Source organism: Streptomyces sp. NPDC107550, from assembly GCF_055639095.1.
Genome location: NZ_JBVKBC010000007.1, coordinates 169,817 through 227,487 on the forward strand (window position 1 = coordinate 169,817; position 57,671 = coordinate 227,487).

General features: G+C 72.2%; 42 protein-coding genes and 1 tRNA gene (1 of these 43 cut by a window edge). 30 read left to right on the forward strand and 13 right to left on the reverse strand.

What is annotated here, in order from left to right:
- The 4 genes in view from drmB to ACZ7LY_RS12895 are tightly spaced (each overlapping or abutting the next) and all read right to left on the reverse strand, a layout consistent with a single transcriptional unit that may run on beyond the window.
- On the reverse strand, positions 1-1,002 hold the 5' portion of the coding sequence (gene drmB / locus ACZ7LY_RS12880) for a DrmB family protein (protein ID WP_471624586.1). 858 nt of this gene lie to the left of the window's left edge; the window shows 1,002 of its 1,860 coding nt (coding positions 1-1,002); its start codon is at positions 1,000-1,002; the stop codon falls past the left edge of the window.
- Positions 999-4,262 (reverse strand): helicase-related protein, encoded by a 3,264-nt coding sequence (locus tag ACZ7LY_RS12885; RefSeq protein ID WP_471624587.1) that lies wholly within the window; start codon positions 4,260-4,262, stop codon positions 999-1,001. Before ACZ7LY_RS12885 ends, drmB begins: the two co-directional genes overlap by 4 nt.
- Positions 4,259-6,157: a UvrD-helicase domain-containing protein gene (locus tag ACZ7LY_RS12890; RefSeq protein WP_471624588.1), complete on the reverse strand. Its 1,899-nt coding sequence runs from the start codon at positions 6,155-6,157 to the stop codon at positions 4,259-4,261. Before ACZ7LY_RS12890 ends, ACZ7LY_RS12885 begins: the two co-directional genes overlap by 4 nt.
- Complete coding sequence (locus ACZ7LY_RS12895; RefSeq protein ID WP_471624589.1) at positions 6,154-10,914, reverse strand: sacsin N-terminal ATP-binding-like domain-containing protein; 4,761 nt, start codon at positions 10,912-10,914, stop codon at positions 6,154-6,156. The genes ACZ7LY_RS12890 and ACZ7LY_RS12895 overlap by 4 nt, the downstream gene beginning before the upstream one ends.
- A gap of 483 nt (positions 10,915-11,397) precedes the next feature.
- Here ACZ7LY_RS12895 and ACZ7LY_RS12900 point away from each other — a divergent pair, with 483 nt between their 5' ends.
- From ACZ7LY_RS12900 to ACZ7LY_RS12910, 3 genes are read left to right on the forward strand one after another with little or no spacing between them, the layout of a single operon-like run.
- On the forward strand, positions 11,398-13,530 hold the full coding sequence (locus tag ACZ7LY_RS12900; protein ID WP_471624590.1) for a helix-turn-helix domain-containing protein: 2,133 nt from the start codon (positions 11,398-11,400) through the stop codon (positions 13,528-13,530).
- Positions 13,530-14,522 carry a hypothetical protein gene (locus tag ACZ7LY_RS12905; protein WP_471624591.1) on the forward strand — a complete coding sequence of 331 codons (993 nt, stop codon included), beginning with the start codon at positions 13,530-13,532 and terminating at the stop codon, positions 14,520-14,522. The genes ACZ7LY_RS12900 and ACZ7LY_RS12905 overlap by 1 nt, the downstream gene beginning before the upstream one ends.
- Entirely contained in the window at positions 14,519-15,415 is an 897-nt protein-coding gene (locus tag ACZ7LY_RS12910; RefSeq protein WP_471624592.1) for a DUF6339 family protein, read from the forward strand. The genes ACZ7LY_RS12905 and ACZ7LY_RS12910 overlap by 4 nt, the downstream gene beginning before the upstream one ends.
- Here the strand turns inward: ACZ7LY_RS12910 and ACZ7LY_RS12915 are convergent.
- From ACZ7LY_RS12915 to ACZ7LY_RS12940, 6 genes are all read right to left on the reverse strand, one after another.
- Positions 15,402-16,673: a DNA cytosine methyltransferase gene (locus ACZ7LY_RS12915; protein ID WP_471624593.1), complete on the reverse strand. Its 1,272-nt coding sequence runs from the start codon at positions 16,671-16,673 to the stop codon at positions 15,402-15,404. The two genes, ACZ7LY_RS12910 and ACZ7LY_RS12915, sit on opposite strands and share 14 nt — an antisense overlap.
- A 41-nt stretch (positions 16,674-16,714) precedes the next feature.
- Positions 16,715-17,707, reverse strand: a complete 993-nt coding sequence (locus tag ACZ7LY_RS12920; protein ID WP_471624594.1) for a DNA cytosine methyltransferase — start codon at positions 17,705-17,707, stop codon at positions 16,715-16,717.
- On the reverse strand, positions 17,704-18,102 hold the full coding sequence (locus ACZ7LY_RS12925; RefSeq protein ID WP_471624595.1) for a very short patch repair endonuclease: 399 nt from the start codon (positions 18,100-18,102) through the stop codon (positions 17,704-17,706). Before ACZ7LY_RS12925 ends, ACZ7LY_RS12920 begins: the two co-directional genes overlap by 4 nt.
- Before the next feature lie 54 nt (positions 18,103-18,156).
- Positions 18,157-21,120, reverse strand: coding sequence for a Z1 domain-containing protein (locus tag ACZ7LY_RS12930; protein ID WP_471624596.1), 2,964 nt, complete (start codon positions 21,118-21,120; stop codon positions 18,157-18,159).
- Positions 21,121-21,161: 41 nt separating this feature from the next.
- Positions 21,162-22,709 carry an ATP-binding protein gene (locus ACZ7LY_RS12935; RefSeq protein ID WP_471624597.1) on the reverse strand — a complete coding sequence of 516 codons (1,548 nt, stop codon included), beginning with the start codon at positions 22,707-22,709 and terminating at the stop codon, positions 21,162-21,164.
- A 268-nt stretch (positions 22,710-22,977) separates the two neighbouring features.
- The gene (locus ACZ7LY_RS12940) at positions 22,978-24,006 is read right to left on the reverse strand and encodes a hypothetical protein (protein ID WP_471624598.1); all 1,029 of its coding nucleotides are present in this window, start codon (positions 24,004-24,006) and stop codon (positions 22,978-22,980) included.
- Positions 24,007-24,246: 240 nt separating this feature from the next.
- On the opposite strand from ACZ7LY_RS12940, the gene ACZ7LY_RS12945 reads away from it, so the two are divergent.
- The 5 genes from ACZ7LY_RS12945 to ACZ7LY_RS12965 all read left to right on the forward strand — a co-directional run bounded on the left by ACZ7LY_RS12945 (position 24,247) and on the right by ACZ7LY_RS12965 (position 29,789).
- A complete protein-coding gene (locus tag ACZ7LY_RS12945; RefSeq protein WP_471624599.1) occupies positions 24,247-25,158 on the forward strand; it encodes a class E sortase in 912 nt (303 codons plus the stop codon).
- 70 nt (positions 25,159-25,228) lie between these two features.
- Positions 25,229-25,450, forward strand: a complete 222-nt coding sequence (locus tag ACZ7LY_RS12950; RefSeq protein ID WP_471624600.1) for a DUF3311 domain-containing protein — start codon at positions 25,229-25,231, stop codon at positions 25,448-25,450.
- On the forward strand, positions 25,447-26,985 hold the full coding sequence (locus tag ACZ7LY_RS12955; RefSeq protein WP_471624601.1) for a sodium:solute symporter family protein: 1,539 nt from the start codon (positions 25,447-25,449) through the stop codon (positions 26,983-26,985). Before ACZ7LY_RS12950 ends, ACZ7LY_RS12955 begins: the two co-directional genes overlap by 4 nt.
- Positions 26,986-27,298: 313 nt before the next feature.
- Positions 27,299-28,156, forward strand: a complete 858-nt coding sequence (locus tag ACZ7LY_RS12960) for a fumarylacetoacetate hydrolase family protein (RefSeq protein WP_471624602.1) — start codon at positions 27,299-27,301, stop codon at positions 28,154-28,156.
- A 139-nt stretch (positions 28,157-28,295) separates the two neighbouring features.
- Positions 28,296-29,789, forward strand: coding sequence for a choice-of-anchor A family protein (locus tag ACZ7LY_RS12965; RefSeq protein ID WP_471624603.1), 1,494 nt, complete (start codon positions 28,296-28,298; stop codon positions 29,787-29,789).
- Between the two features lie 24 nt (positions 29,790-29,813).
- Here ACZ7LY_RS12965 and ACZ7LY_RS12970 read toward each other — a convergent pair whose 3' ends face one another.
- On the reverse strand, positions 29,814-30,305 hold the full coding sequence (locus ACZ7LY_RS12970; RefSeq protein WP_471624714.1) for a heme-degrading domain-containing protein: 492 nt from the start codon (positions 30,303-30,305) through the stop codon (positions 29,814-29,816).
- Positions 30,306-30,325: 20 nt separating this feature from the next.
- Positions 30,326-31,435 carry a Gfo/Idh/MocA family oxidoreductase gene (locus ACZ7LY_RS12975; protein WP_471624604.1) on the reverse strand — a complete coding sequence of 370 codons (1,110 nt, stop codon included), beginning with the start codon at positions 31,433-31,435 and terminating at the stop codon, positions 30,326-30,328.
- A gap of 56 nt (positions 31,436-31,491) precedes the next feature.
- Here ACZ7LY_RS12975 and ACZ7LY_RS12980 point away from each other — a divergent pair, with 56 nt between their 5' ends.
- The 14 genes from ACZ7LY_RS12980 (at position 31,492) to glxA (ending at position 47,914) form a co-directional block, all read left to right on the forward strand.
- The gene (locus tag ACZ7LY_RS12980) at positions 31,492-32,646 is read left to right on the forward strand and encodes an ROK family transcriptional regulator (protein WP_471624605.1); all 1,155 of its coding nucleotides are present in this window, start codon (positions 31,492-31,494) and stop codon (positions 32,644-32,646) included.
- A 202-nt stretch (positions 32,647-32,848) separates the two neighbouring features.
- The gene (locus ACZ7LY_RS12985) at positions 32,849-33,694 is read left to right on the forward strand and encodes a hypothetical protein (protein WP_471624606.1); all 846 of its coding nucleotides are present in this window, start codon (positions 32,849-32,851) and stop codon (positions 33,692-33,694) included.
- A gap of 54 nt (positions 33,695-33,748) precedes the next feature.
- Positions 33,749-34,516 carry a GntR family transcriptional regulator gene (locus tag ACZ7LY_RS12990; protein WP_471624607.1) on the forward strand — a complete coding sequence of 256 codons (768 nt, stop codon included), beginning with the start codon at positions 33,749-33,751 and terminating at the stop codon, positions 34,514-34,516.
- Positions 34,517-34,710: 194 nt separating this feature from the next.
- The gene (locus ACZ7LY_RS12995; RefSeq protein WP_471624608.1) at positions 34,711-35,817 is read left to right on the forward strand and encodes an ABC transporter ATP-binding protein; all 1,107 of its coding nucleotides are present in this window, start codon (positions 34,711-34,713) and stop codon (positions 35,815-35,817) included.
- Positions 35,810-36,682 carry a 2-aminoethylphosphonate ABC transporter permease subunit gene (locus tag ACZ7LY_RS13000; RefSeq protein WP_471624609.1) on the forward strand — a complete coding sequence of 291 codons (873 nt, stop codon included), beginning with the start codon at positions 35,810-35,812 and terminating at the stop codon, positions 36,680-36,682. The genes ACZ7LY_RS12995 and ACZ7LY_RS13000 overlap by 8 nt, the downstream gene beginning before the upstream one ends.
- A gap of 122 nt (positions 36,683-36,804) precedes the next feature.
- A complete protein-coding gene (locus ACZ7LY_RS13005; RefSeq protein ID WP_471624610.1) occupies positions 36,805-37,602 on the forward strand; it encodes an ABC transporter permease in 798 nt (265 codons plus the stop codon).
- Between the two features lie 32 nt (positions 37,603-37,634).
- Positions 37,635-38,696 carry a 2-aminoethylphosphonate ABC transporter substrate-binding protein gene (locus ACZ7LY_RS13010; RefSeq protein ID WP_471624611.1) on the forward strand — a complete coding sequence of 354 codons (1,062 nt, stop codon included), beginning with the start codon at positions 37,635-37,637 and terminating at the stop codon, positions 38,694-38,696.
- A gap of 143 nt (positions 38,697-38,839) precedes the next feature.
- Complete coding sequence (locus tag ACZ7LY_RS13015; RefSeq protein WP_471624612.1) at positions 38,840-40,336, forward strand: alkaline phosphatase family protein; 1,497 nt, start codon at positions 38,840-38,842, stop codon at positions 40,334-40,336.
- 149 nt (positions 40,337-40,485) lie between these two features.
- On the forward strand, positions 40,486-41,226 hold the full coding sequence (locus tag ACZ7LY_RS13020) for an HAD-IIA family hydrolase (RefSeq protein WP_471624715.1): 741 nt from the start codon (positions 40,486-40,488) through the stop codon (positions 41,224-41,226).
- A gap of 81 nt (positions 41,227-41,307) precedes the next feature.
- Complete coding sequence (locus tag ACZ7LY_RS13025) at positions 41,308-41,838, forward strand: hypothetical protein (protein WP_471624613.1); 531 nt, start codon at positions 41,308-41,310, stop codon at positions 41,836-41,838.
- An 11-nt stretch (positions 41,839-41,849) separates the two neighbouring features.
- The gene (locus tag ACZ7LY_RS13030; protein ID WP_471624614.1) at positions 41,850-42,521 is read left to right on the forward strand and encodes a class F sortase; all 672 of its coding nucleotides are present in this window, start codon (positions 41,850-41,852) and stop codon (positions 42,519-42,521) included.
- Positions 42,522-42,643: 122 nt separating this feature from the next.
- Positions 42,644-43,639: a glycoside hydrolase family 6 protein gene (locus ACZ7LY_RS13035; protein WP_471624615.1), complete on the forward strand. Its 996-nt coding sequence runs from the start codon at positions 42,644-42,646 to the stop codon at positions 43,637-43,639.
- A 370-nt stretch (positions 43,640-44,009) separates the two neighbouring features.
- Positions 44,010-45,980 carry a glycosyltransferase family 2 protein gene (locus ACZ7LY_RS13040; RefSeq protein WP_471624616.1) on the forward strand — a complete coding sequence of 657 codons (1,971 nt, stop codon included), beginning with the start codon at positions 44,010-44,012 and terminating at the stop codon, positions 45,978-45,980.
- A complete protein-coding gene (glxA, locus tag ACZ7LY_RS13045; RefSeq protein ID WP_471624617.1) occupies positions 45,977-47,914 on the forward strand; it encodes a radical copper oxidase GlxA in 1,938 nt (645 codons plus the stop codon). Before ACZ7LY_RS13040 ends, glxA begins: the two co-directional genes overlap by 4 nt.
- A gap of 511 nt (positions 47,915-48,425) precedes the next feature.
- On the opposite strand, the gene ACZ7LY_RS13050 is transcribed toward glxA, so the two are convergent.
- Positions 48,426-48,502, reverse strand: a tRNA-Lys gene (locus tag ACZ7LY_RS13050).
- A gap of 198 nt (positions 48,503-48,700) precedes the next feature.
- Between ACZ7LY_RS13050 and ACZ7LY_RS13055 the strand changes: the two genes are divergently transcribed.
- From ACZ7LY_RS13055 to ACZ7LY_RS13090, 8 genes are all read left to right on the forward strand, one after another.
- Entirely contained in the window at positions 48,701-50,116 is a 1,416-nt protein-coding gene (locus tag ACZ7LY_RS13055) for a peptidoglycan-binding protein (RefSeq protein ID WP_471624618.1), read from the forward strand.
- 64 nt (positions 50,117-50,180) lie between these two features.
- Positions 50,181-51,341, forward strand: coding sequence for an SPFH domain-containing protein (locus ACZ7LY_RS13060; protein WP_471624619.1), 1,161 nt, complete (start codon positions 50,181-50,183; stop codon positions 51,339-51,341).
- 129 nt (positions 51,342-51,470) lie between these two features.
- Positions 51,471-52,082, forward strand: coding sequence for a lytic polysaccharide monooxygenase auxiliary activity family 9 protein (locus ACZ7LY_RS13065; protein WP_471624620.1), 612 nt, complete (start codon positions 51,471-51,473; stop codon positions 52,080-52,082).
- A gap of 120 nt (positions 52,083-52,202) precedes the next feature.
- Positions 52,203-52,646, forward strand: coding sequence for a DUF3592 domain-containing protein (locus ACZ7LY_RS13070; protein ID WP_471624621.1), 444 nt, complete (start codon positions 52,203-52,205; stop codon positions 52,644-52,646).
- Positions 52,647-52,655: 9 nt separating this feature from the next.
- A complete protein-coding gene (locus tag ACZ7LY_RS13075) occupies positions 52,656-53,108 on the forward strand; it encodes a DUF3592 domain-containing protein (RefSeq protein ID WP_471624622.1) in 453 nt (150 codons plus the stop codon).
- A gap of 52 nt (positions 53,109-53,160) precedes the next feature.
- Entirely contained in the window at positions 53,161-54,828 is a 1,668-nt protein-coding gene (locus ACZ7LY_RS13080) for an AMP-binding protein (protein ID WP_471624623.1), read from the forward strand.
- A gap of 202 nt (positions 54,829-55,030) precedes the next feature.
- Positions 55,031-55,213 (forward strand): hypothetical protein, encoded by a 183-nt coding sequence (locus ACZ7LY_RS13085; RefSeq protein ID WP_471624624.1) that lies wholly within the window; start codon positions 55,031-55,033, stop codon positions 55,211-55,213.
- Positions 55,210-57,525 carry a TOMM precursor leader peptide-binding protein gene (locus tag ACZ7LY_RS13090; RefSeq protein ID WP_471624625.1) on the forward strand — a complete coding sequence of 772 codons (2,316 nt, stop codon included), beginning with the start codon at positions 55,210-55,212 and terminating at the stop codon, positions 57,523-57,525. Before ACZ7LY_RS13085 ends, ACZ7LY_RS13090 begins: the two co-directional genes overlap by 4 nt.
- Positions 57,526-57,671: the final 146 nt, after the last annotated feature.

The following is a 57,671-nucleotide window of genomic DNA, read 5'->3' on the forward strand; positions in this document are numbered from 1 at the left end:
CAGCACGCGGTACGGGGCGTCCGGGGCCTGGGCCTCCTCGGACTCGGGCTGGGGGTCGTCCTGCACCTCGGCGACGAGCAGTTCCTTGACCCGGGCGACGTCGATCGGCGGGTTGGCGCCGAACTTGGTGGTGAGCACCAGCCCGATCTCCCGGTCCGTCTCGCACGCGCGCAGGTTGTCCCAGATCTCCGCGAGCGGGTCCGTGGAGCCGTCGCTCCACGGCGGGATCGACAGCGCCGACCTGAGCACGGGCTGCCAGAGGCTGGAGGAGCCGCGTTGCATCGTGCGGGGTGTCGCCGTGCAGTTGTCGGTGGGAGCACCCTTCAGCCAGGGGCTGCGGCCCTCACAGCGGATCTTCAGGTCGCGCAGCGCCTGCCGGCCGAAGGCGCCCTCCATGGACACCTCCTGCGCCGTTCCGCAGGTGCACGAGACGATGATCGACCGGAGCGAGGCCGTGCGGCCGGTCGTGCGGAGCATGAGAGTGCCGCCGCAGCTCCCCGTCGCGCCGTCCGCCCGGTTCGCGCGGTGCAGCCACTTCCAGTACGGGAAGTCGTCCAAGTGCCCCTTCTCGCAGGCCACGACGAAGCGGGACGGGACGAGGTCCTTCGCACAGTCCGAGCAGACCGCCCGGCCCGGAGGCGGGTTGAACTTCCCGACGGTCTGGAGCTTCTCGCAGCCGGGGCAGTTGTGCATGAGGGGGAAGCGCCGCACCCGCACCCCGTCGGTGCTGCGCTCGTCGGAGCCCGGCGGCAGCCGGAAGTGGCTCACCCCGAGGGCGCGGGCCAGTCGGTGCTCGTACAGCTTCGGGGCCTCGTCGAGCGACCAGCTCATGTCGGCGTCGTCCAGACCGCTGACGATGAACGACTCCTGCTCGAAGGCGACAAGGGAGCCGACGCCGTACGTCGTGACGGCCTGCGAGCGGCGGACAGAACCCTTGCGGGACAGCGCCTGGCGAGGTGTGCCCGTCGCGCGGGCGGAACGCCGCAGCCTGGGGGGTGTCATCGGGTGGCCTCCATGAAGAGAGCGGATTCGGCGTCGACGTCCCGCATGCTCCACAGAGTGGACCAGGCGGAGGCTTCCTCGGAGCGGTCGTCGAAGGGGCGCAGCAGCGCGGGCGTGCCCCGGTCGTTGAGCGGGTCGTAGAGGAGCCGGCCGTGGGCGGCGGCCGCGTCGCGCCACCAGGAGACGAACTCGTCGAAGGCGTCCTCCGTCGCGGCCGCCTCCCAGGGGGCGACACGCGTGACGCGCTCGATGAGGGCGGGGCGCACCAGCGCCTCGATCCGGCCCAGGTGGTCCTCGATGTCGCCCGCCCGATGGTTCTCGCGCAGCTCGGGTACGAGGATGCGCGTGAGGGCGACCACGACGGCGTGCAGTCCCCGGCCCCGGGAGCGGGACGAGAACGGCGTCACGGACGTGGACTCCACCTCCCGGTAGAGAGCCGAGTGGAAGTACTGGAAGTTCTCGTAGTGCGAACGGTCGCGGGAGCGGGCCGAGTTGAGCATCACAGCGACGAGCCCCGGGTGTCGACGGCCGACGCGGCTGGTCGCCTGGATGTACTCGGCGGTGGTCTGCGGCTGGCCCATGACCGCCATCAGCCCGAGCCGGTCCACGTCGACACCGACAGCGATCATGTTGGTGGCGAGCAGCACGTCGACGGCCTCAGGGTCGCCGAAGCGCCGCTCCAGGTTCTTCAGTTCGGTCGGCACCTCGCTGGCCCGCAACCTGCTGGTCAGTTCGGCGACGATGTCGACATCGCGCTCGGCGCCGCCGTCCCGCTCGGCGAGCAGCTTCAGGTAGTCCTTCACGTCGTCCTCGACCTGCAACTTGGCGGCCGAGAGCAGGCGCAGGCTGTTGAAGTAGCCGACGAGGGTCCAGTACGCGTCCCGGACGGCCGGGGCGAGATCCGCGCGGGCGGCCTGGTGGAGCAGAGCGGCGTAGGTGCGGATGAGCAGCGTGGACTGGCTGGTGCCCGGGGCGAAGAGGCCGACGTACTCGCGGCTCGCCTTGTCCACCGCGCGCGCCTCCACGGCGAACCACGAGTCCCGGGCATCCAGGCCGGCGGGCGGGAACTGGCGCACCTCCCGGTCGAAGAGGTGCCGTCCCTGCTCGGCGGCCCGTCGGATGGTGGCCGTCGAGGCGATGACCTTCGGTCCGTCGCACAGGGCGTCCACGGCGGTCTCGTACAGGCCGGTGAGAGTGCCCAACGGGCCGGAGATCAGGTGGAGTTCGTCCTGGACGATCAGCTCCGGCGGAGGCGTGGCGTCGTCGGTCCGATCGCGGTTGAACAGGGCGGCGGTCTTCTCGCGCCACGGCATCGCGGCGAACTTGTCCACGGTGGCGATGACGAGGGTGGGGCGGGCCGCGTACACGTCCTCGTCGACGAGGTGCACCGGCAGGCCGTCCGCGAAGTCGCAGTCCGTGCCGCGACAGCGGACCCACATGCGGCGCGCGCCCTCGTCGACGTCGTAGTCGCTGTGGTCGAGGCCCGTGCCGCACCAGGGGCAGACCTGGAGCTGGACGGGGTTCTCGGTGTCCAGCTCACCCTTGGTGGCGATGTCCTGAAGTCGCTCGCGGGCTCGCTGCAGCGTGTTCGGGGTGGCCGACTGGCCGACCCACATGCCGAGCGAGATCTCCTCCTCGCCCAACTCCTCGGGCATCGTCCGGCGCAGCTTCTCCATCGCGCACATGAGGATGGTGGCGCGTTCGAACTGCTGGAGGGTGAGCAGGCGCAGCGTGTACCGCATCAGCACAGTGACCCCGCCGCCGTCGGCGCCCCCGCGCAGCCGGCGCAGGAAGGTGGTGAAGGCGATCAGACCGAGGTACGCCTCCGTCTTGCCGCCACCGGTCGGGAACCACAGCAGGTCCGCGAGCTTTCGGTCCGCGTGCTTCGGGTCGTCGATGCCCACCAGACACAGCAGGATGAACGCGATCTGGAACGGGCGCCACTTCGCCGCCTCCCGGTCGGGCGCACCTGAACGGCCTCCCTTCAACCAGGCGCTGCGGGAGCGCTGGTCCGTCATCACCTGGTTGGCGAGGCGGAACGCCCTCATGACGTCGGGCTTGCTCCCGAGCAGGTCGATGCCGGCGCGCAACCGCCCGAGGGCCTCCTCGCACGCTTCGAGCTGCTTCTCGGCGGCCGCCCGGTGCGGCTCGTCCCCCAGGTGGGCCTTCTCGACTCGTTTGGCCGCGATCCAGGCCGCGTAGCCGTCCGCGAGCGCCGTGAGGTCGGCGACGATCTCCGCGTCGGAGCGGGTGGCCAGGCCGTTCATCGAGAGGGCCGCCGGAGCCACCCGCTCGATCTCCGTGTTGGAGTCGGCGAGCAGCACCTCGTGGCGCGGCAGGAACTGGGTGCGGATCTCGGCGACGGCCGGCCGCTCCTTGTCGATCAGACCGACGGGAGCCGGTGTCCAGGTCCACTCGGCCGCGCAACCGTGTCCCACCGCGAACGCCGGCGCGTGCCGGTAGAGCAGGCGGCTCGCGTCGACCTCCGCGTCGGGCGAACCAGCCGGCGCGGGCCGCTCGACGAACGCCGCCGCGCCTCCCGCCGCCGTGACCCGCAGTTCCGGCTGGAACAGGGCGTCGGCGTCGGCGAGGGCGCTCTCGCCGACCGTGTTGCCGTTCATGAGGGTGACGGTGACGGTGGCGGTCCGCCTGCCCGCGCTCTCGCCGGCCCTGCGCACGTGGACGTGCAGCTTCGCACCACCGTCCCCGAGCTCCTCCCAGGCCCGGAGCGGCCGCGTGACGTCGAACGTGACGTCACGCAACGCGAGTTGCCGGCGCCGCCAGTTCTCGCGCTGCTCCGCCGTGGTACGGGCCGTCGCCCGTACGGCGGACGTCCTGGCCCCCTGGGCGTCGACGGGCTCGTACACGGCGGCCCGCGTCGACACCGTGACCGAGGAGGCTTCTCCGAGGTCCACGGCGAAGGTGAGCCCGGCGGAGGACGGCTTGCGTTCGCCCGCGACCGGTGGCTCGGGCACACCGCCGTCGTCGGCTCCGCCGCCCGCGGCGAGCGGAATCGCCTCCGGTTCCTCCTCGACCCGCTCGGCCTCCGATGCGCGCGAGTCGGTCGGCGAGGTCCTGCGCGGGTGCAGCACACCCACGATGTAGCGGGTCAGCGGAGCGTCGTCCGTGAGGACCTCCGCGAGGTGCTCCGGCCCGTCGGACTCCGTGGGCCCGAGCAGCTCGCGGCGCAGCGCGCCGACGAGTCCCTCGCGGGCCTCGTAATGGGCGTCGTGCACACCCTGATGCCGACTGTCGGTCACTGCGTCTCCTCCTCGTCGCGCGCCCACTCGTGACGCCCCAGTCCACTCACCCTCGGGACCAACCAGACCCCTCGGGGCCCCAGACCGGCCGCCTCCGAGGTGGCGGACGTGCCGGCGGCGGTGACCACCGCCTCCACCCGGCAACCGGTCACCTTCTCCGGCCAGCTCGGGACCCAGGTCCTGCTGACCTTCATGATCCGGAACCAGTCCTTCCTGAAGCTCTCCGACACCTCGCCGATCGCCCGGTCGCCCAGGAACACCTCGTACCGAGGGCTCTGGTCGTCAGCCACGGGAACAGGGTTGACCCGACGGAGTTCGACCGGGTCGCCCGGGCACACCTCCTCACGCAACGACGCCTGCACGGCGGGCGCCCCGGCGCCGCCGAACGGCGCGGAACAGTCCACGTCGCCGCCGCGCAGCTCGACCCCGAAGCGCTGGTACGGCTTCCTTCCGGCGATGTGGACCCGGGCGCCGACCCTGTCCCGGCGCAGATCACGGACCTCGGGGGAGGGCACGTGGTAGAGGTCCTCACGCGGCCGGGTCATGGCCACGTAGAGCGCGCGTGCCTCGGCCGGCATGTCCACGTCCTCGCCGTACATCCGGCGCAGCTCGTCGACGGTCGGTGGCGTCAGCACGATCACGCGGTCGAACTCCAGCCCCTTCGCGCGGTGCACGGTGGACACGACGACCCGGGCGGGGGACGGCTCCGTCAGGTCCTCGGGGAAGCGGCCCTGCTGGATCAGCCCGGGGAGCCGGCCCAGGTCGAGCCCCTGCCCTCCTCGGGCCGGGGCGACACCGCGCAACACCCGCCACACCTCCGCCGGTTCCGTCCTCGGCGGCAGGGGGACCCCCTCGAGGACGGCGTGGAAGCGCTTCTCCGTGACGGTGGTGGCGTCCGTCGCCGTGAGCAGGGCCGCCACCCACGCGGGGACCGGCCGGTCACGGGCGGACCGCCGCAGCGTGTGCGTGACCCCTGCGGCGTGCAGGATCTCGGAGACCTTCAGCGCCTGCCGGTTGTCCCACGCGAGCAGGGCGACCCGGTCCGAGGGGGCGCGGAGCGACGCGAGGAACATCTCGTCGTCGACGGCGGGGAAGCCGGCCTGCTCCAGCAGCAGCGTGCGGAGTCTGTCGTAGGTGTCCTCGGCGGCGCGGTGCGCCGCCTCGCCCACCGGGGGCCTGCGCAGCTCGTCACCGAAGGGCAGCACGGTACGCACCTGCTCGCTCGCCGCGCGGAAGTTCCGGGTCAGCCGCAGTTCCTCGTGATCGTCGAAGGACGTGCGCACCCAGTCGAAGAACTGCCCGGCCTCCAGGTCCCGTTCGGAGCGCTCCGGGATCTGGAACCCGTACACGAACTGCGCGTCGTCGCCGACGACGGTGAATCCGAGCGAGTCCCGGTACACGTCGATCAGGGTCTCGACCATGTTCCGGCGGACACCCACCAGGTCCTGGGCCTCGTCCACGACGACGTGCGCCGGGACCCCGGCCCTGCTGCCTTCCACCGCGCCCTTCTCGATGGCCGCGGTGGCTTCCTCGATCCGTTCGTCGAACGAACGCGTGGACCAGTCGACCTCGGGGTGGGCGCCGCAGAGCAGTTCGAGGGCCCATGCGTCGAAGGTACGGGGACGCACGTTCCGGGCGGGGCCGCCGTTCGCCCGCAGACGGGCGGCCAGTTCCCGAACCGCCGCCTGCGAGAAGCTGAGCACCAGGAGCTCGTCCGCTTCGACGGCCTCCTCGGGGTCCGGGGCGCCCACGAGACGGTCGAGGCGCCGGACCATGGTGTGCGTCTTGCCGGCACCGGCCCCGGCGGTCACCAGGACCCGGGCGTCCCACGGCCGTTCGACCACCGCCCGCTGTTCGTCGGTGAGCTCGGGGGCGGTGTCGGAGAGGTCGCTCACTGCTCGCTCCACAGGTGTTCGAACCGGGTGAAGGCCAGGTCCTCGTCGAAGTTGGTGATGTTGTCGCGGACGTCGAGGATCAGGCACGTGTCCTTGCCGCCGTTGAGCGGTCCGCGAAGGCCGCGTCCGATCATCTGCATGTACACGTTGGGGCTGTACACGGGGCGGGCGACGACGACCGCGCGGGTCGCGGGCGCGTCGAAACCCTGGGTGAGGACGCCGTAGTTGGTCAGGACCCGCAACCTGCCGGTGCGGAAGTCGGACACCAAGCGTCGGCGTTCGAGCGGGGCGGTGGTCGCGTCCACCGAGGCCGCCGCGACATCGACGTCCCGCAGCCTGGCGGCGAGCAGCTTGGCATGGTCCACGGAGGAGGCGAAGACGAGCACGGGCCAGTCCGAGGGCATGGCACGGATCTCCGCGACGATGCGGGAGCTGCGGTCGTGGTCCTCCGCGAGTCGATGCTCGGCGGACTTGGTCAACAGGCCCATGGTCCTGGCCTGTTCGCTCTCGGTGTGGTCCAGGACGATGGAACCGCCCTCCAGCTCGCGGTGTTCCACGCGGGCCAGTACGCCGAGCTTCTGCAGCTCCGTGTGCGGGTCGTGGCCGTCGAAGATCCCCAGGTCCAGGCGGTCCTTACCGAAGCGGTTGACCAACTGCCGGGTCTCCACCTCGTTGGTGCTGCGGAACGGGGTCGCGGTCAGCCCCAGAAGCGGCCGTTCCGTACGGTAGGCGGTGAGCCCCAACTGGCGGAGGATCTCCGTGTATCGGCGGCCCAGCGCGGTGTGCGCCTCGTCGACGATGACCAGCGCCGCCCGGCGCAGCCAGCCGTACGAGTCGTCCGCCAGGCATCCGGGCATGTCCAGCTTGGCGTCGGTGGCGACCACGAGATGGGGCATGTCGCTGACGTCGGCGGCCTCGTTGGTCGTCCACAGGCGGCTGATCGCCAGCGGGGTCTCCGCGCCGACCTTCTCCCAGACGAACTTCCAGCTCTGCACGGCCTGTTCGCACAGCTCCTCGGTCTGGCCGATCCACAGGATCGGCCCCGGGAGCGCTCCGACCTTCTTCACCCAGCGGATCACCGCCTCGGCGGCCACCCGGGTCTTGCCCGCCCCGGTGGGCAGAGAGAGCATCGCCCGCTGCGGGGTCAGCTGATCGAGCATGTCCACGACGTTCGTGGCCAGGCGTTCCTGATAGTCGTGCAGGCGGGGGAAGTCGGTGGGCCCGGACACCTGGATCCTGGGCTCCAGCGGCGGGGCTCGGTGTCCGGCGAAGGACTCGGGGAACTTGAGGTCGGAGACGAACTTCACCGCGGTCGAGGACCCGCTGTAGCCCTCCGGGGCGTCGGGATGGGCCGCGCGGATCTCCCGCCGGTACTGGCGCAGCACCGAGTCGCCGTGGGCGTTGAACGCCAACTGGGCGATGCGGTACTCGGAGGGCTCGCTGCCGCCGTTCTGCTCACGTTCCCCGTCGAGCAGGCCGGCGGGAAGGCCCTCGCGCAGGGCGTCCGCCCCGACGAGCAGCAGCAGCTTGCGGACGACGTCCCGCTCCTCCCGGATCGCCGAACGGCGGGCCAACGCCTCCTTGTTCTCGGCGTCCCGACGCCCGCGCTCCAGGAGGCCTTCACAGCCGGCCCGTCCCAGGCGGAGTCCCAGGAGCTCGTCCACGGTGCGCAGCATCGCCAGATCGTCCGCGTCCCGTGCCACCAGGATGGTCGTGCCCTGGCGGGCGTGCCGCAGCGGCTCCGCCTTCGTGCCGCCGGGGGATCGGGTGATCTCCTCGAGTTCGCGCACACGCTGCAGGTGCATGCCCTTGATCTCGTTGCGGAACCCGTACTGGCGCAGCACGGGCAGCGCCTCGTCCAGCGGCTGGGGCTCGCCGTCGGCGACGACGCGGGTCTCCCGGGTGATGACGTCGCCGTACCGGCTCATGCCCCAGAGCGAGATCAGGGTGTCGGCCTCCTCCGCGGTCGACGTCAGCAGGGCGGGCACCCCCTCGGCCCGCAGCGCCCGGTACTCGGAGGCGTCCGCGGTCACGGCGATGTCCTCGTCGGTGCGGGAGCCCCACTCGTTCCCGGTCCGGCAGCGGGTGAGGTAGCCCTCCTCGAAGGAGTGATCGATCCGCGCGAGCAGCGCGTACGCCGATCCCACGAACGCGTCGTCGTCCGTGCTGCCCAGTCGCTCCAACAGGCCGTCCCACAGCCGGGAGGGCACGTCCTCGACCAGGTCCGGCAGGCGCAGCAGGCGCGCCTTCTCCGCCGTGAGGTCGGCTACGGGCAGCACGGAACGGTAAGCGGAGAGCGCGGGTCCGACCGCCTCCGCCGGCGGTCGGACCCCCTGCGAGGTGTCGACGCGCCCGTGGCGGTGGAGCATCCAGACGATGGGGGAGCGGACGGCCCGGCGCGTGTCGGCCCGGGCGCCGATCTGCATCGTCCACGAGCTGATCAGGCCGGCGTCGGGCAGCGTCCGCAGGAAGCGGACCCGGGCGCTCTCCGACATCCGGGGCAGCAGATGCAGGGGGCCGCCGGTCGCCGCGCCGTCGAGACGGACACGGGCGAGAGTGGGGCGCTGCGCCGTGTCGTCCGTGAGCTGCTCGCAGTAGGCGGCGTGCGCGGCCGCCCGGTAGTCCTCGAACCAGGGCTCGGCCTCCGGACGGTGCTCCAGCGACGGCCGTTCGCGCACGCCGACCGTGCCGAGGAAGGTCTTGGAATCCGCGTGGAAGGTGTCGTCGACGGCGATGCCCGGGTCGCTCTCGGCGGTGACGACAGGACCGGGCAGCATCACGTCGCCGGGCGCGCGGAACGTCCCGTCGGCGGTGCGCACCCGCAGGACCCGGTGCGCGTCCGGGACGCGGCGCTGCACCTCGTGCCCGACGGCGCTCACCCCGGCCTGGTGGAAGAGTTCCCAGAACCGCTGCCATCGGCCGTCGTCGTAGTCGTCGAAACCCTGCTCGAGGACGCTGAGGAAACGTCCTCGCACGTCGGCCTCGCGGATGCCGAGGATGTTCAGGGCGCCGGCCAGCGAGAGGTCCTCGGAGAGGGCGCGGTCCACGTAGACGAGCGACTCGCGCAGGCCGTCCTGGGACGCCCGGCGGAACACCTTGCCGACCACGGGGGCGACGAAGCCGTGCTCCTCGGTGCGTACGATCCTGGCGGTGCGGGCCTCGGCCGCGCATTCGGCCTTCGTGTCGATCATGTCGGCGACGATGTGGATCGCCGCGGCGGAGGAGGCCGCAGTACCGTCCTGGACCAGTGCCTCCAACCACTCGCGGACGTTCGCCCGGCGGTGCCCGGCCGCCGAGAGGATGTGCTCGACCTTTCCGGTACGCAGCGCGGTGGCCTCGGCGGACGGGTGCAACCAGTCGACCGGGCGCCCGGGGTGGGCCTTCCAGAAGGCCGTCCAGCGCCGGCTCGATCGGATGTCCTTGCCCAGGTCCGGGGTGATGTGCAGGTCGGCGGGCCTGCGCAGCACCCCCTCCTGGTCGGGCAGCGAGGGGAGTTCGACGGTCGCCTGCCACACGTGCCGGGTCAGCGCCTTGTCCGCCCAGCTCACGGTCTCCTTGTCGCGTCCCGGCAACAGCCGCAGATACGCCCCGGGGTCCTCGGCGGGGGCGAGTTCGGGCAGCGAGGTGACGACGAGCCGGGCGGCCGTGGACAGCATCTCCGCGTTGAAGGGGGAGGAGTCCAGCAGGTTCTGACGGTCCTCGTTCGTCTTCCAGGGCCCGTTGAGGATGCCGGTCAGACCCATCTCGTACTTCGTGGGGAAGAACGCCCAGAAGCGGCCGCGTCCGGCGGGGACGGTGAGCAGCCCGCTCTCCTTGTCCCTGGTGTACTCGGGAACCGCCCACGCGAGGTCGACCGTCGCCCGGTCGTGCAGTTCCCCGGCGTCGGTGCGGGCGGTGGCGGAAGGCGTGTGGGTGTGCGCGAACACGCGCCACCGAGAGGTCTCGGAGTGCCGTCCCGTGCGCTCCTCGCGGATGACGTGCAGGTTGTCGTCGCTGTCGACGCGCAGGAGACGGTCGATAGGCGGGGTGACACGTCGGTCCTGCAACAGGACGCGTGCCACGTGAGGAGAGAAGAGCTGGAAGCCGGTGGGGAACTCCTCCCGGTCTCCCCCTTTGCCGCCGCCGAACATGTCGAGCCCGAGCCGTTTGGCGGCGCCCGGCAGCAGCGGCAGGCGTACGACGGTCGTGGCCCATCCCATCAGCTCGTCGAGGACGGGGTCGTCCGCGCGTTCGGCCTTCTCGTCGAGGGCACGGGCCATGCGCAGCACGGGCGTCTCGAATTCCTGGCCGAGTTTCGCGGCCACCCCGGGGACTTCCCGGATCAATCGCTGCGACCATTCCCGGTCGAAGCCGAAGGAGCCTGTGCGGCTGAAGAACTGCGGTGTGTCCGTCACGACGAGTACGGACTTCACGCCGACGCCGAATCGGCCGATCTGGCCGCCGCGCTTTCGTGACACGCTCATCCGGAGAATGGTCTCGGCGCCCTCCGGGGTGACCGGACTTCCCTCGTTGGCGCAATAGAGATGGGTCTGCGTCAGCACGACATGGGTGCGGCCCCCGGGCTCGGCGGCGATCTCGTCGGCGGCGTTCTGCACGAGCTCGAAGAGCTGGCGGTCCCCGTATCCGCCCTTGGTGATGCGGCGTTCACCGTTGGCGTGTTCGGGGATCAGGCCGGGGTCGGCCTCGTAGGTCTTCAGCACGCGTGCGGACTGTTCGAGAACAGTGGCGATGACGGGTGATGCGGGGTCCGGAGCCATGGGTGACCTGTCCTTGGAGGAAAAGGGGAGTGGTTCCTTGCGGTTCTGTGGTCGAGGGAGAAGGAAGTGAAAGGAATCCGACGCGGAAGGAATGCGCGGGGACAGGCGTGAGGACCCCGGCCACTGAATGCGGACATACCTCTGACAATGTGCAGAAGTGCAGTGCTTCTGCTGAGGCAGGTGGGGCTGCTGATTTAACACCGTAGACCTCGCCGCGGGATGCGCACAAGCGTGGAGTGAAAGCTTCCGGATAAACCCGGATCGGTGCGGGCCCGGCCGCCTTTTTCAAGCTCGAACGCGAGCCCGAATGGTCTGAAGCGGACATTCCTCGCCAGTCGCCCTCCTGTCTGACTCCTGTCCGATCGTCGGTCGATCGCGCCGGTCGTGTCAAAGAAAATTTGACGACCTGGCCGTTGTCAATGACGGCGGGGTACTGTGGTCCGGTTCCCGGAACGGCGCAGGACTTTCGAGGCAGGGGTGCACGTGGAGGCGGGCGAGGATTTCGGGCCGTGGCTGGCCCGGCAGTTGAAGTTGGCCGGCATGACCCAGACCGAACTGGCCAACACGATCGAGGTGACCCGCGCGGCCGTGTCCGCCTGGATCACGGGGCGGGCCACACCGCGTACGGAGACCATCGGGCGCATCGCCGAAGCCCTCGGCACCGACACCGCCACCATCCACACCCGGACCACCGACACCCAGGCCGGGCTCCCCGTGACCTGGTACCACCGGCCCCAACACGACGACGGCGGACGGGAACTGGGCAACGCGGCAGCGTTCGCCTTCGACCCGGACGTGGAGGTGCTGGCCCGGGAGACCTGTCAGAACAGCCTGGACGAACGGCTGCCCGACGGCGACCGGCCGGTGCGGGTCCGCTACACCTTGCACGAGCTGACGGGCTCCCACCTGCACCGCTTCCTGGAGGCCGTGCAGTGGGACGAACTCCTGCCGCACTACGAGGCCGTCGCGGAACAGGACCAGAAGGTCAGCCGCGTGGTCGCCGCCGGTCTGCACGACATGCGTGAGCGGCAACGACTCGTCCTCCTGCGCGTGGACGACTACAACGCCGCCGGACTCACCGGCGACGACTACGGCGACGGTCGCTTCGCCGCCGTGGTCCGCCGTCAACTCGACAGTCACAAGCAGGCGGGCTCAGCCGCCGGTGGCTCCTACGGCCTGGGCAAGGCCACCATCTGGGGGACGAGCCGGCTCGGCCTGGTGTTGATCAACTCCACGCTCTCCGAACCCCACGAGGGGCGGTCCCGCAACCGTGTCGTGGGCCGTCTCGACCTGCCCTGGCGCCAGGTCGGTGACGAGGCGTTGGCAGGCCCGGCCTGGTTCGGTCGCCCCGACCCGGCGTCGGTGGGCGCCGACATCACCCGGTCCTGGTGGGCGGACGACGAGGAGGTCGAGCGGCTGCACCTGGCGCGGGACGGCGACGAGCCCGGCACGTCCTTCCTCATCGTCGGCGCCTACGACATGGCGTCGTTCGACAAGCGGACCGCGGACGAAGCCGGCGACGAGGACGAGGGCGCCTCGGTGCTCGCCATGCGCGACCGGCTGCTGAAGGCGCTGGGCCGCAACTTCTGGGCGGCGATGACGGGCGGAGGGGGACGCGCCCCGATGCTTCAGGCGTCCGTACGCGTACTGCGCGACGGTGTCGAGATCGCTCCCGATCGATCGGTGGACCCCGAGGAGGAGCAGCCCTCACGCACCCGAGCCGTCCGCGCCTTCCTGAACGGTGCCACGGTCGAACGGCGGACGCACGCCGACGACGTTGCCATGACGACGGTCACCCTGAACGTGCCGTTGGAGGGCGGCGTCAGGGGCGGCGAGCCGCACGACGCGGTGTTGCTGGTGACCGGCGCCGACGACCGGGACGGCGGGCACAACCGCATGGTCGCCATGCGGGGCAACCGCATGGTCGTGAGGGACAGCCACGTGCCCGCCCTGCCGAGCAACCTGCGCCCCTTCCAGGCGGTGCTCCTGCTCGGTCTCGCCGCCGGCCCCGAGGCGCGCGGCGCCGAGGCCGCCGAGCGCTTCCTGCGCGCCGCGGAACCGCCGGAGCACAACAAGTGGCGTCAGACCGAGGAGTTGGCGGCCCGCTACTCCCACGCGGCGCACCGGCGGATCTCCACCCTCGTCCGCGACGCGAACGCGGCAGTCAAGGAACTGGTCGCCATGCCGAAGGCGGAACGGCCGGTCGGCGGCGAGAGGTTGAAGGCCAAGCTCACGAAGCCGAACAAGCCGGCGCCGCGAGGGCGGCGCGGCGGACCCACCGTGCCCGTCCTGGACAGGGTCGAGGCGGAGCCGACGGACTCGGGGGCCTGGGAGGTGTTCGGGGAGATCAAGCTGGGCTCCGCACCGGAGGGCGCGTTCGCCACGCCGACCGCCCGGTTCGCCGTGCGCTCCGGAAGTGCTCCGCTCGTCGACTGGCAGAGCCTGGAGGGCATCGAGGGGTGCACATGGTCGGAGGAGGACCAGGCGTTCACCTTCGAACCGACCGCCCGGCGCGCCACGTTCCGCGCGCTCACCGACCCGTCCACCCACCCCGTGAGGGCGAGCCGAAGCGGTCTCGTCGTCGAACTTCGCACCGGTGAGAAGGAGCAGCACTGATGGCGAGGGTCATCCGCCCGTACCCCACGCTCAAGGGCACGGTCGCGCTGCGCGTACAGGCGGCGGGCGTACGGGGGCCGGACGGCGACTGGGAGCACCTCGACGTGGCCGTGTCCGCCGACCGCACCACCGCCCTCGGCTCCGCGGACACCGTCGACTGGACCGTCGCCCGCCTGCGCGTCTCGGTGACGGTCCCCGCCAAGGCCACGGGGGCCGGGGAACCCTGGACGGACGTGACGGTTCTCGCGCTCCTCACGGAGGGCGCCACCAACCTGCGCGTCGCGCTCGAACTGCACCCCACCGACGAGCCCACCGAGTGGGTCGGCGATCTCGACGTACTGCGGGCCGACCTCTTCCACCGCGCCCAGCTCACCGCCCAGGTCATCGGCACGGTCGGCGGCGTGCCCGGCCGGGTCCTCGCCGAGGCGGCGGAGCACTGGACCGTCGACGCGCGGGCGGCCCTCCCGGAGCGGGCGCAGACGTTCTCCGTGCGTGAGACGGCGTTCTCCCGCTCTCCCCTGTGGTTGCGGAACATGGCCGACCTGCCCTGGTCCGTCAACGCGGCGGGAAGCAAGCCCGAGGTGCGGCTCAACACGGACGTGGAACGTCTGACCGAACTCCTGGACGCGCAGGGCAGCGGTCCCGCGGGCATCGTGGGCAACCTCCTGCTCGCCCAGCTCGGGGAGTCCATGTGGACGGCCACTTTCCACGCCGCCCTCGGAGACCTCGAGTTCGACGCCGACGACGGAAGCCCGCTGTTCCCCACGGACTGGCGGGGGGAGGCACTGCGGGACATGCTCCAGACCGTCCTGCCCGACCTCACCCCCACCGAGGCGTTGGGGGAAGTGCATCGGAGGCGCACGGGCGACCACGGGTGGGCGGAGCTGCAGTCCCGCATCCAGGCGGCGGCCCAGGAACGGGCGGGCCTGCCCAAGGTGCTTCGGGAGACCGTCCGGGCCCTCGAGAAGATCGATCGTGAGGAAGCCGAGTGACCATCGAAAAGCCCTCGTACATGCCGGAGTTCCTCGGCCTGCTCGACACGGAGACCGCCTCCGAGCACCTCACCGAGAAGCTGCTCGCGGGAGAGGAGAGCCCGCGGGTGATCACGCTCTCCGACGCCGCGCGCCCGCTGCCGCAGGAGGAGAGGTTCCGCGCCGAGCCCCTACGAGCGCTGGTCGACCGCGTCATGTACCTGTGCCGCAACGAGAAGCCCGCTGCGGCCGACATGTGGCTCGCGCCACGACTGCACGCCACGCTGCGCCTGACCCGAGCCGAAGCCGCCGACCCGGAGCTGTGGTCCTTCCTCGCACTCGTCGTGGCCCCGGACTATGTCGTGTGGCGGCACGGAGGCACGCGCAAGGTGGACGCGGCCCGCTTCCAAGGACCCGACTACAAACAGGCGTTCGCCCGCCTCTGGTGGACGGCGGAACTCTTCCGTGACGGCGAGGACTACAGTCCGGTGGCGGTCTCCTGCCGGTACCAGGACATTATTAACACGGCGCTACGGATGCAGGTGGTCGAGCACCGGCCGGTCGCGTTGGCGATGGCGGCGCTCCTGGCCCGGGGCACCGTCTCGACCGGCCGCGAGGTGAACGGCCTGTGCACCGCGGTGAACGCGGCGGCGATGACGCTCTCCTACGAGGTTCTGGCCCCCGACGTCGAACGGGACGCCTCGGCGGTCGCGGACTGGATCACGTACGAGACCGTCCTGCCCGGGGACCTGGTCCTGCCCGTGGGCCCGAGGGAACCATCCGCGCCCCGGGAGTCGGTCGAGACCCTCGCCGAACTCTTCGCCGACCTCTTCAAGGACGCTCCCGTCCGCGGCCGGGAGGACCGGGACGAGGACACCCAGGGCGCCGGCGCGCAGGGGGTCAGTGCTTCTTGACCGAGTCCTGCGGCGGGCAGAGGTCGGTGCACGCGTGGGGGCTGCCGCATCCGCGCGTGCGGAGCTCCGCCGCCCGCTCCGCGTCCGCCGGCTCCCACTTCAACGCGGAGGCGACCGGGTCGTCGGGCAGCGGCAGGCCGAGGGCCGCGCCGAGGACGTGCATGGCGAAGACCGGGGGGACCGCGTTCCCCACCTGCTGGGAGCGGTCGTTGCCCGCCCAGGGGTAGTTCCCGGGGAAGGTCTGCAAGGCCCCCGCCTCCGGGATCGTGAAGCGGCGGAGTTCCTCGTCGGCGGCCATGACGACGTTGCGCGAGACCTTGCCGGTCACGGTGAACGCCGGGAAGTGACTGGAACGGCGGCCCCGCTTCTTCGGATCGCCGCCCGAACCGTAGTTGGAGACCACGACGAAGTTCTCCGGAAGCGCGGCCGTGCCCTCCGGGAAGGTGAGGAAGGGCCCGGCGGCCTTCAACGCGTCGTGCATGGAGCGCCAGGGTCTGGGCCCCGAGTCGTGGTGGGGGTCGAACTCGAGTTGTTCCTGGACCGGTGCTTCCACGGCCCGCTCGTACTGGGCTCGCGGGTCGAAGCTGCGGAACACCGCCGGGGGCAGCTCCAGCGGTCCGGTGAACCCGGCGTTCTTCCGCCGCGCCACGAAGATGGCTCGCTGCCGGGTCTGCGGGACCCCGTACCGCTCCGTGCGCAGGACGCGGGGCTCGGCGCACTCGTAGGCGAGGTCGCCGGGCAGGCTGCCGAGGATCTCCTGGTACTCCTGCCACACCGGCAGTGCCGTCGGGACCTGCTCCAGGACGACGGCATCGTAGGGCTTGCCGTGCACGGCGTTGCGCTTCAGCAGCCAGCGCAGCGGTTCCAGGACGAGCGCGGCACGCGGGTCGAGCTTGGCGAGTTCCGTGTCGATACCCGGGTTCTCATGGTCGTCGACCAGGGCCTCCATCAGCTTCATGAGCTTCCTGAGGTCGTCGATCTGTTCGCGCCCCCGGCCCTTGCCCGCGACGGAGAAGGACTGGCACGGCGGTCCGCCGGCCAGCACGTTGTACTCATCGGAGATCTCGTCGAAGCGCTCCACCCGGACCCGGGAGACATCACCGTGGATGGTGTCCAGCCCGGCCTCGTAGCGGGTCAGGCACGCGTTTCTGTCCCACTCGACCCCCAGGCTCGGAATCCCGAGAAAGTGTGCCGCGACGTCCAGTCCGCCGGGGCCGGCGAACAGGTCGAGGACCTTGAAGTTCCTGGGTTGAGGCACAGTGGTTTCCGTTGCTCCTGAGGGTGGTACGGGAGTGGAGTCTAGCCGGCGGCCGGGTGTCGCGTGCCGCGCACCGCCTCGCCGATCGCGCGGCCCAGGGCGGCCGCGAGGGGAGGCGGGCACGCCTGGGCGATCAGCCCGTAGCGCTTGGTCTTGCCCCCGGTGAAGCGCCACTCGGCCGGGAAGCCCTGGACCAGGGCCGCCTGCTCGACGGTGACCCGGACCATCCCCTCGTCGCCTCTGTCGGGGTCCCAGTGGAACTCGGGCCCGGGCGGGGCGTCACCGTACGACTTCGTGTACACGCCCATGCGCTGCCAGCGCCGCTGCGATCCGCGCGGCCCGAAGTCGGCGCCGCCCCTGTTGGGGGACCCGCCCACCAGAGTGGGGGCCACGTCGTCGGCGTACGCGGCCCAGCGTCGGGCCCCCGTCCAGCCGGCGGAGAGCATGGAGGCGACGAGGGCCTCACCCACCGTGATCGGCCGGGTCACGGTGGGCTCCGGCATCCGAAAGGCGTCGGCGTACTCCTCGCGCACGGCGACGAGCAGGCCCACCCTGCGGTCCTGCGGGACACCGAAGTCCATGGCGTTGGGCACGGCCCAGTGCAGGCGGTAGCCCAGGTGCTCCAGCTCGGCGTGGGCGAGGGCGCGGACCTCCGTCAGCTCCTCGGACTCCACCATGGCGGGCACGTTCTCGATCACCAGCGCCTTCGGACGAACGGCCGGCGCGAGCCACACGGCCGTGTGGAACATGCGGACCGCCTCGTCGTCCGAGGCCCGCTGGACCGTGGCGGCGGAACGGAAGCGTGGCACTCCCGCGAGGAGTACGTCGACGTCGTAGACCTCGGTGTTCTCCACCGGGTCGAAGTCCCGCAGGTCGGCCATGACGATCGGCCAGTCGGGCCGGTTCAGCCGCAGGATCTCGCAGGCCACCGGGTCGTTGTCGACCAGCAGCCGGGGACGTAACCCGGCCCGCTCCATGCCGACGGCCAGCCCGCCCGCGCCGCTGCACACGTCGACGAACGTCAGTCCGCTCACTTCTGTCCCTGCCTCATTTCCCCACGTCGGCGCTCGACCACGCCTCGTACCACGTCCACCACGTCCTCGGGCGGCTCGTGCTCCCAGAACCTCAACACCGTCCACCCCTGCGCGACGAGGTGTTCCGTCGTCTCCCGGTCGCGGGCGACGTTGCGCTCCAGCTTGGTCCGCCACCAGGACGCGTTCGCCTTCGGGTGGGTGGCGTGCCGTGGGCATCCGTGCCAGAAGCACCCGTCGACGAGCACGGCCACCTTCAACCGTGGGAACGCCACGTCGATCCGGCGCCGGGCCATGCCGGGCACCGGGTACTCCAGCCGGTAGCGCAGCCCCGACGCGTGCAGCAGACGACGCACGGCCAGCTCGGCCCCGGTGTCCTTGCTCGCCTGCCGACTCATGCGCGCGGAGACACCGGGGGACGAGGGTCGTACGTCGTTCACTGCCCTGCTGCCTCACTCACGTCTGTCCACGCGGTCGACGACCGCCTTGTCCGACCTGCCCGAGTCGACGGCGCGGAACCGCACCAGGCTTCCGCCGCTTCGTGCCGTCGACATCGGGGTGACGAAGGCGAAGGCCATGACGAGGTCGCGGGGGTCGACCGAACCGTCGGACTTGATCCGGGGTTCGGATTCCACCACGGGATACAGCATGAGCGCACCTCGCCGCGGACGGATGTTCTCCTCGACGGTCGCGTTGCCGACCGTCGCGCCCGCGGCCCCCGCGAGGCGCAGCGCGGCCCCGACGTGGTGGGGCTCGCGGATGGCGCCGAACAACGGCCCCCTGCGACGCGTACGGCGGGCGAGGGAGAAGGGCCCGTGGCCGAGTACGCGGGCCTCCCTGCGTCGGGCCGAGGTCTGCGTCGGCGCGATCACGAACCAGTCGTCGACGGCGTGGGGGCCCTGGTCCGCGCCGACCAGGAACTCCAGGTGCGGGGAGAACTGCTCGGGGTTCGACCAGCGCAGATCGCGGAGCACCCGCAGAAGGTCGGCGTGGTCGACCGTCCCGACGCGGGCGGCGAACCGGCGCCCGCCCTCCACGCCGAGCTCGACCGGCTCGGGCCCCAGCGCGGTCAGCACGGGTTCCCAGCACGTCACGTTGTCTTCCAGGTCCTTGGGCTCTTCGGGGTAGGCCGTCGGTTCCACCCAGACGCCAGGCGACCGCACCTCCACCAGCTCCGCGTTGAACATCTTGTTGCGGGCCGACGGTGTGATCCAGGGGAGGTGCTGGGAGACCAGGGGCGGGATCTGGGCAGGGGTGAGCTGGGGCTTGCCGTCGACGAGTTCGGCGTAGCGGGAGAGCTGCTCGCGGAAGAGTTCCTCGTCACGGCAGATCGCCTCGAACGCCTCGTACAGATCGGCGGTGTCGTCCTTGCCGTAGGGCTCCTCGCGGCCGATGTAGAGACGGACCAGGTCCCGGTAGCCGGGGCGGAAGCCGAACCAGCGGCCCATCTGCATCAACGTGTCCGCCTGACGCGTCGTGCGGCGGTAGTAGGTGACCGTCAGGCCCTCGACGGTGAAGCCGCGCGACAGCTTCGTGCCGCCCACCAGGATCTTCCACACGTTCCCCGGGGCGTTGAAGTCCAGGTCGAGCTGGTCGAAGTAGCGGTCGGAGTCGCCGTTGACGACGATGACCGGGCGGCCGCCGGAGGCGATGCACTGCCGGGCCTTGTTGACGTACCCCTTCAGGTCCTCGTACGAGGCCGGGGCCGGCATGTCGGCGGCCCGTGCCGCCGTCACCGGGGCGAAGTCCCGCTCGTAGAGCGCCGCCAGGCGGGCGTGTCCGGCCGTCGACTGGTAACCCGCCTCGTGCCACATGGAGTTGATGCGGAGCGCCAGCTCGGCGTGGTCGTCCGTCCTGACCGACTCGTGCACCAGCATCGTGTGATGGCGGAAGGGACCCGCGGCGACGCCGTGGTCCTGCCGGTACAGCTTCAGCGCACCGGACAGGACGAACGCGTCCATCGCCTCCTGGAGCCGGTCGTCGCCCGTCGACTCCTCGTAGACGCCGCGTACGTGGGCCTTCTCCTGGGAGGTGGCGACGTCGCGCTCCTCGTACGGCACCGGGTTGTCGAGGTCATGGAAGTCCTGCACGCCCATGTAACCGGCCGGGCGCGGCAGGGAGATGAGGAAGTCGGAGGGGAAGATGTCCTCGCCGTCGGACGGGTCGACGAACACGTTGGCGAAGGGGGTCGCCGTGTAGCCGACGTACTGGGCGCGCGGGAGGAGGGCGAGCAACTGGGAGATGTGGTCGTTGATCGCGGTCCGCTCGGTGCTGCCCGCCTGCCACTTCTTCGGGTCGGACGTGTTGACGGACGCCTGGTCGGACTCGTCGTCGATGATCAGCGTGGGCAGCTCGCCGAGCAGCGCCTTGACCTGCTTCAGGTCCTTGACCAGCTTGCCGAGGACCCTCTTGTTCTTCTTGACGACCATCACGCGGGCCGCCGCGTGATGCAGGTTCGCCGGGTCGTGCAGGGGACGGGACGGGTCGCGCTTCTCGTACTCCAGGGCGCGGATACCGGTCGCCAGGGACCTGTAGTCGTTGTCGCGGGTGGTCAGGCGCTCGATGTCGAACCCACCGCGGAGCGAGGGCCGGCCGCCGTGGGAGACGAACTGCGGCCACTCCGGGTCGTCGTCGCTCACGTAGTCCACGCCGACGAGCGCGTCGAGGTCGTCGGGGTCGGCTCCCCGCAGGATGTTCTCCTGGCCGATCAGCTCCATGTCGAGCCGCCGCTGCGTCTGCGAGCGCAGCATGTTCAGCGTGCCGCCGAGAACGATGACCAGGCGGTAGCCGGCGTCGATCGCCTTGGCGGTCACGCCCGTGAAGTTGGCGGTCTTGCCCGACTGCACATAGCCGACGACCAGGCCCTTGGCCCGGCGCGGCTGCTCCTGCTCGGGGTCGGTCAGTCGTTCGACGACCGCGCGGCTCGCCTCGTCGAGACTGGCGACGGCCTCGGGGGACCAGCCCTTCGCGCGGAGCTTGGCCTCGTACGCCGTCCAGTAGAAGGAGTGGGCGGCCGCGCGTTCGGGCGTGTACCAGGGCGTGAACTCGCGGGTGATCACGGTGGGGGCCGGGACCTCGGCGACCTTGACGGTCGCGTCGAGGACCTTGCGCAGGTCCGTGCCGAACGCCAGCTTGTCGTACGCCGCGTCGCGGCGGGCCCGGGTGCGCGCCGCCGTCCCCGGGGCCCACGCGGCTTCCGGGGCGAAGTCCCAGCGGGTCAGGTGCCTGCGCCACAGCGCGGCCAGTTCCCCGTCGCCGCCGAGGAGGCGGGCCCGGAACGTGTCCTCGCGCAGGTCCTCGTCCGGGTTGGTCTCGTCGGCCACGAACGCGGCGAACTTGCCGAAGTGGCGCGGCGCCGCGCCCATCCCGGCCAGGGTGTCGGTGTGGATCCGCAGGAGGGTGTCGTCGGTGTGCATGAAGGCGTGGGTCTCCGGAGCGCAGTGTGCGGGTGAGAGGGTCAGGCGCCGGCGCGCCGCTCGCGCTGGGCGTGCACCGACGCCAGCAGGATCGTGTTCCAGTAGTCGACGCGGTCCTGGCGGGTCTTCTCCCAGCGGCCGAGGCCGAAGCAGTCCTCCAGGAGCAGATAGAGCAGGGTCTTGGTGACGGGGGCGTCGTTGGAGCCGCCGCGCCGGCCGTCGTCGAAGTCGTCGCGGTACGCCTTGTTGAGCAGGATGGCGTTGGCCTCGCGGTCCAGGGCGAAGAACACGTCGTCGGCGAGCGCCGCCCAGGTGAACGCGATGGGCTCCTCCCCGGGCTTCTCGGGCAGTTCTTCCTTGATCACCCGCTTGACTGCGGGGTCGAGGCCCTTGCCCGGGGGCGTCACCGGCTTGCGCACGATCTCCGAGCGTTTGGCGCCGTCCCGGTACGCGGTCTCGGCGTCGGCGAGGAAGCGGTGGAAGCCCGCTCCCGCAGCGTCGACCGCCTTCTCCACGCCGAGCGTGAACGCGGGCGTCACCGTGACGCCTTCCTTCTTCACGTCGAGGCTGAAGACGCTGTCGGCCGTCGTCGGGAGGTCGACTTCGACGCGGGCGAGCACGAGGTGGCTCTCCGCCCCGCGCAGTCCGTTCCACCCGCCGGCCTGCACGAGCCGGTCGTTGCGGTAGAAGTAGAAGCCCTGTCGCTCGGTGAGCGGCCCGACCTGGCGGAAGCCCGCCTGCTTCGACTTCGCGGGCCACACGTGGGCGGTGAGGGTGACCTCGCCGATGCCCTCGACCGGGGCGGTGAACGTGCGCGGATAGCCCTTGTGCCCCGGCACCTTGTAGCCGAACGGGTCCAAGGGCTGGACCGCGATGTGGTCGACCTCCTCGCCGAATCCGTCGCCCGCTCCGGTCACGTCCCACACGGCGATGTCGAGCTTGAGGCCCTTGCTCAGGAAGCGGTGGAGGTACAGGCCGAGATGGGTCTCGAGCCGGGAGATCGCCTTGGACAGGAACGCCTCGCTCTGCCCGCGCGCGACCGTGTCGAAGGCTCGTACCCCGTCCCAGCGCACGACCGTGCCCTGCCACTCGATGATGCCGTCGTAGCGGTCGACCATGTCCTGCGCGTAGCCGGCGTCGACCGTGTCGCAGCGGAAGGAGTCCTCGATGCCCTCCGCGGTCAGTCGGCGCCCCGCGGCGCGGCTGCGCCGGGTGCGGCTGATGACCGTGAGCGACGACGCGTGCGACAGGGACGCCGCCTTCAGGCCCGTGCCGTACATGCCGAGCGCGCCCTCGCCGTAGTCGCGGCGCCGGCCCACGGTCATCGCCGCGTCGAGCCCGGGGCCGTCCATGCCCCTGCCGTTGTCGATGATCAGCAGGGTGAGGATGCGGTCGGCGTCGCGCAGGAAGTGCACGACGACCTCGTCGGCGCCCGCGTCGATGGAGTTGTCGATCAGGTCGGCGACGGCCACCTCGAAGCCGTACCCCTGGTGGGTGAGCGCCTTGCCGTAGCCGGAGTCCGGCGGAAGGTGGGTGCTGCCGGTGGTGGGCACGGCGTACTGCCACGCGGTGCCGGGTCGATGGGCCATGAGATTCCTCGTACACACAGGGTCGGGGCCTGCGCGGGGGGAATGCGGCCCGACAACTACTCAGTCAGTGCGTGTGACGGTACTGTAAAGGTCTGACATCGCGTGTCCCGCTGTCGAAACAGGGTGGTCGGCGCGGTATGCGCCATCGGCGCCGCGTGGACCGGGAGTTGTCCCACGGGCGCGGCGAAGGCCCTGGTGAGGAAGTTGTGAAGACTCGGCGGGCTGTGCCGCGTGCGGCGGGTGCGGCACAGTCCGGAGAAGGGGCCCGTCAGGCGCCGTGGCAAGTCTCGTAGCGGTGGTTCGCGCCGCACCAGCAGGGGGCGTCGGGGGCCGGGGGCCAGGGGGTGGCTCGGCCTCGGGCCGCGAGGGTCGTGGCGTACTGGGGGAGGAGCGTCGTCTCCGTGGGGGAGGACGCCTCGGACGCGGCGAACGCCTCGTAGGAGGGGACCGTGCCCGTGACGATGCCGAGGTTGCCCGTGCCGGACGCGGCCAGTTCGCGCAGGGCGCCCTCTATCGACGCCAAGTGGGCCTCGTAGGAGGGGTATTCGGAGGCCAGGGACGGATACGCCGCGAGGAGTTCCGCGTACTCCGTCGACGGCCAGTGCAGCACCGCCACCGGGAACGGGCGGGACAGCGCCTCCCGGTACGAGCCCAGTTCGGCGCGGAGCCGGACGATCTCCGCGCGCAGGTCCGCCGGGTTCTCCGAGCCGAGCGACCACAGGCGCCCCGGGTCGTGCAGTTCGTCGAGGGAGACCGACGCCCGGTTGACCTGGTCCGCGACGGCGTCCCACGCGTCGTGCGGCGCCCCGAGCAGCCGGCGCACCCGGTGCCGGCCGAGGAGCAGGGGGTGCTTCGCGTACGGCGGGTCGGCGCGCTCCGCCTCCGGGAGCAGCAGCTCCAGCGCCTCCGTGAACGTCTCGTGCGCCTGCTCCAGCTCGTCGTGCGCTTCGAGGGACTCCGCCGCGATCACCCATGGCGCCGGTTCGCGCGGGGCCGTCGTGCGCAGGCCCGTGATGATGGCGCGGGCCTCCGCCTCGTGCCCGTACTCCCACAGGTTCGCCGCCTTCAGCGCGCGGATCAGGGAGGGGGACTGGACGCCGGGGGCGGCGAGCAGGGCGTCGTAGTGGGCGGTGGCGCGCTCGCGGGCGTCGGCGAGTTCGTAGTGGGCCGCGGCCTGGAGGAGCAGGTGTTCGGCGTCCTCGGGGTACATCGCCGCCGTGCGCTCCAGGCGCTCGGCTTCCGCGACGTGGTCGGCGCGATCGTTCTCGGCGGGCGTGGCTGGCGTGTCGGGGCGCATGCGCCCACCGTAGCGCCGAGGCGGCGGGGCTGGGCAGCGGTCCGACGGGTGAACGCCACGGCCGGTACGGCGGCCATGGCGGGCATGGCGGGTGGGTGACGGGCGGGTGGCGGGGCGTGAACGGTACGGCCGTGCCGGTGGCGTACGGGTCGGGGCGTACGGGTCGGGGTGTACGGGACATGCGCGTACGGGGCGTGCGTAGGGCTGGAGAGTTCGCGGGCGGCGTTCTATCTTGCGCGCGTGCTGCTGCGTACGCGTCACGCCGACCGGCCCGCAGTCGTCGCCCACGGGCGGCGCCGGGACGGCCCCGCGCGCTCCCGGGCCGGCCGGCTCCTGTGGAACGGCGCCGAGGTCGCCGTCACCGCCGGGCTCGTGCTGCTCCTGCTCGTCGTGCACCAGTTGTGGTGGACGAACCGGCAGGCGAGCGCCGACGCGGCTCGGCAGGTGCGGGCCCTGGAGCGGGAGTGGGGCGGCGGGGGCGGGGCCGGGCGGGGGACGGGGGCCGGCGGCGGGCCCGGTGACGCGAGTGACTCCGGCGATCTCAGTGGGGCTGACGGGTCCAATGGGGCTGGTGGGTCCGGCGACTCCCGTGGTTCCGGTGGTGCCGGTGATCATCGGTCGTCCAGCGGCCTCGGCAGCTCCGGTCCGGCCAGCGGTTCCAGTGGTTCCAGCGGCTCCCGCGGTCCCGCGCGCCCCCGCTGGGACCAGGCGTACGCCGTCATCGACATCCCGCGCCTCGGCCTGCGCGCCCCCGTCGCCGAGGGCGTCAGCAAGGCCGCCGTGCTCAATCACGGGTACGTCGGGCACTACCCCGGCACCGCTCAGCCCGGCGGCGCCGGGAACTTCGCGCTCGCCGGGCACCGCAACACGCACGGCGAGCCGTTCCGCTACATCAACCGGCTGCGCCGCGGCGACACGCTCACCGTCTCCACCCGCCAGGCCGTCTACACGTACGTCGTCGACAAGCGGCTCGACCGGACCTCCGCGCACGACGGGGGCGTGATCGGGGCCGTGCCGCGCAGCCGGGTCGTGCCGTCGGCCGGGTACCGCGAGGCCGGGTACTACATCACGCTCACCACCTGCACCCCCGAGTACACCTCCCGCTACCGGCTCGTCGTCTGGGGCAAGCTGACCCGGATGCGGCCCCGCTGACCCGGATGCGGCCTCGCTGCGGCGGACGCGGACCCGCTGAGGCGCCGCGCGGCCGTTAGGCTCCTTGCCCGTGATCAAACGGCCTCAGCTCCTCTGGCTCCTCGCGCCCTTCGTGCTGTTCGTCGGCGCGCTCCCGTTCGTCAACCGGGTCGAACCGGTCGTGTTCGGGCTGCCGTTCCTCTTCGTATGGCTGCTCGGCGCGACCCTCGTGACGCCCGCCGCCGTATGGCTGACCTGGCGCGCGGACCAGAAGGCGCGCACGGTCCGCGCGGCCCGTGGGGGCCGGTCATGAGCGACACCGCGATCGCCACCGGCCTGTTCGGGCTGTTCATGGCCGTCACCGTCGCCCTCGGGCTGCTCGCCGTGCGCGGCCGGGGCCGGGGCGGCGGGCTCGCCGAGTGGTCGGTGGGCGGGCGCTCGCTCGGCGCCGTCTTCATCTGGGTGCTGATGGCCGGCGAGGGCTACACCAGCTTCAGCTACCTCGGCGCCGCCGGCTGGGGCTACAACTTCGGCGCGCCCGTCCTGTACGTCGTCGCGTACATGACCTGCGGTTACGCCATCGGGTACGTCGTCGGTCCGATGCTGTGGGCGTACGCGCGCGAACACGGGCTCGTCTCGATCACCGACATGGTCGCGCACCGCTTCGGGCGGCCCTGGCTGGGCGCGGCGGTGACCGTGCTCGTGACGGTGTTCCTGCTGCCGTACATCCAGTTGCAGATCACCGGCATGGGCGTCGTCGTCTCCACGATCTCCTACGGCGCGATCAGCCTGAACTGGGCGTACTTCGTCGGCTTCGCCGTCACCACCGCGTTCGTCGTGGTCAGCGGGCTGCGCGGCAGCGCCTGGGTGTCCGTCCTCAAGGACCTGCTGGTCATCGTCACGCTCGCGTTCCTGGCGGTGTACGTGCCGCTGCACTACTTCGACGGTTACGGGGACTTCCTGCACCGGCTCGTCGAGCAGAAGCGGGACTGGCTGACGCTGCCGGGCAGCGGCGGTTCCCCGTACGGGACGGCCTGGTTCGCCACGACGACCTTCCTCAACGCGTTCACCGTCGTCATCTTCCCGACCACCGTCGCCGGGTACCTCGGGGCCCGCAGCGCCGACGCCCTGCGCCGCAACGCGATGTGGCTGCCCGCGTACAACGTCCTGCTGTTCGTGCCGATGCTGCTCGGCATGGCCGCGCTGTTCGTCGTGCCGGGGCTGACGGGGGCGGGCTCGAACCTCGCGCTGTTCAAACTGGTCACGGACTCGCTGCCCGCGTGGGCCGTCGGCGTCGTCGGGACGGCCGCCGCGCTGTCGTCGATCGTGCCGATGGCCGTGTTCATGCTGGTCATCGGCACGATGTGGGGTTCCAGCGTGCTGCCGCTGCTGCGGCGGGGCGGTGACGCCGGCGGTGACGCTGACGCGGGGGGTGGGCGCAAGGGCGGGGCGCAGCTCGTCGTGGTGGTCGCGGGCGCCCTCGCCCTGGTCCTCACCTACGCGGCGCCCAACACCCTCGTCCGGCTCTCCCTCATCTCGTACGAGGGCATGGCCCAACTGCTGCCGATGCTGCTGGTGGGGCTGGTGTGGCGGCGGTTGAGCCTGGTCGGCGCGGTCAGCGGGCTCGCGGTGGGGGTGGCGCTGGTGTGCGTGCTCGTCTTCGGCGGGCATGACCCGGTGTTCGGCGTGAACGCGGGCATTCTCGCCCTCGCGGCGAACCTGGCGGTGACCCTCGCGGTGACGTACGCGACTCCGGCGGACCGTGACAGCCGTCCCGACGGGGAGGTTATGGCGCGGGAGCCGTTGGGGGTTGCGGGTGCTGGTGAGTTGAGGGGTGAGCGGGGCTGACCTGACCGTTGCGCAGTTCCTCGCGCCCCCTGCGGGGCCCCAGGGTTTGTCGCCGGGTGCGGGTTTCGTTGTGGCTGGTCGCGCAGTTCCCCGCGCCCCTTAGGGAGTTGGCCTCATCGTCTGCTTCCAGCCCCTCCGGCGATTGAGGAGCGGGGTTCGGGGCGGAGCCCCGGGGAGTGGGGGTGGTTACGGTCCAGTCCTTGGGCGGGGTATTGCGGTGGGGGCTTGGAGCTTGGAGGATCGACCAGTCCTCCGATGGCTGTACGCCGCACCAGGCCGTGGAGGCTCCTCCTACTGCAGAGGGAGTTACACCATGAAGCTGCTGCGAGTCGGTCCGCCCGGCGCCGAGCGCCCCGCGCTCCTGGACGCCGAGGGGACCCTGCGCGACCTGTCCGGTGTCGTCCCCGACATCGACGGAGAGCTGCTCGCGGACGACGCCGCGCTCGGCCGGATCAGGGCCGCCGCCGACGCGGGGGACCTGCCCGTGCTGGATCAGACGGGGCTGCGCGTCGGCCCTCCGGTCGCCCGCATCGGCAAGGTCGTCTGCATCGGCCTGAACTACCACGACCACGCCGCCGAGACCGGCGCCGCCGTCCCCGCCGAACCCGTGATCTTCTTCAAGGCGGCGGACACGGTCGTCGGCCCGCACGACACCGTGCTGGTCCCGCGCGGCTCGACCAAGACGGACTGGGAAGTCGAACTGGCCGTGGTCATCGGACGTACAGCCCGCTACGTGGAGTCGCACGACGCCGCACTCGCCTGCGTCGCCGGGTACGCCGTCGCGCACGACGTGTCCGAGCGGGAGTTCCAGATCGAGCGCGGCGGCACCTGGGACAAGGGCAAGAACTGCGAGACGTTCAATCCGCTCGGCCCCTGGCTGGTCACCGCCGACGAGGTCGCCGACCCGCAGGCGCTCGGGCTGCGGCTGTGGGTCAACGGGGAGTTGCAGCAGTCCGGCAGCACCGCCGACCAGATCTTCCCGGTCGCGGAGGTCGTGCGGTACGTCAGCCAGTTCATGACGCTCTACCCCGGCGACGTCATCAACACCGGCACGCCCGCCGGCGTCGCCATGGGCCGGCCGGAACCCAAGCCGTACCTGCGCGCCGGTGACGTCGTGGAACTGGAGATCGACGGCCTCGGCTGCCAGCGCCAGTCCCTCAAGGCGGCGTGAGACGAAGGGCCGGGCCCCGGGTCCGGGCTCCTGCCCGGGGCCGGCCCTTCGGGCGCGCGATGCGCTGAACGCGCCCTGTTCACGGCGCGGGCGTGCGTGTCTGCACCAGGGCGAGGGGGATTATTCCGATAGTGCGTTCATGGGAAAAACGCGCGCCTTCGCCCGATCCGTCCCCCTGCCCTTCGGCGCGGCCTGCGCGGCCCTCGTCGTCGTCGGGGTCGCCGCCGGGCCCGCCCACGCCGATCCGCTGCCCGGCGGGCTCGGCCCGTGCCTGGGCGCGAACTGCCCCGCCGTCTATCCCGACCCCCACAACGGCGACCTGTCCGGCCGGGACAACAACATCAACATCTATGTCGGCGGCGACATGAACGTACGTAAAGCCGCCGCCGAGGCCGAGGGCAAGGTCGTCGTCCTCGGCGCCTTCGACCAGGACAAGGACGCGGGCGCCTCCAGCATCTACAACGTCGGCGTCGCCGGTGTCGGCTCGCGCGTCCCCCCGGACGACGGCACGGACTTCCTCACCGTCGGCAAGACGGTCACCATCGCCTCCGGCGAACGCCTCGCCGTCGAGGACTCCAAGGCCAGCGGTGTCCTGCGGCACGGCGGCACGCTCACCGGCACCGTCGAGACCAAGACCGTCGCGGACCCCGACGCCGCCGCGCCCTACGCCTCACTGCGGCAGCAGCTCACCGACGCCAGCCGCTGCTACGCGTACGTCGACGGCGCCCGCCGCACCCCCACCGGCACCGCCGTCAACGACGGGTCCACCACGACCTTCACGGGCGACGGCCGCTCCCCGATCCAGGTCTTCGACGTCGACTTCGACATGGTGAGCGCGAAGGGCGGCCAGCAGGGCTACGCCTTCAAGGGCATCCCGGCCGGCGCGACCGTCCTCGTCAACGTGTACGGCAAGGCCCGCGAGATCAGCTCGTACGAGGCGATGCTCCCGGCCGCGCTCCGCGACCGACTGCTGTGGAACTTCCCCGACGCGACGAACGTGTCCGTCACCGGCACCGCGCAGTTCTCCGGCAGCGTCCTCATCGGGGACCCGGGCAGTACGGCGACCGTGACCGCGTCGGGGATGAACGGCCGCTTCTACACGGCCGGTTCGCTCACGCACTCGTCCGCCGCGTCGGGCGGAGGGGGTCAGGAGTTCCACGCGTACCCGTTCGACGGGGACCTGCCGAGCTGTGAGACGGCGCCGACTCCGTCCCCGACGGACCCGGTCACGCCTTCGCCCACGGACCCGGTGACCCCGTCGCCGACCGAGCCCGTCACCCCCTCGCCCACGGAGCCGGTGACGCCGTCGCCGACCACGGCGGTCGTCACGCCGACTCCGACGCCGACCCCCTCGCCCTCGGACTCGGTGACCCCGACCCCCACCCCGAGCCCCTCGGACAGCACCCCCGGCACGACCACCGGCGGCGGCGACGGCGGTGACGGCGGCACCGGGGGAGCGGCGGACGGCGGAACGACCGGCGGCGGTGGCGGAGGCGGTGGCGAGCTGGCCAAGACCGGCGACGGTTCGAAGCCCGGCGCGGCCGTCCTCGGCGCCATCGCCGCGCTCACCGTGACCGTCGGGGCGCTGATCTTCGCGTCCCTGCGCCTGCGCCGCCCCACCCGCCGCAGGTGACCCGGCGCCCGCGCCCGGGCAGGTTCAGCCCGCGCCGGTGAAGCGGGTCAGCGCCTCCACCACCAGGGCGTGGTCCTCGATCTGCGGCAGTCCGGAGACCGTGACCACGCCGACCACGCCCGCCTGTCGCACCCGGAGCGGGAACGCGCCGCCGTGCGCCGCGTACTGGTCCGGGTCCAGGCGGGAGGAGTCCTCGAACGTCGTGCCCTTCGCGCGAAAGCGGCTGCCGACGAGGTACGAAGCGCAGTGATAGCGCTCCACGACGCGCCGCTTGCGGACGATCCACGAGTCGTTGTCCGGCGTCGAACCGGGCAGCGCCGCGTGGAAGACCTGCTGGCCGCCGCGCGTGATGTCGACGGCGACCGGCGCCTGCCGCTCCCGCGCCAGCTCGACCAGGAGGCAGCCGAGCCGCCAGGCGTCCTCGTACGTGAACGACTCCAGGACGAGCAGCCGTTCCTGCTCCTCCAGCTCCGCGACGGACGGAGCGACGGGCCCGGCGCTCACGGCGTCACCCATGCTCACCGCGTCCCCGGCGCTCACAGCGTCACCGTCACCTTCTGCTCGGCGGAGCGGCGGGCCGCCTCCAGCACGTCGAGCGCGGCGGCGGCCTCGGTCGCCGGGACCGGGTTCGGGGCGCCGTCGCGCAGGGCGGCGGCGACGGCGGCGTAGAACGCGGGGTAGTCGCCGTCGAGGGTGGGCAGCGGGGTGCCGCCGCCGGTCAGCGGGGACTCCCCGGCGCCGACGCGGCCCCACAGCGACTCGTCCTCGACGCCCCACGCGCCGTCGCCGGAGCCGGGCCTGCGGCCCCCGCGCAGCGCCGCCTCCTGCGGGTCGAGGCCGTACTTCACATAGCCCGCCCGCGAGCCGAGGACGCGGAAGCGCGGGCCGAGCTGCGCGGTCGTCGCGGAGACGTACAGGTGGGAGCGGACGCCGCCGGCGTGGGTGAGCGCGATGAACGTGTCGTCGTCGGCCTCCGCGCCGTCCCTGCGCACATCGGACTCGGCGTAGACCTCGACGGCCGGGCCGAACAGCACCAGCGCCTGGTCGACGACGTGGCTGCCGAGGTCGTACAGGAGACCGCCGATCTCCTTCGGGTCGCCGGACTCGCGCCAGCCGCCCTTGGGCTTCGGCCGCCAGCGCTCGAACCGCGACTCGAACCGCCATACGTCGCCCAGCTCGCCGTCCGCGAGGAGCTTGCGCAGGGTCAGGAAGTCGTTGTCCCAGCGGCGGTTCTGGAAGACCGACAGGAGCAGCCCGCGCTCGTCGGCGAGGTCCGCGAGCCGCCGCGCCTCGGCGGCCGTGCCCGCGACGGGCTTGTCGACGACGACCGGCAGGCCGGCCTCCAGGGCGGCCGTGGCGAGCGGTACGTGCGTCTTGTTCGGGGACGCGAGCACGACGAGGTCCAGCTCGTCCGCCCGCGCCCACAGCTCGTCCGGGGAGTCCGCGAAGCGCAGCCCGTCCCCGTGCTCGGCGCGGGCCTGCGCCTGCCGCTCGGGGTTGGAGGTGACCACGGTGTCGAGCACCAGGCCCTCGGTCGCGGCGATCATCGGGGCGTGGAAGACGGACCCCGCCAGGCCGAAGCCGACGAGCCCCACCTTGGCGGGGGCGCCCTGGTCAGTGGCGTCCTTGTCAGTCGTACGTTCCATGCCTCCCACTTAAGCAACGGTGTTGCCAAAGTGCAAGCGGGAGAGACAATGGAGGCGTGAACACCCATGTGAGGCCCCTCGTCCCGACCGCCGGCGTGAACCTGAGCGCCCTGCGCGGGCACAACGCGGCGCTCGTGCTCGGGCTGCTGCGCGGCGCGGGCGAGGCGGGCATCAGCCGTCTGGAGCTGGCCGAGCGCACCGGGCTCACCCCGCAGGCCGTCAGCAAGATCACCGCCCGGCTGCGCGGCGACGGGCTCGTCGTGGAGGCCGGCCGGCGCGCCTCCACCGGCGGCAAGCCGCGCACGGTGCTGCGCCTGGTCGCCGGTGCCGGGCACGCGGTGGGCCTGCACCTGGACCGCGACGAGCTGCACGCCGTGCTCGCGGACCTCTCCGGCGCGGTCGTCGCGCGCAGGCGGGCCCCGCTGGACCTCGGCGCGGGCGCGGAGGCGGTCCTCACGGACACGGCGTGCGCGGTGGACGGGCTGCTCGGCGACGCGGAGAGCGCGGGCCCGGCGACCGTGCTCGGCGTCGGCGTCGCCGTACCGGGCCCGCTGGACCATGCGGCGGGCGTGCTGCACCGGGTCACCGGGTTCCCGCAGTGGGACGGTTTCCCGCTGCGGGACGCCCTCGCGGAGCGGCTGGGGCTGCCGGTCGTCGTCGACAAGGACACCAACGCCGCCGCGCTGGCGCTCGCCCTCGACGGCGAGAGCGAGCGCTCGTTCGCCTATCTCCATCTCGGTACGGGCCTGGGCGCCGGGCTCGTCCTCGACGGCGTCCTGCACCGGGGCGCGCGGACGGGGGCGGGGGAGTTCGGGCATCAGGTCATCCAGCTCGACGGGCCCCTGTGCGAGTGCGGCAACCGGGGCTGCGTCGAGGCGCTGTGCCTCGCCGCCGTCGCCGAGGGGGACGTGGACGAGGCCGCGCGGGTGCTCGGCGAGGGCGCGGGCAACGTGGTGAGCCTGCTCGACATCGACGCGGTGCTGCTCGGCGGGCGCACGGTCACCGCCGACGAGGAGCGATTCGTCGCCGGGGTGGGCGCGGTGCTGCGGGCGCGGGCACGCAGACGCGGCGGGTCCGGGACACCGGTACGGGCGGCTCCCGGCGGGGCGACGCTCGTCGTGGAGGGCGCGGCCCAGCTGATCCTCGCGCCGCTGTTCGGCCGGGGGAACGCGGCGGCGCCCGCGAACCTCTCCGGGCGGAACGTGAGCTGAACGAGGGGACTTTGACGGCCAATGAGCCGAACGGGTCCGAGGGTCTGCCCGGCGCGGCCCGAAGCGCGTGGCAGATTCCGGGACCGGGGTCCTCCTCCGGTCCGTCCCGCGAGCGCGGCGGTCCGAAGGGCACCACCCAGGACCGCCGTGGCCGTCCCGGGCCGCGACGGGCGCCCGACTCCGCGACCCGCAAAGGCACTTCATGCGACTGCGCCGCCCGCTCGCCCTCGCCACGGCCGCCACCGCCGCCGCCCTCGCGGCCGTGGCCCCGCCCCCGGCCGCCGCCGCCCCGGCGGCCGCACGGACCGCACATCCCGCCGCCGACGCGCCCCTCGCCGACGCGCCCCTCACCGACGCGCCCGCCCCCGGAGCCGCCGCCGCCGACGCGCCCGCCTGTGACGCCGCGCGTGACGGTGCCGACTTCCCCGTGACCGCCCGCGTGCGCGAGGCCCCCCGTACCTACCGGGCCGGTGCCGGGCCCGCGCCCTGGCGGCTGGAGCTGCGCAACACCAGCCGCGCCACCTGCGCCGCCCTGCACCCGGTGCTCGTGCTCGTGGACGACGCGCGGGAGTTGGAGCCGGCGCAGATCCGGATGGAGTTCCGGGCCGGGGGGCGGTGGCGGCCCGTGCCGTTCGAGCGCACCGGCCGCGCGGAGAACATCGGCGTCTTCGACGACGGCTTCCCCGGGTTCACCCTCGCCCCGGGCGCGAGCCTCGACGTACCCGTCCGGCTCGCGTTCACCGACGACGCGGCGCCGGGGCGGGTGGTCGCCGACGCGGCCCTCGTACGGCGGCGCGCGGACGACGGCGACTGGGTGGGGGAGTCCGCCGACTACCCCTTCGCCGTCCTCGCCCCGGCCGCCGCGCCCACCGACACGCCCCCGGGCCGTGTCCCCGGCCGTGCCCAGCCGTCCGGCCCGCCCCAGCTCGCCCGTACCGGCTCACGGCCCGCCACCCTGCGCGGGCTCGCCGCCGTGTCCGCCGCGCTGCTCGGCACCGGCGCCGCGCTCGTGCTCGCCGCCCGGCGCGGGGGCCCGCGCCGCCGCTGAGGGCCGTTCAGCCGGTGCTGAGGGGCGTTCACCGGAGTCTGGGACCATCCACGCGTGGACTACCCGAACGACCAGGCACCCGGCGCCCCCGTGCGCGACGGCATCCCCGAGCACGGCCGCATCCCGAAGTACTACGCGGTGAAGGCGCTGATCGGCGCGCTCATCGGCGAGTTGGGCGAGGGCGAGACGCTGCCCACCGAGCGCGATCTCGCCGTGCGCTACGAGGTCTCCCGCGAGACGGTGCGGCAGGCGCTGCGCGAACTGCTCCTGGAGGGACGGCTGCGCCGCCAGGGACGCGGCACCGTCATCGCCGGGCCCAAGCTGGAGCAGCCGCTGTCGCTGGCCTCGTACACCGAGGGCGTGCGCCGCCAGGGCCGCAGGCCCGGCCGCAACCTCATCGGGCTCGACCGCTTCCCGTGCCCGCCCGCGCTCGCCGCCGAGATCGGGGTCGCGCGCGGCGAGCCGGTCTGGCACATGGAGCGCGTGCTGCTCGCCGACGACGAGCGGGTGGGCCTGGAGTCCACCTATCTGCCGGTGGCGCGGGTGCCCCGGCTCGACATCGACTTCGACCCGGACTCGTCCTTCTACTCGTACGTCCATGAACGCCTCGGCATCGCGTTCGGGTCCGCCGACGAACGCATTGAGACCGTGCTCGCCACGCCGCGTGAGGCGCTGCTCGTCGGCACCCCGCCCGCGCTGCCCATGCTGCTCATCCACCGCGTCTCCTACGACACCGGCGGGCGGCCCACCGAGCGGGTGCGGACGCTTTACCGGGGCGACCGGTTCTCGTTCACCACGCGTTTGGTCGAGCGCGGGGGGTAACTCCCGGCGGGCCGGGGCGAGTTGGGGCCGCACGGACCTTGCGCATAACAGGCTGGTAACGGGTCTAGGCCAACCTTGGGTGGTAGTTCACCGTCCCGTTGCCGGGCGGACCCGCGCGGGACACCCGCCCCGAGGAGCGTGGCCGCCGTGAGAGAGCTGACCGCAACCGAAGCCCCGGCCCGGGGGGCCGCCGCATGAGCGGGACCCAGGCCGCGCACCGTTCCGAGACCCGCGCCGAGAGTCGCAGTGGCATCCGCTTCGAGCGGGTCAGCGTCGCCTACGGCAACGCCACCGTCCTCGACTCCCTCGACCTCACCGTCGAACCCGGCGAGGTCATGGCCCTGCTCGGCCCGTCCGGCTCGGGCAAGACCACCGCCCTGCGCGCCGTCGCCGGGTTCGTGCGCCCCGCGTCGGGCCGCGTCCTCATCGGCGGCCGGGACGTCACCGACCTGCCCCCGCACCGGCGCGGCATCGGCATGGTCGTCCAGCAGTACGCCCTCTTCCCGCACATGCGCGTCGCCGACAACGTCGCCTTCGGCATGAAGGCGCAGAAGGTGCCGAAGGCCGAGATACCCGGCCGCGTCGCCGAAGCGCTCGAACTGACCGGCATGGCCGCCTACGCCCAGCGCTACCCGCGCGAGCTGTCCGGCGGCCAGCAGCAGCGCGTCGCCATCGCCCGCGCCCTCGCCATCCGCCCCGGCGTGCTCCTCCTCGACGAGCCGCTGTCCGCGCTCGACGCCCAGCTCCGCTCCGGGATGCTCGCCGAACTGGCCCGTCTGCACCGTGAGTTGCCCGATGTCTCCATCCTGTACGTCACCCATGACCAGATCGAGGCGCTGACGCTCGCCGACCGGATCGCCGTCATGGACAAGGCCCGCCTCCAGGACGTCGGCACCCCGCAGGACCTGTACCGGCGCCCGCGCACCGAGTTCACCGCGTCCTTCGTCGGCAACGCCAACCTCCTGCCCGTCACCGTCGCCCCCGGCACCGGGGACACGGTCTCCTTCGGCGGCGCCGAACTGAAGGTCGCCACGCGGGACGCCGCCGCGGGCGCGGGCGCCACCCTGTGCGTGCGCCCGCACCTCGTCGGCCTCGGCGCCGGACCCAACGCCCTGACCGGCGAGGTCACCGAGGTCCAGTGGCGCGGCTCCACCCACCGCCTCTACGTCGACATCGACGGCCACCGCCTCAAGGCCGACCTGCGCGAGCTGCGTACCCCGCCCGCGCTCGGCGAGCAGGTCACCGTGCACTTCGCGCCCGAGGACGCGGTGCTGCTCACGGCGGGGGTGTCCGATGGCTAGCGCCGCGCTCACCGCCACCGTGCAGGCCGCACCGAAGTTTCGTAAAAAAACGGGTGGTTGGGTGTGGGCGCTGCCGCCCGTCGCGGCGCTCGCGGTCGTCTTCCTCTACCCGCTGTTCCTCGTCGTCCAGCAGTCCTTCCAGCCCGACACCGGCGGCACGTCGCTCAAGCCGTACGCCGACGTCTTCGCCTCGGACGCGTTCCGCGAGGCGCTGGGCACGACCGTGTGGCTGGCGCTCGGCTCGACCGCCGGGTGCCTGGTGCTCGGGTTCGCGCTCGCGCTGGTCATCGCGTTCGTGCCGTTCCCCGGGGGAAAGGCCGTCGCCAAGTTCATCGACGTGTTCCTCTCCTTCCCCTCGTTCCTCATCACGCTCGCCCTGCTGTTCGTCTACGGCCAGGTCGGCATGGCGAACGGGCTGTGGACGGACGTCACCGGCGCCGCCAGCGGCCCCTTCCAGTTCCTCGCCACGCCCTGGGGCGTGCTCCTCGCGGAGATCACGTACTTCACGCCGTTCGTGATGCGGCCGCTGCTCGCCGCGTTCTCGCAGGTGGAGACCGCGCAGCTGGAGGTCGCCTCCTCGCTCGGCGCGCGGCCCTGGCGGATCGTGCGGCAGGTCATCCTGCCCGAGTCGCTGCCGGCGCTCGCGGCGGGCGGCGCGCTCGTCCTCGTGATGTGCCTCAACGAGTTCGGCATCGTCCTGTTCACCGGCGCCAAGGGCGTCACGACCCTGCCGATGCTCGTCTACGGCAAGGCCATCCTGGAGTCCGACTACCCGGGCGCCTGCGTCGTCGCCGTCATCAACGTCGTCCTCTCCGTCGGCCTGTACGGCGTCTACCGGGTGGTGAGCCGCCGTGTCGGCGCCTGAGACCCCGGCGCCCGCCCGTGCGCGCCGCTCACCCGCACCCCCTCCCGCACCCCCTCCCGCACCCCCTCCCGCACCCTCTCCCGCGCCCGCGTCCGGGCGTCCCCACGTGGCGGTGATCTCCCGTGCTCGTCCATAGCAAGGGCGGCAAGTGGGCGACCTGGGTCGTCTTCTTCGCCCTCTTCCTGCCGGTCTTCGCGCTGCCGCTGCTCGTCATCGTCGCCGCGTCCTTCGCCACCAACTGGTCCGGCGCCCTGCCCTCCGGCTTCACCGGCGGCCACTACCAGGCCGCCACCAGCGGGGAGTCGCTGAACGCGCTGACCACCAGCCTGATCACCGCCGTCACCGCGAGCGCCCTCGCGCTCGTCGTCGGGGGGTGGGCCGCGCTCGCCGCCGCCGGTCTGAAGAAGCGCGGGCGCAGGTTCCTCGACGCGCTGTTCGTGCTGCCGGTCGCGGTGCCCTCGGTCGTCGTCGGGCTCGCCGTCCTCGTCGCGTTCAGCAAGCCGCCGATGCTGCTCAACGGCACGCGCTGGATCGTCGTCCTCGCGCACACCATTCTTGTCACGGCGTTCGCCTACCAGTCGGTCTCGGCCGCCATCGTGCGTCTGGACCCGGCGTACGAACAGGCGGCGGCGTCGCTCGGGGCCCGCCCCGCGTACGTCCTGTGGAAGGTGAAGCTGCCGCTCCTGCTGCCGTCGCTGAACGCGGCGGCCGGCCTCTGCTTCGCCCTGTCCATGGGTGAGCTGAGCGCCACGATGATGCTCTACCCGCCCGACTGGATGCCGCTGCCGGTGCAGATCTACGCCGTCACCGACCGCGGCTCGCTGTTCACGGGCTCCGCGATCTCGGTCGTCCTCATGGGCGCCACCCTCCTCGTCCTGCTCGCGGTCTCCCGCATCCGTACCAGGGCCTCCTACCGATGACACCCTCACGCCGTACTGGAGTTCACCACGCCATGCGCACCCACAAGCTCACCGCGCTCGCCGCCACCGCCGGCAGCCTCGTCCTCGCCGCCTCCCTGACCGGCTGCGGGGGCGGCTCCGCCGCCGCCGACGACAAGACCGTCACCGTCTACAGCGCCGACGGCCTCAAGGGCGAGAACGGCGACGGCTGGTACGACAAGGTCTTCAAGGACTTCACCGCGAAGACCGGCATCAAGGTCAAGTACGTGGAGGGCGGCTCCGGCGAGATGGTGCAGCGCGCCGTCCGCGAGAAGTCCAACACGCAGGCCGACCTGCTGATCACGCTGCCGCCCTTCATCCAGCAGGCCGGCGGCAAGGGCCTGCTCACCGCCTACAAGCCCAAGGGATCCGAGCAGGTCGACGGCGCCGACAAGGCCGCCGACGGCACCTGGACCTCCGTCGTCAACAACTACTTCTCCTTCATCTACAACAAGAAGGAGCTGAAGCAGGCCCCGGCGACCTGGCAGGAACTGCTCGACGGCAAGTACAAGAACAAGCTCCAGTACTCCACCCCCGGCGTCGCCGGTGACGGCACCGCCGTCGTCGTCAAGGCCATGCACGACTTCGGCGGCAAGAAGCCCGCCATGGAGTACCTGAAGAAGCTCCAGGCCAACAACGTCGGCCCGTCCGCCTCCACCGGCAAGCTCGCCCCCAAGGTGGACAAGGGCGAACTCCTCGTCGCCAACGGCGATGTGCAGATGAGCTACGCCCAGTCCAAGGACATGCCGAACCTCGGCATCTGGTTCCCGAAGACCGAGGGCGGCAAGCCCACCTCCTTCGCGCTGCCGTACGCGGCCGGGCTCGTCAAGAACGCCCCGCACACCGCCAACGGCAAGAAGCTCCTCGACTTCATGCTCGCCACCGAGCAGCAGCGCGAGGTCAGCTCCATCGGCGGCGGCTTCGCGGCGCGCGGCGACATCAAGGCCACCGACGCCAACGCCCAGGCCCTCGCCAAGATCATGGACGGCGTCGAGATCTTCGAGCCGGACTGGAACGACATCGACAAGAACCTCCAGACGTACGTGGAGGACTGGAAGGCCGCCACCGGCAGCTGAGTGGCCGTCAGTTCGTCCATCGGGCGGCGACGAATGTCCATGGCGCTCCGCCCGTACGTCACCAGAAGATAACGGGTCTGGTCCAACGCCCCTGTTTATTCAAGGGCGTTGGACCGCCGCATCCCACCCACCGGAGGAACCGCATGTCGCGCCGCCCGCACGGAATCTCCCGCCGCTCCCTGCTCATCGGCACCGCCACCGCGGCCGTCGCCGTCGCCCTGCCCGCCACCGCCGCGCACGCCGCCACGAAGACGCCGAAGGTCCTCGTCATCGGCCTCGACGGCACCCTCCTCAGCCGCGTCAAGGACGCCGCCGCGCCCCGCCTGGCGGCCCTCATGGCGGCGGGCCTGACCGCGCCCAGCCCGATCTACGCCAACCCCATGGCGCCGACCATGTCCGGTCCCGGCTGGTCCACCCTCATCACCGGCGTGTGGCCCGACAAGCACAAGGTCAAGGACAACGCCTTCACCGGCAACGCCTTCGCCCAGTACCCCGACTTCCTCACCCGCGCCGAGACCGCGAAGCCGGGCCTGTCCACGTACGCCGTCTCCTCCTGGGCCCCGATCACCGACACCGTCTTCTCCGCCAAGGTCGACACCCGCGTCTCCACCCCGAGCGCCGAGTACGACACCGGCACCACCAGCCGCGCCGTCGCCCAGCTCAAGGGCGCGAACCCCGACGCCGTCTTCGTCCAGCTCGACAACGTCGACCACGCCGGACACACCTACGGCGCCGCCAGCCAGCAGTACCTGGACGCCATCCGGGGCGTCGACGCGCAGGTCGGCCAGCTCGTCGACGCGATCAAGGGCAGGGCCGCGTACGCCGCCGAGGACTGGCTGATCCTCGTCACCGCCGACCACGGCCACACCGACGCGGGCGGCCACGGCGGATCGAGCTGGCAGGAGAGGCAGACCTTCCTCATCGCCGTCGGTTCCGCGATGACCCCGGGCTCCGTCCGCCACGACGTGCGCATGCCCGACGTCGCCGCCACCGCCCTCGCCCACCTCGGCATCGCCCTCGACCCTGCCTGGGACCTCGACGGGCGACCCGTGCAGCAGCCCACGCCCGACGCCTTCGACACGCTGCGCGCGAGCCTCACCGGGCCCGTCGACGAGAGCGGCGTCGGCGCCGGTGTCATCGGCTTCACCCACACACCGCCCGCCGGGTGGAGCGTCGACAACTCCCGGATGGGCGCCGGCGGCGTCACCGAGTGGCGCGGCTGGGCGTTCACGACCGACGAGTTCTGGACCAAGACCGCCCCCGACCAGCAGCGCGAGTGCAACGTCCGCGCCCGGAACGTGTTCGCCGTGGCCGACGGCGACGAGTGGTCCGACAAGGCCGTCACCGGCACTTTCGACTCCACCCTGACCAGCCCCGACTTCCCCGTCCCCGCGGGCGGCCGGGCCACGCTCACGTACACCACGTTCTACCGCCACGAGTCCCCGCAGAAGGGCGAGGTCCTCGTCTCCTACGACGGCGCCGCCCCCGTCAGCGTGAAGACGTACACCGCCGACGTGCCCTCCCGTACGGAGAACATCGCGCTGAGCGTGCCCGCCGGGGCCACCCGCGCGAAGGTGCTGTTCCGGTACACCGGCGGCAACAACTGGTTCTGGACGGTCGACGGGGTCAAGATCGCCTGATCCTGATTAGGCTGAAGGGCGTCGGCACAGAGTCGTCCCGGCGCCCCAGACACCACGGATGTCACAGCCGGCGCACGGTTGTACCATCGCGGACCGCAGGAGAGCACCCCATGGCAGAGCGCAAGCCCATCGAATCGTGGCTCACCGACATGGACGGCGTGCTGATCCACGAGGGGGTGCCGATCCCCGGCGCCGACGCGTTCATCAAGAAGCTCCGCGAGTCCGGCAAGCCGTTCCTCGTCCTGACGAACAACTCGATCTACACCGCCCGCGACCTCCAGGCCCGCCTCACCCGCATGGGCCTGGAGGTCCCCGTCGGCAACATCTGGACGTCCGCGCTCGCCACCGCCAAGTTCCTCGCCGACCAGCGCCCCGGAGGCACCGCCTACGTCATCGGCGAGGCCGGCCTGACCACCGCCCTGCACGACATCGGCTACGTCCTCACCGACCACGCCCCCGACTACGTCGTCCTCGGCGAGACCCGCACGTACTCCTTCGAGGCCATGACCAAGGCGGTCCGCCTGATCAACGCGGGCGCCCGCTTCATCTGCACCAACCCCGACGAGACCGGCCCCTCCACCGAGGGCCCGCTGCCCGCCACCGGCGCCGTCGCCGCCCTCATCACGAAGGCGACCGGCAAGCAGCCCTACTTCGCCGGCAAGCCCAACCCGCTCATGATGCGCACCGGGCTCAACGCGATCGGCGCCCACTCCGAGTCCAGCGCCATGATCGGCGACCGGATGGACACCGACGTCCTCGCGGGCCTGGAGGCCGGTATGCGCACCTACCTCGTCCGCACCGGCCTGACCAGCGACGCGGACATCGCGAAGTACCCGTACACGCCCTCCCACGTCGTCGACTCCATCGCGGACCTCGTCGACCTGATCTGACCCGCGCGGGGGTGCCCGGAGCGCTCCCGGGATGCGGAAAGCGGCCGGACGCGTGAACCTGCCAGTATCAGGAGGTTCACGATGCGTACAGGTCCGCTCGCTCTCAGTGCCGCCGCCGCGGCCGTCGCCCTGCTGGCAGGCCCGGCCGCGGCAGCCCCCGCCGCGGGCTCCGTCACCGTCACCCCGGAGGTGGCCCCGGCGGGCGCCGAGGTCGATCTGCGCGTCACAGGCTGTGACGGCACCGCCGGGCGCGCCTACTCCGACGCGTTCGTCGCCCCCGCCGCCCTCGCGCCCTCCGCCGACGCGCCCAGCCTGTACGCGGAGGCCCGGGTCGCCTCCACCGCCCGCCCCGGCGACCACACCGTCACCGTGTCCTGCGACGGAGACGACCACAAGGTCACCGGGACGGTACGGGTCCTCGCCCACGGCGCCTCCCCGGCCCCGACGCCCGTCGCGCCGGTGCACGCGGGCGGCGGCGGCGCGGCGGCGGCCCTCCAGTCCGAGGGGCCCGGCACCCGGCACGCCGTCATCGGGCTCGTCCTCACGGCGGTCGCCGCCGTCGCCGTCGCGGTCCGCAGCGTGCGCCGACGACGTACGCCGCACCGGCAGTGAGGCGTGCCGCCATGAGCGAGCGCCACCCCGGAGCGGGCCGCCTCATCACGGGCGTCGCCTGGGCCGTCCTCCTGCTCGGCCTGTGGCTGTGGGGCCGGGGCGTCAGCGACGTCACCCTCTCCGCGCCGACCACCGGCGACGCCGCCGCCGTGGGCCGCCCCCTCGACGTGGACATGCCCGCCCCGCACAGCCCCGTCGCCGCCGCCGCGCCCCGCCGCCTCGACATCGACGCGCTGCGCGTACGGGCGCCGGTCCTCCCGCGCGGCCTCGACCGCCGCGGCGCCGTCGACCCGCCGTCCTACGACCACGCCGGCGCCGTCGGCTGGTACGCGGGCGGCGCCGAGCCCGGGGAGAAGGGCACCGCCCTGTTCGTCGGGCACGTCGACACCGAGACCCGGCCGGCCGTCTTCTTCCGGCTCAGCGAGGCCAAGCCCGGCCAGAGCGTCGACGTGGTCCGCGCCGACGGCTCCGTCGCCGAGTTCACCGTCGACGACGTCCAGGTGCTCTCCCGCGACCACTTCGACCCCGCGAAGGCGTACGGGCCCCACGACCCCGCCCGCGCCGAACTCCGGCTCATCACCTGCGGCGGCACCTTCGACCGCGCCTCGCGCACCTACACCGCGAACGTCGTCGTCTCCGCGTACCTCTCCGGCGTCGAACAGCCCGGTACGCACGGGGACTGACGGTCCGCGTACCCCGGCCGGGCGCCCCTGAACAGCCCGCCGACGAGCCCGTACGCCCGCCGAAGGCGCCCCCGCCGGTGTGTCACGATTGAGGGCCAGACAGTGCACCCAAGGGGGAGTGGATGTACCGGAAGTCGATGGCCGCGGGCGTCGTCGTGGGGGCGGCGCTGCTCGTGACCGCGTGTTCCTCCGGCGACGACGGCGACAGCGCGGACGCCGCCCACATCGGGCAGCGGCCCAAGAGCGCCGACCCGTTCTGGGTGAACCCCGACAGCAAGGCGGCGCGGGCCGTCGCGCAACTGGAGAAGGACGGCAAGGACGCCGAGGCGCGGGCCGTGCGCAAGATAGCCGAGCAGCCCAGCGCCGAGTGGATCACCCCGGACAACGCACAGGCGCAGGCCCGCGGCTACACGGAGGCGGCGCGCAAGGCGGACCGCACGGCGGTCCTCGTCCTCTACAACATCCCGCACCGCGACTGCGGGCAGTACTCGCGCGGCGGGGCCGCGGACGGCGACGCCTACCGGGCGTGGATCGACCAGGTCGCCGCCGGGATCGGGGACCGGCCCGCGACGATCGTCCTCGAACCGGACGCCGTGCAGCACATGGTCGACAAATGCACGCCCGAGCAGTTCCACGAGGAGCGCTACGACCTGCTCAAGGGCGCGATCGGCAAGCTCAAGTCCCTGAAGAACACGACCGTCTATCTCGACGCGGGGAACGCGGGCTGGGGCAAGCCGGACCAGATCTTCCAGCCGCTCCAGTGGTCCGGCATCGACCGCGCCGACGGGTTCTCCGTCAACGTCTCGAACTTCTACTCCACCGAGGACTCCGTCCGCTACGGCAAGGAGCTGTCCGCGAAGGTGGGCGGCAAGCCGTTCGTCGTGGACACCAGCCGCAATGGCAACGGGCCGTACACGGGGGGTGCGCCCGAGGAGCGGTGGTGCAATCCGCCGGGGCGGGCGCTGGGGGTGGCGCCGACCACGCGGACGGGGGATGCGGTGGTGAAGGCGTTCTTGTGGGTGAAGCGGCCGGGGGAGTCGGACGGGACGTGCCGGGGCGGCCCCAAACCGGGCGCCTGGTGGCCCCAGTACGCCCACTCCCTGACCCAGCCCCGCTGAAATCAGCCCCGTCAGGGGCGCGGGGAACTGCGCGGCCAGCCACGACGAAACCCGCACCCGGCGACGAAGCCTGGGGCTCCGCCCCAGACCCCGCTCCTCAATCGCCGGAGGGGCTTGAAATGGACGGCGCTGGAAGCCCGGGGAGGGGCTTGAAGTGACGGCGCTGAAATAGGGGCGCTGAGATGGGGGCCAGTTGTCGCGGCGGAGCCGGGGCGCGGCATCATGCAACCGGAGGGACGGAATCCCAGTCTTAGAGAAGACGACGGGAGGGTGGCCCGCCGCTGAAACACGTACGGGCCGGTCGAGGGGGACCGCACCCGACGAGACCGACGACCACGCGGTGACTCGCGTGCGGGGGGATGAACGCACCATGACGTCGACGCCGACGGGCGGCGCCCACGAGGGCCCCGACGACCCGTCCCAGACGACGCAGCTCCGGCTGCCACCACACCGGACCGCCGGCCTCGGCCGCATCAAGAAGACCCTGCCGCGCTACGACTACGAGCACTACAGCCGCCTCGCGGGGCCCCTCACACAGCCCGACCCGGCCAAGCCGTACACGGTCCAGTACCGCTCCCTGCTCTCGCAGGAACCGCACCGGATACGCGCGGCGCTGATGCTCGGCGCCGCCCCCCTGCTCTCGCTCGTCCTGCTGTTCTGGCTGCTCCAGCCCGAGCACTGGACGGAGCGCGACTACCCGGAGTACGCGTTCCTGCCCGCGCTCGACATCGTGATGCTCGTGTCGATCGGCCTGATCGAGTTCTTCCGCTGCATGAACGTCCTGTCCAACGCGCACGCGACCCTCGTCGCCCGCGACCCGGTCCCGGTCGTGCCCGAGACCGGCACCCGCGTCGCGTTCCTCACCTCCTTCGTGCCCGGCAAGGAACCGCTGGAGATGGTGACGAAGACGCTGGAGGCGGCCGTCAAGCTGCGCCACCGGGGCCTGTTGCACATCTGGCTGCTCGACGAGGGCGACGACGACGCGGTCAAGGAGGTCTGCGCGCGGCTCGGCGTGCACCACTTCTCCCGCAAGGGCGTGGCCAGGTGGAACCAGGCCAAGGGCCCGCACCGCGCGAAGACCAAGCACGGCAACTACAACGCCTGGCTCGACGCCCACGGCGACGACTACGACTTCTTCGCCTCCGTCGACACCGACCACGTACCGCTGCCCAACTACCTGGAGCGGATGCTCGGTTACTTCCGCGACCCCGACGTCGGCTTCGTCATCGGCCCGCAGGTCTACGGCAACTACGACAACTTCGTCACCAAGGCCGCCGAGTCGCAGCAGTTCCTCTTCCACGCCCTGATCCAGCGCGCCGGCAACCGCTACGGCGCGCCCATGTTCGTCGGCACGTCCAACGCCGTACGCATCAAGGCCCTCAAGCAGATCGGCGGCCTGTACGACTCGATCACCGAGGACATGGCGACCGGGTTCGAGATCCACCGCCACAAGAACCCGGCGACGGGCCGCAAATGGCGCTCCGTGTACACGCCGGACGTGCTCGCCGTCGGTGAGGGCCCGAGCGCCTGGACGGACTTCTTCACGCAGCAGATGCGCTGGTCGCGCGGTACGTACGAGACGATCCTCAAGCAGTACTGGAAGGGCTTCTTCACGCTCCCGCCCAGCAAGCTGTTCAACTACACGATGATGATCATCTTCTACCCGATGGCCGCGATGAACTGGATTCTGGCGGCGCTGAGTTGCGCGCTGTTCCTGGGTCTCGGCGCCTCGGGTGTGAACATCGACCCGACGGTCTGGCTGATGCTCTACGGCAACGCCTCCGCCCTCCAGATCGGCCTGTACATCTGGAACCGCCGGCACAACGTCTCGCCGCACGAGCCCGAGGGCTCCGGCGGTGTCGCGGGCATGGTGATGTCGGCGCTGTCGGCCCCGCTGTACGCGAAGGCCCTCATCGACTCGCTGCTGCGCCGCAAGAGCAAGTTCGTGGTGACGCCGAAGGGTGACTCGGCCAGCCCCGACCGCTGGTTCGGCACGTTCCGCTACCACTGGTACTTCATCCTCGTGTTCGCGGGCTCGATCGCCGCCGGCCTCGTCCTCGGCCACTCCCACCCCGCGATGATCACCTGGGCCTGCTTCGCCCTGCTGATCACCGCCACGCCGATGTTCGCCTGGCGCTACATGCTGCGGCAGGACCGGAAGAAGCCCCGCCCGCCCGCCGAACAGAGCGCCCCGCAGCACCCAGCGCCGCAGGACGCACCGGCGTACGCGCCCCGGCACGCGCGCCCGCCGCACGGCGTCCCGCACCAGCGGCCGGGCCACGCGGCCGACGGGGGCGACGAACAGACCATGCAGATATCCCTGGGGGGACGTAACAAGTGAAAGACGGTGCGAGCCGCCGCCGGGCCCGGCGCATAGCCATCGGCTCGGTGGTCGTACTGGCGCTGGCCGGGATGAACGGGCCGTGGCTGTATCGCTTCGGCACGGCCAAGTACCACGAGTACAAGATCAACCGACCGGAGTACAAGGCCGAGAACGGCCACTGGGACGTCATCCAGTTCCCCGCGGACATGCGCCTCAACACGATCCACGCGGCGCTGCTGCACACCGGCAAGATCCTTCTGGTGGCCGGGTCGGGCAACAACCAGAAGAACTTCGACGCGAAGAAGTTCGACACCCGGCTGTACGACCCGGTGAAGAAGACCATCAAGAAGATCCCGACGCCGACCGACCTGTTCTGCACGGGCCACACCCAGCTCGCCAACGGCAATCTGCTGATCGCGGGCGGCACCAAGCGCTACGAGAAGCTCAAGGGCGACGTCACCAAGGCCGGCGGCCTGATGATCGTGCACAACGAGGACCCGGACGCGCCGAAGACCATCAAGGCGGGCACGGTCTTCACCGGCAAGGAGAACGGCAAGTCGTTCGTCGCCAAGGACAACATCGTCGTACCCCGCGCCAAGAAGGTCTTCGACCAGACCACCGGCCGCTTCCTGCGCAACGACCCCGGCCTCGGCCGCGTCTACGTCGAGGCACAGCGCTCCGGCGCCCGGTACGAGACCGGCACCCAGGACAACTACCGGGTGCAGGGCCTGACCGGCGCCGACGCCCGCAACATCTACGGCATCGCGCAGAAACTCGCCCTGGACAAGAAGGACTTCCAGGGGATCAGGGACTCCTACGAGTTCGACCCGGTCGCCGAGCGGTACATCAAGGTCGACCCGATGAACGAGGCGCGCTGGTACCCGACGCTGACCACGCTCTCCGACGGCAAGGTGCTCTCCGTCTCCGGCCTCGACGAGATCGGGCAGCTCGTGCCCGGCAAGAACGAGGTGTACGACCCGAAGACGAAGAAGTGGACGTATCTGAAGGACATCCGGCAGTTCCCGACGTACCCGGCGCTGTTCCAGATGGCGAACGGGAAGATCTTCTACTCGGGGGCCAACGCGGGGTACGGGCCGGACGACGTGGGGCGCAAGCCGGGCATCTGGGACCTGACCACCAACAAGTTCGACAAGATCCCCGGGCTGTCCGACCCGGACATGATGGAGACGGCCAACACGGTCGAGCTGCCGCCGGCGCAGGACCAGAAGTACATGGTCATCGGCGGGGGCGGGGTCGGCGAGTCCACGCTGTCCAGCAAGAAGACCCGCATCGTCGATCTGAAGGACCCGAACCCGCGCTTCGTGGACGGGCCCCGGCTGGAGAAGGGCACGCGCTACCCGCAGGCGTCCGTGCTGCCCGACGACTCCATCCTGGTCTCCGGCGGCTCGGAGGACTATCGCGGGCGCGGTGACTCCAACATCCTCCAGGCCCGGCTGTACGACACGCGGTCCAATACGTTCAAGCGGGTGGCGGATCCCGAGGTCGGGCGCAATTACCACTCCGGGTCGATCCTGCTGCCCGACGGGCGGGTGCTGTTCTTCGGCTCCGACTCGCTGTACGCGGACAAGGCGGGGACGAAACCGGGGGTGTTCGAACAGCGGCTCGAAATGTATACGCCGCCGTATCTGTACCGGGATTCCCGGCCCCGTCTTGAAGGGGGTCAGCGGACTGTCGCGCGGGGCGGGTCGGTGACGTTCCGGACGCCGGACGCGGAGTCCATCAAGGCGGCGCGGTTGATCCGGCCCAGTGCGTCGACGCATGTCACTGACGTGGATCAGACGTCTGTCGCGCTGGGGGTGCGGAAGAGTGCGGGGGCGGTGACGGTGTCGGTCCCTGGGAACCGGTCGCTGGTGGAGTCCGGCTGGTACATGCTCTTCGTCACGGACGCGGAGGGCACGCCCAGCAAGGCGCAATGGCTCCGCGTGCCGTGACCTTAGAGTGCGGGGTGCGTCGCGGCTGGCCGCGCAGTTCCCCGCGCCCCTGAGAGAGTCGGCCTCAGCGCCAACATCCAGCCCCTCCGGCGCTTGAGGAGCGGGGGCTGGGGCAGCGCCCCAGAGTGCGGGGTTCGTCGTGGCCGCTCGCGCAGTTCCCCGCGCCCCTGACGGGGCTTTCAACGCCGGTGTCCTGGGGGAGCCGCCCCCGCCTTGGGCAGTCTGCCGCCTGGGGCGGCACGGGTGGGCAAGGCGGCCCCCAGCGCCGGGTAAGTACACGTTGTACGTCCAGTTCAGCCCCGGTGGGGCTTCTCGCGCAGTTCCCCGCGCCCCTTACGGGGCTGGCCTCGCCGCCAACACCCAGCCCCTCCGGCGCTTGAGGAGCGGGGGCTGGGGCGGAGCCCCAGAGTGCCGGGTGCGTCGTGGCTGAGCGCGCAGTTCCCCGCGCCCCTGGCGGGGCTGAGAGGGGCGTGGGGACAGCAGAAAGCCCCCCGTTGTGGACGGAGGGCCTTGGTGCGCCGCCAGGGACTCGAACCCCGGACCCGCTGATTAAGAGTCAGCTGCTCTAACCAACTGAGCTAGCGGCGCCTGCTGACAGGCATAACTTTACCCGACCCTCAGCCGTGCTCCTGACCAGCCGCCACGCCGACTGAAAAGGCGATTCGTCCGAATTTCCATCTTTTGGACCGTCAACATGCGATACGTCCACACAGTTGAGACGCTGCCTGCGTGCGAACACGAGGCTCATCAGTCCAACGGCCGGCACAACAGTGTGAGGGGAATCGCATGGAGACTCCGGAGTTCGAGGACGTGGACCCGGCGGACGACTGCGGCTGCGCGGGCTGCGCCGAGGCCCGCCGCACACCCGCGAACCCGACCCGCACGAGGCCCACCGTCCGCCACGCCCTGCTCGCCGCCGCGGCGGCCGGCTCGGTGATCGGCGCACTCCACCCCGCCCCCGCCACCGCCGCCGAACACCACGAGGCCCGCCCCGGCGACCCCGAGCCGCCCGGCGAGGCCACCCCGCAGGGCGGCACCAGCCCCCTGCACGGCGCCCCGGCCCGGCCGGAGCTCACCGGCACGCCCGGCGCCCCCGGCGCCCCCGCGCAGGCCGCGGTCACCGCCGTCGATCTGTCCCGGCAGTCCGCGCCCCCGGCGACGACCCGGGACGCGATCATCGCCCGCGCCCGCATCTGGGTCGCGGCGAAGGTCCCGTACGACATGAACCGGTACTGGAGGGACGGCTACCGGCAGGACTGCTCGGGGTTCGTCTCCATGGCCTGGGGGCTGCCCGGCAACGAGTGGACCGGCTCGCTGGCCCAGTACGGCACCCGGATCACCAAGAGCCAGCTCCAGCCCGGCGACATCCTGCTGTTCCACAACCCCGTCGACCCGGAGAAGGGCTCGCACGTCACGATCTTCGGCGGCTGGACGGACGCGTCCCACACGTACTACACGGCGTACGAGCAGACCCGCCCCGGCACCCGCGTACAGGCGACCCCGTACGCGTACTGGAGCAACTCCAGCCGCTACCTCGCCTACCGCTACAAGGGCGTGCGGGCGGTCCCCGCCTCCGGTGCGAGCGCGTCGCACGGGAAGTATCCGGGCGCCGCCGCCTTCCGGCCGGGCGCCTCCAACGCGTACGTCACGCGGCTCGGCACGATGCTCGTCGAGCGCGGCGGCAAGCGGTTCTACCACCAGGGGCCCGGCCCGCGCTGGGGTGAGGCGGACCGCAGGGCGACGCAGGCGTTCCAGCGGGCGCAGGGCTGGCGCGGCGCCGACGCGGACGGCGTCCCCGGCCCGACGACCTGGGCGTATCTGGTCCAGGGCAAGGGCAAGGACATCCCCGGCGCGGGCGGCGGCGCGGCCGGCCCGGTCGGCACCAAGGGCGACTCCGTGGGCGGCAAAGGCCCCGGCGGCGGCAGCGGCAAGGGCACGGCCACCGGCGCCGCCGCGACGAAGGCGCCTCCCTTCCCCGGCGCCGCCGCCTTCCGGCCCGGCGCACAGTCCGACGCCGTCACGCGCCTCGGCAGGCAACTGGTGAAGAAAGGTTTCGGCACCTTCTACACCCAGGGCCCCGGGCCCCGTTGGAGCGAGGCGGACCGGCGGGGCGTCGAGGCGTTCCAGCGCGCCCAGGGCTGGCGGGGCGCGGCGGCGGACGGCTACCCGGGTCCCGAGACCTGGCGGCGGCTGTTCTCGTGACGGCAGCCACGCGCCCGGCGGCCGGGACAACCCACAGGGCAGGACAGTCAGTGCGGAGGCAAGGATGAGTACGACGGCGGAACACCCCGAGGGCGGCGCGGTCCGCGCCCCGGCGACGGAGACACCGGCCGGCGCGCGCGGCGGACGGCTCATCCGCAACGAGGCGACCACCGAGATCCCGGTGCATCTGCTGTTCCGCGACGACCCGGTACCGGTCGCCGTGCCGGTGCGGCCCGCGCTGGTCAAGGGCGCGCCGACGCGGGCCCCGGCGGGCGTACGGGCCCTGCCGCCGCGCCCGCGTCCACAGGGCTCCGCGCGGCCGGGGCCCGCGGCCGACCCGGAGCTGGCCGAGCGGAGCGGGCCGGTGCTGTCCGGCGCGTTCGGGGTGCTCGGCGGGGCGGCGGGCGCGGCCGGGGCGGCGGTCTCGCTCGGCTGGGCGGGCGTGCTGCCCCGGATCGTCACGGACCTCGCGGGCCTGCCGGGATACGCCGGTGCCGGGCTCGGCGTGGCGCAGTGGGCGGCGGTCGCGGCGGGCGGCGCGCTGTCGCTGCTCGGCTTCGGCGGGCTCGCGCGCGGGCGCACCGGGGCGGCGTGGGTGCTCACGCGGTACGGCCGGTACCGGGGGAGCGTGCGGCGCACGGGGCTCGTGTGGCTGAGCCCGCTGCTGGCGCGGCGCCGCGTGGACGTACGCCTGCGGCACTGGCGCAGCGAGCCGATGCCGGTGGTGGACGCGGACGGGGTGGCGCTGCGCGCGGTCGTGCTCGTGGTGTGGCGGATCAGGGACACCGCCCGGGCGGTGCTCGGCGTCGAGGACCACGAGGCGTATCTGCGCGCGTGCGTGGAGGCGGCGCTCGCCCGGGTGCTGTCGGGGCTGCCCGCCGACGCCTTCCACGCGGGCACGCCGACGCTGCGGGACGCGGAGGCGGTCGGCGATCTGCTCACGCGCAGGCTCGCGGCGGACGCGGCGGCGGTCGGGGTGGAGGTGTACTCGGCGCAGCCCACGCGGATCGAGTACGCGCCGGAGGTGGCGGAGGCGATGCGGCGGCGCAAGGCGGCCGCGCTGGACGCCCGGCACCGCGACAGCCTGCTGTCCTCGGTCGTGGACTCGGTGGAGGACACCGTGACGCGGCTGACGACGCGGGGCCTCGTGGAACTGGACGACTACGAACGCAAGGCGCTGGTCAAGGATCTGACGGTCGCCTTCTGCGCGGGGCGGGGGGAGTAGCGGGTTCCGGAAGTCTGCGATTGGTATGGACATGTTCAACTACCCGCCATACATTGGGTGTTGGTCTAGACCTGAACTATCGCTGTGCGCACGGCTTCCGGCACTCCCCACATCCCCAGGAGCGGCAGCATGCGGAAGACTTCCCGACGTACCAAGGTGTACGCGGCCCTGCTCGGCCTGACCACCGCCGGGGCGTTCGCGCTCTCGGCGGGCGGAGCCAGCGGTCACGGCTACACCGACCTGCCCATCAGCCGGCAGAAGCTGTGTGCCAACGGCACCGTCACGGGCTGCGGCAACATCCAGTGGGAGCCGCAGAGCGTCGAGGGGCCCAAGGGCTTCCCGGCGGCGGGTCCCGCCGACGGCCAGATCTGCTCGGCCGACCACGGCGAGTTCGCCGCGCTCAACTCTCCCAAGCAGCCGAACGGGTCCGCCTGGCCCACCACGAAGGTGACGGGCGGTCAGAGCTACACGTTCCGCTGGCAGTTCACCGCCCGGCACTCCACCACGGACTTCCGGTACTACGTCACCAAGAACGGCTGGGACGACAGCAAGCCGCTCACCCGCGCGGCCCTGGACACCACCCCGTTCCTCACGGTGCCCTACAGCGGACAGCCCCCGGCGACCCTCTCCCACTCGGGCACCCTGCCCAGCGGGAAGACCGGCCACCACGTGATCCTCGCGGTGTGGACGATCGCCGACACGGCCAACGCGTTCTACGCCTGCTCGGACGTGACGTTCTGAGCGGCGCGCGAACGCGCCGGGTTCTGAGGTTCCCTTGAGGCGCTGCCCGTCCGCGCGCGGGTAGGTTCCCCGCACACCGTCCCGTCGTGGGGCGGGGTGCGGGGGACACGGGGGAGTGTCATGGACCTGATTTTCTGTGCGGTGCCGGTGCTCGTCGCCTGCGGCGCCCTGTTCATGGGGTACGTCGTGGTGCGCCGCTCGGGGCGGCAGCGCGCGGCCTGGCGCGGGGGACTGGTCGCACAGGCCCGCTGCGTGCGGGCGTACACCGGCGTGAGCGGTGCGGGCGACCACCCCCACACCGTCCAGCACCACGTCTACGAGTTCACCACCCGTGACGGCGACACCGTGCGCTTCGACGAGGAGGGCGGGCCCGCGATCCGGACCGAGGGCGACATCGTCCCCGTCCACTACACGAGCGAGCACCCCGAGCACGCCACCGCCGCCCCGCCGGCGATGGCGCGCAACGTGCTGTCCACGGCCCTCTTCCTCGGCTTCCTGGCCGTGGTGGTGGGCTTCTGCCTGTTCTTCATATCCTCGGTCGCCGACATGCCCTCCGACTTCTGAGAGGTACCCGTGAGCGACGACCAGCCCGGCCTGCCGCTGGCCGGCTTCGTCTTCCACTTCCTGTTCCCGCTGATCATCGCGGGGCTCGTCTGGGCCGCGTACCTCGTCGTGCGGCGCAGGAGCGAGCAGCGCGCGGCCTGGACGAGCGGGGTGAGCGCGCGGGCCCGGGTGGTCGCCGCGTACCAGCGGGTGAAGATGGTCAACGGGGTGGCGCGGCGCATCCAGTGGCACGAGTACGTGTTCACGGCCGCCGACGGCCGCGAGGTGCGGTTCGCCGAGTCCGGCGGGCCGCCCGGCCGGGACGTCGGCGCCGAGACCGTCGCGTACTACGCCCCGGCGGCGCCCGAGAAGGCGACGGCCGTCGAGCCAGGACCGCTCCTCACCTTCGGTACCGGCCTGACCCTCGTCGTCTTCGGCGCCGGCGCGCTCCTGCTGCTCGGCGTGACGGTCTCCAACTGGTGAGGCGCCGCCTGGCCCTCCACATCTGACGGGGCGTCAACTACCGTACGCCGCCATGGCATCCATGACGCGTCGTACGTTCGCGGAGCTGGTCCTCGCGCGCTTCGGGGACCAGCGCCCGGGGCTCGCCTTCGAGGACACCGTCCTCACCCAGCACGAGGTGGCGGCGGGCGCGGCGGCCCGCGCCGCGCTCCTCGGCGACCTGCTGCCGCCCGGCGCCACGCCCCACGTGGGGGTGCTGCTCGACAACACCCCCGAGTACCCGATGTGGCTCGGCGCCGCCGCGCTCGCCGGCGCCGCCGTCGCCGGGATCAACCCGACCCGGCGCGGCGCCGAACTCGCCCGCGACATCCTGCACACCGAGTGCCGCGTCCTCGTCACCGAACGCGCCAAGCTGCCGCTGCTCGACGGCCTCGCCCTGCCCGGCGTCCGCTTCCTCGTCACCGACACCGACGCCTACGCCGACCTCCTCGCCGCCTACGCCGGCGCCCCGCCCGACCCCGCGCCCGGCGTCGGCCCCGGCACCCGGCTGCTGCTCTGCTTCACCTCGGGCTCGACCGGCGCCCCCAAGGCCGCCCTGTGCACCCAGGGTCGCCTCGCCGCCGCCGGACAGTCCCTGGCCGGCCACTTCGGCGTACGCCCCGACGACGTGCACTACGTCTGCATGCCCCTCTTCCACGGCAACGCGGTCATCGCCGACTGGGCGCCCGCCGTCGCCGCCGGGGCCGGGGTCGCGCTGCGCCGGCGCTTCTCCGCGTCCGGATTCCTCGACGACGTACGGAAGTTCGGCGCCACGTACTTCACCTACGTGGGCCGTGCCGTCAGCTACGTGCTGGCGACCGAGGAGCGCGCCGACGACCGGGACAACCCGCTGCGCGTCGGCTTCGGCACCGAGGCGGGCGCGGTGGACGCGGCCCGCTTCGAGGAGCGGTTCGGCGTGCGGCTCGTCGAGGGGTACGGGTCGTCCGAGGGCGGCGCCGCCGTCCAGCGCACCCCGGGCACCCCGGCGGGCGCCATCGGCCGTGCCGCCCCCGGCGACGACCTCGCCGTCCTCGACCCCGCCACCGGCGAGGAGTGCCCGCCCGCCGTCTTCGACCCCGCCGGACGCCTGCTCAACGGCAGCGCGGCGATAGGCGAGCTGGTCAACCGGGGCCGCTCCCTCTTCGAGGGTTACTGGCGCAACGAAGCCGCCGCCGAGCGGGTCCGCGCCCACGGCTGGTACTGGACCGGCGACCTCTTCTACCGGGACGCCGAGGGCTTTCTGTACTTCGCCGGGCGCGGGGACGACAAGATCCGCGTCGACAGCGAGAACCTGGCCCCCGCCATGATCGAGAACATCCTCGCGCGCTGGCACCGCGCGTCCGCCGTCGCCGTCTACGGCGTGCCCGACCCGGTCACCGGTGACCAGGTCATGGCGACGCTCGCGCTGACCGGCGAAGTCCCCTTCGACCCGCGGGAGTTCGGCGCGTTCCTGCGCGCGCAGAGCGACCTCGGCACGAAGATGGCGCCCCGCTTCGTCCGCGTCGTCGCCCGGATGCCGGTGACCGCCACCAACAAGGTGCGCCGGGGCGAGCTGCGCCGCGCCGGGTTCTGGAGCGGCGGCGAGGTGTGGTGGCGGCCCCCGGGCGAGTCCGCGTACCGGAGGCTGACCGGTGAGGACCGCGTAGCGATCCGGCAGGCATACCGCGACCGGGGCCGGGAAGACGTGCTGCGGGCGCCCTGAACCGGCGCGTCCGCCCGGCGCCCGGCCCCTGGGGAATCAGGGGCGTACGAGGCTGCTGTGACACGTGGGACAGGGCGGCGCGGGGGCGTGAGAACTTCATGTCCGGGCTGTGAGAGCGCCACTGTTTCCCCGGTTTGGCCGCGCACAAGATGTCTGCCGACAGAAGCAACACCACCGTTCGGCACGAAGGGGCACCTTGATCATGGCCAGTGTCATGCAGAACCGTTTCGAGCCCGTGGACCACACCACCGCGACCGGCGCCCGCCCGCGTCTGGTGATCGAGAACCTGGACGGCACGGACCAGGGCGCCGCCCTGGTGACCATCTGCATCGTCGCCGAGTCCGACGCCCGCGCCACCGCCGCGCTCGGAGCGCTCACGGCATGACCGTACCCGGGGGGGAACGGTCCGAGCCCGGGACGGCGGCGGGCGGCACGGTGGGGTTCAAGCTCCACCTGCGCCCGCACGTCGTCCCCGGCGAGGCCGCGTATCTGGTGTCGCGGCGCGGGGTCACCGCCCTGCGCGGCGAGCACGCCGAGTTCCTCGTGCCGCTGCTCGACGGGACCCGCGACATGGCCGGCATCCTGCGGGACGCCGGCCCCGCGCTCGACCCCGAGTCCATCCGCTGCTCGCTCGACGAGCTGACGGCCGCCGGGCTGCTCCGCCTCCACCCGCGCGCCGCGGCGGACGCCCTCGCCCCGGACGCGACACGCACGGCGGAGGCGTACTGGGACCTCGCCGGGCTCGACGGCGCCGCCGTCGCCGCCCGGCTCGCCGCCGGCTCCCTGTGGCTGGAGACCGTCGGCGGCGCCGATCCAGAGCCGGTGCGCGCGGCCTGCGCCGCCAGCGGGATCGGCCTCGCCGCCGCACCCGAGGACGCCGCGCTCACCCTCGTGGTCTGCGACGACTACCTCGCCCCGCGCCTCGGCGAGATCGACGCCGCGCACCGGGCCGCCGGACGGGCCTGGCTGCCGGTGCGCGCGTGCGGCGCCGAACCGTGGATCGGGCCGTTCTTCCGCCCCTTCGACGGGCCCTGCTGGCACTGCCTGCGCGTCCGGCTGGTCGGGCACCGGCAGGCCGAGCGCCCGGTGCGGCGCGCCCTCGGCATCCGGGGGCCGCTGCCGCGCCCGCCGGCCTCCCTCGCCGCCGGCCGCTCCCTCGCCGTGGACCTCGCCGTCCTGGAGGCCGCCAAGTGGCTCGCCGGGATACGCGACGACGCCCAGGGCCGGCTGCACACCTGGGACACCCTGCGCATGCGCGTCACCGAACACCGCGTGGACCAGCGCCCCCAGTGCCGGTCCTGCGGTGACCCGGAGATCGTCGCCGAGCGTGTCCGGCGGCCGTTCACGCCCGTGTCGCGGCCCAAGGCGGACGGCAGCGGGGGCGGTCACCGTGCGCTGACGCCCACTCAGATGCTGGCCAGGCACGGCCACTTGATCGGGCCCGTCACCGGCATCGTCAAGGAGATCCGGCCCGCGCCGCACACCCCGGAGGGCCTCGTCTCGTATCTGTCCGGGCCCAACCTCGCCATGGGCGCGCACACCCTCGCCGGCCTGCGCACCGGGCTGCGCGCGCTCAGCGGCGGCAAAGGGCTCACCGCGACGGAGGCCCAGGTCGGCGCGTTGTGCGAGGCCGTCGAGCGGTACAGCGGCACCCGCCACGGCGACGAGCCCGTCGTCCGCGACACCTACCGCGCGCTCGGCGCCGACGCCGTCCACCCGTACGCCTGCCAGCTCTACGACGAGCGGCAGTTCCGCGAGCGGGAGCGGTGGAACGCGCGGCACTCCAGCTTCCAGTACGTGCCCGTGCCCTTCGCCGACGACAAACCCACCGACTGGACGCCCGTCTGGTCGCTCACCGCCGGGGCACGGCGCCTGCTGCCCACGTCGCTGCTGTACTTCACGCGCGGCGAGGCCACCCCGGACGGCCTGTACGCCGACTCCAACGGCAACGCGGCGGGCAGCAGCCGCGAGGACGCCCTCGTACAGGGCTTCTTCGAGGTCGTCGAGCGCGACGCGGTCGCCCTGTGGTGGTACAACCGCACCCGCCAGCCAGGCGTCGACCTCGACGCGTTCGACGAGCCCTACGCCGAGCGGCTGCGCACGGTACTGGCCCGCGTCCACCGCGACCTGTGGGTCCTCGACCTCACCTCCGACCTCGGGGTGCCGGTCTTCGCCGCCCTGTCGCGGCGTACGGACAAGCCGGCCGAGGACATCGTGTTCGGCTTCGGCGCCCACTTCGACCCGGCCACCGCGCTGCGCCGGGCGCTGACCGAACTGGCCCAACTCCTGCCCACCGTCTGCGAGGCACGCCCCGACGGCACCGGGTACACGGTCACCGACCCCGAGCCGCTGCACTGGTGGCGCACGGCGACGACGGCCGGGCAGCCCCACCTCACGCCCGACCCCGCCCTCGCGCCGCGCACCCCGGCCCACTGGGCGTACACGCCTCGGGCCGATCTGCTCGACGACGTCACGGCGATCACCGCGCTCGTACGGGAGAGGGGAATGGAATTGCTCGTACTGGACCAGACACGACCGGACTTGGAGGTTCCGGTGGTGAAGGTGCTGGTACCGGGAATGCGCCATTTCTGGGCACGATTCGCGCCAGGGCGGCTCTTTGACGTTCCCGTACAGCTCGGCAGGCGGGAGACACCGTTGCCGTACGAGGCTCTGAATCCCGTGCCGCTCTTTGTCTGAGAAGGCGATTCGACCGGAACATCTGGATATCAACTCGGCCTGAACCTGTTTCTTTTCAGCCGTTCTCCGGACCGCCCCTGGTTCTCAGGGCCTTCACATATCATCCCCACACGGTGGGGACGGACGTGCGAGAAGAGGCCGCGGAC

What these genes read in the sequence shown, in the direction of transcription:
- ACZ7LY_RS12895 (WP_471624589.1), bottom strand. Translation starts at nt 10,914, where the DNA reads ATGGCTCCGGACCCCGCATCACCCGTCATCGCCACTGTTCTCGAACAG.
- ACZ7LY_RS12905 (WP_471624591.1), top strand. Translation starts at nt 13,530, where the DNA reads ATGGCGAGGGTCATCCGCCCGTACCCCACGCTCAAGGGCACGGTCGCG.
- ACZ7LY_RS12925 (WP_471624595.1), bottom strand. Translation starts at nt 18,102, where the DNA reads ATGAGTCGGCAGGCGAGCAAGGACACCGGGGCCGAGCTGGCCGTGCGT.
- ACZ7LY_RS12930 (WP_471624596.1), bottom strand. Translation starts at nt 21,120, where the DNA reads ATGCACACCGACGACACCCTCCTGCGGATCCACACCGACACCCTGGCC.
- ACZ7LY_RS12935 (WP_471624597.1), bottom strand. Translation starts at nt 22,709, where the DNA reads ATGGCCCATCGACCCGGCACCGCGTGGCAGTACGCCGTGCCCACCACC.
- ACZ7LY_RS12940 (WP_471624598.1), bottom strand. Translation starts at nt 24,006, where the DNA reads ATGCGCCCCGACACGCCAGCCACGCCCGCCGAGAACGATCGCGCCGAC.
- ACZ7LY_RS12955 (WP_471624601.1), top strand. Translation starts at nt 25,447, where the DNA reads ATGAGCGACACCGCGATCGCCACCGGCCTGTTCGGGCTGTTCATGGCC.
- ACZ7LY_RS12960 (WP_471624602.1), top strand. Translation starts at nt 27,299, where the DNA reads ATGAAGCTGCTGCGAGTCGGTCCGCCCGGCGCCGAGCGCCCCGCGCTC.
- ACZ7LY_RS12965 (WP_471624603.1), top strand. Translation starts at nt 28,296, where the DNA reads ATGGGAAAAACGCGCGCCTTCGCCCGATCCGTCCCCCTGCCCTTCGGC.
- ACZ7LY_RS12970 (WP_471624714.1), bottom strand. Translation starts at nt 30,305, where the DNA reads ATGGGTGACGCCGTGAGCGCCGGGCCCGTCGCTCCGTCCGTCGCGGAG.
- ACZ7LY_RS12975 (WP_471624604.1), bottom strand. Translation starts at nt 31,435, where the DNA reads ATGGAACGTACGACTGACAAGGACGCCACTGACCAGGGCGCCCCCGCC.
- ACZ7LY_RS12985 (WP_471624606.1), top strand. Translation starts at nt 32,849, where the DNA reads ATGCGACTGCGCCGCCCGCTCGCCCTCGCCACGGCCGCCACCGCCGCC.
- ACZ7LY_RS12995 (WP_471624608.1), top strand. Translation starts at nt 34,711, where the DNA reads ATGAGCGGGACCCAGGCCGCGCACCGTTCCGAGACCCGCGCCGAGAGT.
- ACZ7LY_RS13000 (WP_471624609.1), top strand. Translation starts at nt 35,810, where the DNA reads ATGGCTAGCGCCGCGCTCACCGCCACCGTGCAGGCCGCACCGAAGTTT.
- ACZ7LY_RS13010 (WP_471624611.1), top strand. Translation starts at nt 37,635, where the DNA reads ATGCGCACCCACAAGCTCACCGCGCTCGCCGCCACCGCCGGCAGCCTC.
- ACZ7LY_RS13015 (WP_471624612.1), top strand. Translation starts at nt 38,840, where the DNA reads ATGTCGCGCCGCCCGCACGGAATCTCCCGCCGCTCCCTGCTCATCGGC.
- ACZ7LY_RS13020 (WP_471624715.1), top strand. Translation starts at nt 40,486, where the DNA reads ATGGACGGCGTGCTGATCCACGAGGGGGTGCCGATCCCCGGCGCCGAC.
- ACZ7LY_RS13025 (WP_471624613.1), top strand. Translation starts at nt 41,308, where the DNA reads ATGCGTACAGGTCCGCTCGCTCTCAGTGCCGCCGCCGCGGCCGTCGCC.
- ACZ7LY_RS13030 (WP_471624614.1), top strand. Translation starts at nt 41,850, where the DNA reads ATGAGCGAGCGCCACCCCGGAGCGGGCCGCCTCATCACGGGCGTCGCC.
- ACZ7LY_RS13035 (WP_471624615.1), top strand. Translation starts at nt 42,644, where the DNA reads ATGTACCGGAAGTCGATGGCCGCGGGCGTCGTCGTGGGGGCGGCGCTG.
- ACZ7LY_RS13040 (WP_471624616.1), top strand. Translation starts at nt 44,010, where the DNA reads ATGACGTCGACGCCGACGGGCGGCGCCCACGAGGGCCCCGACGACCCG.
- ACZ7LY_RS13055 (WP_471624618.1), top strand. Translation starts at nt 48,701, where the DNA reads ATGGAGACTCCGGAGTTCGAGGACGTGGACCCGGCGGACGACTGCGGC.
- ACZ7LY_RS13060 (WP_471624619.1), top strand. Translation starts at nt 50,181, where the DNA reads ATGAGTACGACGGCGGAACACCCCGAGGGCGGCGCGGTCCGCGCCCCG.
- ACZ7LY_RS13065 (WP_471624620.1), top strand. Translation starts at nt 51,471, where the DNA reads ATGCGGAAGACTTCCCGACGTACCAAGGTGTACGCGGCCCTGCTCGGC.
- ACZ7LY_RS13070 (WP_471624621.1), top strand. Translation starts at nt 52,203, where the DNA reads ATGGACCTGATTTTCTGTGCGGTGCCGGTGCTCGTCGCCTGCGGCGCC.
- ACZ7LY_RS13080 (WP_471624623.1), top strand. Translation starts at nt 53,161, where the DNA reads ATGGCATCCATGACGCGTCGTACGTTCGCGGAGCTGGTCCTCGCGCGC.
- ACZ7LY_RS13085 (WP_471624624.1), top strand. Translation starts at nt 55,031, where the DNA reads ATGGCCAGTGTCATGCAGAACCGTTTCGAGCCCGTGGACCACACCACC.
- ACZ7LY_RS13090 (WP_471624625.1), top strand. Translation starts at nt 55,210, where the DNA reads ATGACCGTACCCGGGGGGGAACGGTCCGAGCCCGGGACGGCGGCGGGC.